52 protein-coding genes (2 of these 52 only partly in view) are annotated in these 55,264 nt (G+C 65.2%); 22 read left to right on the top strand and 30 right to left on the bottom strand.

Translation table 11 applies throughout. The annotated features are described in order from the left end of the window. Window positions 1-1,531, bottom strand: the 5' portion of a protein-coding gene (gene lysS / locus ACF8ML_RS15070) for a lysine--tRNA ligase (protein WP_016447774.1). It extends 29 nt beyond the left edge of the window; the window shows 1,531 of its 1,560 coding nt (coding positions 1-1,531); the start codon lies at window positions 1,529-1,531; the stop codon falls past the left edge of the window. A 246-nt stretch (window positions 1,532-1,777) separates the two neighbouring features. Further along, window positions 1,778-2,452, bottom strand: a complete 675-nt coding sequence (locus ACF8ML_RS15065) for an LON peptidase substrate-binding domain-containing protein (protein WP_392407319.1) — start codon at window positions 2,450-2,452, stop codon at window positions 1,778-1,780. Window positions 2,453-2,542: 90 nt separating this feature from the next. Here ACF8ML_RS15065 and ACF8ML_RS15060 point away from each other — a divergent pair, with 90 nt between their 5' ends. Beyond that, window positions 2,543-3,100 (top strand): YggT family protein, encoded by a 558-nt coding sequence (locus ACF8ML_RS15060; RefSeq protein ID WP_016447772.1) that lies wholly within the window; start codon window positions 2,543-2,545, stop codon window positions 3,098-3,100. A 77-nt stretch (window positions 3,101-3,177) separates the two neighbouring features. Here the strand turns inward: ACF8ML_RS15060 and accD are convergent, their stop codons facing one another. From accD to ACF8ML_RS15000, 12 genes are all read right to left on the bottom strand, one after another. After that, on the bottom strand, window positions 3,178-4,053 hold the full coding sequence (accD, locus tag ACF8ML_RS15055) for an acetyl-CoA carboxylase, carboxyltransferase subunit beta (protein WP_016447771.1): 876 nt from the start codon (window positions 4,051-4,053) through the stop codon (window positions 3,178-3,180). A 65-nt stretch (window positions 4,054-4,118) separates the two neighbouring features. Next, entirely contained in the window at window positions 4,119-4,928 is an 810-nt protein-coding gene (gene trpA / locus ACF8ML_RS15050) for a tryptophan synthase subunit alpha (RefSeq protein WP_047326620.1), read from the bottom strand. Further along, complete coding sequence (gene trpB / locus ACF8ML_RS15045) at window positions 4,925-6,181, bottom strand: tryptophan synthase subunit beta (protein WP_016447769.1); 1,257 nt, start codon at window positions 6,179-6,181, stop codon at window positions 4,925-4,927. Before trpB ends, trpA begins: the two co-directional genes overlap by 4 nt. Then, a complete protein-coding gene (locus ACF8ML_RS15040) occupies window positions 6,159-6,881 on the bottom strand; it encodes a phosphoribosylanthranilate isomerase (RefSeq protein WP_016447768.1) in 723 nt (240 codons plus the stop codon). The genes trpB and ACF8ML_RS15040 overlap by 23 nt, the downstream gene beginning before the upstream one ends. Window positions 6,882-6,913: 32 nt before the next feature. Continuing rightward, the gene (gene truA / locus ACF8ML_RS15035) at window positions 6,914-7,762 is read right to left on the bottom strand and encodes a tRNA pseudouridine(38-40) synthase TruA (protein WP_016447767.1); all 849 of its coding nucleotides are present in this window, start codon (window positions 7,760-7,762) and stop codon (window positions 6,914-6,916) included. Between the two features lie 115 nt (window positions 7,763-7,877). After that, the gene (locus ACF8ML_RS15030; RefSeq protein WP_235434589.1) at window positions 7,878-10,784 is read right to left on the bottom strand and encodes a FimV/HubP family polar landmark protein; all 2,907 of its coding nucleotides are present in this window, start codon (window positions 10,782-10,784) and stop codon (window positions 7,878-7,880) included. Window positions 10,785-11,151: 367 nt separating this feature from the next. Then, window positions 11,152-12,264, bottom strand: a complete 1,113-nt coding sequence (gene asd, locus ACF8ML_RS15025; RefSeq protein WP_016447765.1) for an aspartate-semialdehyde dehydrogenase — start codon at window positions 12,262-12,264, stop codon at window positions 11,152-11,154. Between the two features lie 375 nt (window positions 12,265-12,639). After that, window positions 12,640-13,710 (bottom strand): 3-isopropylmalate dehydrogenase, encoded by a 1,071-nt coding sequence (gene leuB, locus ACF8ML_RS15020; RefSeq protein ID WP_016447764.1) that lies wholly within the window; start codon window positions 13,708-13,710, stop codon window positions 12,640-12,642. Window positions 13,711-13,806: 96 nt separating this feature from the next. Further along, window positions 13,807-14,460, bottom strand: a complete 654-nt coding sequence (leuD, locus tag ACF8ML_RS15015; RefSeq protein WP_016447763.1) for a 3-isopropylmalate dehydratase small subunit — start codon at window positions 14,458-14,460, stop codon at window positions 13,807-13,809. Window positions 14,461-14,480: 20 nt separating this feature from the next. Further along, window positions 14,481-14,606, bottom strand: coding sequence for an entericidin A/B family lipoprotein (locus tag ACF8ML_RS15010; RefSeq protein WP_012207035.1), 126 nt, complete (start codon window positions 14,604-14,606; stop codon window positions 14,481-14,483). A 27-nt stretch (window positions 14,607-14,633) separates the two neighbouring features. After that, window positions 14,634-16,055: a 3-isopropylmalate dehydratase large subunit gene (leuC, locus tag ACF8ML_RS15005; protein WP_016447762.1), complete on the bottom strand. Its 1,422-nt coding sequence runs from the start codon at window positions 16,053-16,055 to the stop codon at window positions 14,634-14,636. Window positions 16,056-16,120: 65 nt separating this feature from the next. Continuing rightward, the gene (locus ACF8ML_RS15000) at window positions 16,121-17,065 is read right to left on the bottom strand and encodes a LysR substrate-binding domain-containing protein (protein ID WP_016447761.1); all 945 of its coding nucleotides are present in this window, start codon (window positions 17,063-17,065) and stop codon (window positions 16,121-16,123) included. 241 nt (window positions 17,066-17,306) lie between these two features. On the opposite strand from ACF8ML_RS15000, the gene ACF8ML_RS14995 reads away from it, so the two are divergent. Then, window positions 17,307-18,563: a tetratricopeptide repeat protein gene (locus ACF8ML_RS14995; protein WP_223275145.1), complete on the top strand. Its 1,257-nt coding sequence runs from the start codon at window positions 17,307-17,309 to the stop codon at window positions 18,561-18,563. A gap of 69 nt (window positions 18,564-18,632) precedes the next feature. Here ACF8ML_RS14995 and dnaJ read toward each other — a convergent pair whose 3' ends face one another. The 3 genes from dnaJ to grpE form a co-directional block, all read right to left on the bottom strand. After that, on the bottom strand, window positions 18,633-19,772 hold the full coding sequence (gene dnaJ / locus ACF8ML_RS14990) for a molecular chaperone DnaJ (protein ID WP_017405356.1): 1,140 nt from the start codon (window positions 19,770-19,772) through the stop codon (window positions 18,633-18,635). 100 nt (window positions 19,773-19,872) lie between these two features. Continuing rightward, on the bottom strand, window positions 19,873-21,822 hold the full coding sequence (gene dnaK / locus ACF8ML_RS14985; protein WP_016447758.1) for a molecular chaperone DnaK: 1,950 nt from the start codon (window positions 21,820-21,822) through the stop codon (window positions 19,873-19,875). Between the two features lie 114 nt (window positions 21,823-21,936). Beyond that, the gene (grpE, locus tag ACF8ML_RS14980) at window positions 21,937-22,482 is read right to left on the bottom strand and encodes a nucleotide exchange factor GrpE (RefSeq protein WP_016447757.1); all 546 of its coding nucleotides are present in this window, start codon (window positions 22,480-22,482) and stop codon (window positions 21,937-21,939) included. A gap of 302 nt (window positions 22,483-22,784) precedes the next feature. Between grpE and rpsF the strand changes: the two genes are divergently transcribed. The 5 genes from rpsF (at window position 22,785) to dnaB (ending at window position 25,798) form a co-directional block, all read left to right on the top strand. Next, complete coding sequence (gene rpsF, locus ACF8ML_RS14975) at window positions 22,785-23,147, top strand: 30S ribosomal protein S6 (protein WP_012207028.1); 363 nt, start codon at window positions 22,785-22,787, stop codon at window positions 23,145-23,147. 26 nt (window positions 23,148-23,173) lie between these two features. Beyond that, the gene (priB, locus tag ACF8ML_RS14970; protein ID WP_016451191.1) at window positions 23,174-23,464 is read left to right on the top strand and encodes a primosomal replication protein N; all 291 of its coding nucleotides are present in this window, start codon (window positions 23,174-23,176) and stop codon (window positions 23,462-23,464) included. A gap of 18 nt (window positions 23,465-23,482) precedes the next feature. Next, on the top strand, window positions 23,483-23,764 hold the full coding sequence (gene rpsR, locus ACF8ML_RS14965) for a 30S ribosomal protein S18 (RefSeq protein ID WP_012207026.1): 282 nt from the start codon (window positions 23,483-23,485) through the stop codon (window positions 23,762-23,764). Between the two features lie 12 nt (window positions 23,765-23,776). After that, entirely contained in the window at window positions 23,777-24,229 is a 453-nt protein-coding gene (gene rplI, locus ACF8ML_RS14960) for a 50S ribosomal protein L9 (RefSeq protein ID WP_016447755.1), read from the top strand. Between the two features lie 132 nt (window positions 24,230-24,361). Continuing rightward, complete coding sequence (gene dnaB, locus ACF8ML_RS14955; protein ID WP_016447754.1) at window positions 24,362-25,798, top strand: replicative DNA helicase; 1,437 nt, start codon at window positions 24,362-24,364, stop codon at window positions 25,796-25,798. 74 nt (window positions 25,799-25,872) lie between these two features. On the opposite strand, the gene ACF8ML_RS14950 is transcribed toward dnaB, so the two are convergent. From ACF8ML_RS14950 to ACF8ML_RS14935, 4 genes are all read right to left on the bottom strand, one after another. Further along, window positions 25,873-26,271 carry a hypothetical protein gene (locus ACF8ML_RS14950; RefSeq protein ID WP_047326624.1) on the bottom strand — a complete coding sequence of 133 codons (399 nt, stop codon included), beginning with the start codon at window positions 26,269-26,271 and terminating at the stop codon, window positions 25,873-25,875. A 3-nt stretch (window positions 26,272-26,274) separates the two neighbouring features. Further along, window positions 26,275-28,080 carry a PhoH family protein gene (locus ACF8ML_RS14945; protein WP_047326625.1) on the bottom strand — a complete coding sequence of 602 codons (1,806 nt, stop codon included), beginning with the start codon at window positions 28,078-28,080 and terminating at the stop codon, window positions 26,275-26,277. A gap of 176 nt (window positions 28,081-28,256) precedes the next feature. After that, window positions 28,257-28,742, bottom strand: a complete 486-nt coding sequence (locus tag ACF8ML_RS14940; protein ID WP_012207021.1) for a peroxiredoxin — start codon at window positions 28,740-28,742, stop codon at window positions 28,257-28,259. Window positions 28,743-28,880: 138 nt separating this feature from the next. Further along, window positions 28,881-29,249, bottom strand: coding sequence for an Mth938-like domain-containing protein (locus tag ACF8ML_RS14935; RefSeq protein WP_017407848.1), 369 nt, complete (start codon window positions 29,247-29,249; stop codon window positions 28,881-28,883). A 171-nt stretch (window positions 29,250-29,420) separates the two neighbouring features. Here ACF8ML_RS14935 and ACF8ML_RS14930 point away from each other — a divergent pair, with 171 nt between their 5' ends. The 7 genes from ACF8ML_RS14930 (at window position 29,421) to ACF8ML_RS14900 (ending at window position 36,168) form a co-directional block, all read left to right on the top strand. Further along, the gene (locus ACF8ML_RS14930; protein WP_016447750.1) at window positions 29,421-30,656 is read left to right on the top strand and encodes a pyridoxal phosphate-dependent aminotransferase; all 1,236 of its coding nucleotides are present in this window, start codon (window positions 29,421-29,423) and stop codon (window positions 30,654-30,656) included. Between the two features lie 110 nt (window positions 30,657-30,766). Continuing rightward, window positions 30,767-32,116: a homoserine dehydrogenase gene (locus ACF8ML_RS14925; RefSeq protein ID WP_016447749.1), complete on the top strand. Its 1,350-nt coding sequence runs from the start codon at window positions 30,767-30,769 to the stop codon at window positions 32,114-32,116. A 140-nt stretch (window positions 32,117-32,256) separates the two neighbouring features. Beyond that, window positions 32,257-33,684: a threonine synthase gene (thrC, locus tag ACF8ML_RS14920; protein WP_047326626.1), complete on the top strand. Its 1,428-nt coding sequence runs from the start codon at window positions 32,257-32,259 to the stop codon at window positions 33,682-33,684. A 46-nt stretch (window positions 33,685-33,730) separates the two neighbouring features. After that, window positions 33,731-34,291 (top strand): molybdopterin-guanine dinucleotide biosynthesis protein B, encoded by a 561-nt coding sequence (mobB, locus tag ACF8ML_RS14915; protein WP_017404075.1) that lies wholly within the window; start codon window positions 33,731-33,733, stop codon window positions 34,289-34,291. 10 nt (window positions 34,292-34,301) lie between these two features. Continuing rightward, window positions 34,302-35,537, top strand: a complete 1,236-nt coding sequence (gene glp, locus ACF8ML_RS14910; RefSeq protein WP_047326627.1) for a gephyrin-like molybdotransferase Glp — start codon at window positions 34,302-34,304, stop codon at window positions 35,535-35,537. Continuing rightward, window positions 35,534-35,809, top strand: coding sequence for a molybdopterin converting factor subunit 1 (moaD, locus tag ACF8ML_RS14905; RefSeq protein WP_046985424.1), 276 nt, complete (start codon window positions 35,534-35,536; stop codon window positions 35,807-35,809). The genes glp and moaD overlap by 4 nt, the downstream gene beginning before the upstream one ends. 5 nt (window positions 35,810-35,814) lie before the next feature. Beyond that, entirely contained in the window at window positions 35,815-36,168 is a 354-nt protein-coding gene (locus ACF8ML_RS14900) for a recombinase family protein (protein WP_017404077.1), read from the top strand. Here the strand turns inward: ACF8ML_RS14900 and dapA are convergent. The 3 genes from dapA to ACF8ML_RS14885 all read right to left on the bottom strand — a co-directional run bounded on the left by dapA (window position 36,114) and on the right by ACF8ML_RS14885 (window position 37,941). Continuing rightward, window positions 36,114-37,049 carry a 4-hydroxy-tetrahydrodipicolinate synthase gene (gene dapA / locus ACF8ML_RS14895; RefSeq protein ID WP_047326628.1) on the bottom strand — a complete coding sequence of 312 codons (936 nt, stop codon included), beginning with the start codon at window positions 37,047-37,049 and terminating at the stop codon, window positions 36,114-36,116. The genes ACF8ML_RS14900 and dapA overlap by 55 nt on opposite strands. Window positions 37,050-37,333: 284 nt before the next feature. Next, window positions 37,334-37,678, bottom strand: a complete 345-nt coding sequence (locus ACF8ML_RS14890; protein ID WP_016451199.1) for a hypothetical protein — start codon at window positions 37,676-37,678, stop codon at window positions 37,334-37,336. 8 nt (window positions 37,679-37,686) lie between these two features. Beyond that, a complete protein-coding gene (locus tag ACF8ML_RS14885) occupies window positions 37,687-37,941 on the bottom strand; it encodes a hypothetical protein (RefSeq protein ID WP_016447741.1) in 255 nt (84 codons plus the stop codon). 99 nt (window positions 37,942-38,040) lie between these two features. Here ACF8ML_RS14885 and moaE point away from each other — a divergent pair, with 99 nt between their 5' ends. After that, a complete protein-coding gene (gene moaE, locus ACF8ML_RS14880) occupies window positions 38,041-38,502 on the top strand; it encodes a molybdopterin synthase catalytic subunit MoaE (protein ID WP_017404080.1) in 462 nt (153 codons plus the stop codon). 9 nt (window positions 38,503-38,511) lie between these two features. On the opposite strand, the gene ACF8ML_RS14875 is transcribed toward moaE, so the two are convergent. Continuing rightward, the gene (locus ACF8ML_RS14875) at window positions 38,512-39,405 is read right to left on the bottom strand and encodes a DMT family transporter (protein WP_244160451.1); all 894 of its coding nucleotides are present in this window, start codon (window positions 39,403-39,405) and stop codon (window positions 38,512-38,514) included. Window positions 39,406-39,509: 104 nt separating this feature from the next. Here ACF8ML_RS14875 and ACF8ML_RS14870 point away from each other — a divergent pair, with 104 nt between their 5' ends. The 6 genes from ACF8ML_RS14870 (at window position 39,510) to ACF8ML_RS14845 (ending at window position 47,241) form a co-directional block, all read left to right on the top strand. After that, window positions 39,510-40,418 carry an AraC family transcriptional regulator gene (locus ACF8ML_RS14870; RefSeq protein WP_047326629.1) on the top strand — a complete coding sequence of 303 codons (909 nt, stop codon included), beginning with the start codon at window positions 39,510-39,512 and terminating at the stop codon, window positions 40,416-40,418. 133 nt (window positions 40,419-40,551) lie between these two features. Further along, the gene (gene clpB / locus ACF8ML_RS14865; protein WP_046239138.1) at window positions 40,552-43,164 is read left to right on the top strand and encodes an ATP-dependent chaperone ClpB; all 2,613 of its coding nucleotides are present in this window, start codon (window positions 40,552-40,554) and stop codon (window positions 43,162-43,164) included. Window positions 43,165-43,194: 30 nt separating this feature from the next. After that, on the top strand, window positions 43,195-43,554 hold the full coding sequence (locus ACF8ML_RS14860; RefSeq protein ID WP_016447736.1) for a hypothetical protein: 360 nt from the start codon (window positions 43,195-43,197) through the stop codon (window positions 43,552-43,554). Window positions 43,555-43,764: 210 nt separating this feature from the next. Further along, on the top strand, window positions 43,765-45,201 hold the full coding sequence (locus ACF8ML_RS14855) for an aldehyde dehydrogenase family protein (protein WP_016447735.1): 1,437 nt from the start codon (window positions 43,765-43,767) through the stop codon (window positions 45,199-45,201). A gap of 256 nt (window positions 45,202-45,457) precedes the next feature. After that, window positions 45,458-45,979: a GNAT family N-acetyltransferase gene (locus ACF8ML_RS14850; RefSeq protein WP_026062042.1), complete on the top strand. Its 522-nt coding sequence runs from the start codon at window positions 45,458-45,460 to the stop codon at window positions 45,977-45,979. A gap of 50 nt (window positions 45,980-46,029) precedes the next feature. Continuing rightward, complete coding sequence (locus ACF8ML_RS14845; protein WP_047326630.1) at window positions 46,030-47,241, top strand: class I SAM-dependent methyltransferase; 1,212 nt, start codon at window positions 46,030-46,032, stop codon at window positions 47,239-47,241. A 27-nt stretch (window positions 47,242-47,268) separates the two neighbouring features. Here the strand turns inward: ACF8ML_RS14845 and ACF8ML_RS14840 are convergent, their stop codons facing one another. Further along, window positions 47,269-47,814 (bottom strand): hypothetical protein, encoded by a 546-nt coding sequence (locus ACF8ML_RS14840; RefSeq protein WP_392407316.1) that lies wholly within the window; start codon window positions 47,812-47,814, stop codon window positions 47,269-47,271. A gap of 228 nt (window positions 47,815-48,042) precedes the next feature. Between ACF8ML_RS14840 and ACF8ML_RS14835 the strand changes: the two genes are divergently transcribed. Continuing rightward, a complete protein-coding gene (locus tag ACF8ML_RS14835; RefSeq protein WP_392407315.1) occupies window positions 48,043-49,020 on the top strand; it encodes a tRNA dihydrouridine synthase in 978 nt (325 codons plus the stop codon). 13 nt (window positions 49,021-49,033) lie between these two features. Here ACF8ML_RS14835 and ACF8ML_RS14830 read toward each other — a convergent pair whose 3' ends face one another. The 4 genes from ACF8ML_RS14830 to ACF8ML_RS14815 form a co-directional block, all read right to left on the bottom strand. Next, the gene (locus tag ACF8ML_RS14830; RefSeq protein ID WP_392407314.1) at window positions 49,034-50,836 is read right to left on the bottom strand and encodes a phospholipase D-like domain-containing protein; all 1,803 of its coding nucleotides are present in this window, start codon (window positions 50,834-50,836) and stop codon (window positions 49,034-49,036) included. 83 nt (window positions 50,837-50,919) lie between these two features. Further along, the gene (ribD, locus tag ACF8ML_RS14825) at window positions 50,920-52,029 is read right to left on the bottom strand and encodes a bifunctional diaminohydroxyphosphoribosylaminopyrimidine deaminase/5-amino-6-(5-phosphoribosylamino)uracil reductase RibD (RefSeq protein ID WP_392407333.1); all 1,110 of its coding nucleotides are present in this window, start codon (window positions 52,027-52,029) and stop codon (window positions 50,920-50,922) included. Between the two features lie 65 nt (window positions 52,030-52,094). Continuing rightward, on the bottom strand, window positions 52,095-52,508 hold the full coding sequence (locus ACF8ML_RS14820) for a type IV pilin protein (protein WP_154836330.1): 414 nt from the start codon (window positions 52,506-52,508) through the stop codon (window positions 52,095-52,097). Between the two features lie 23 nt (window positions 52,509-52,531). Beyond that, window positions 52,532-55,264, bottom strand: the 3' portion of a protein-coding gene (locus ACF8ML_RS14815; RefSeq protein ID WP_392407313.1) for a pilus assembly protein. It continues 804 nt past the right edge of the window; the window shows 2,733 of its 3,537 coding nt (coding positions 805-3,537); its start codon lies beyond the right edge, outside the window; it ends in the stop codon at window positions 52,532-52,534.

The following is a 55,264-nucleotide window of genomic DNA, read 5'->3' as shown; positions in this document are numbered from 1 at the left end:
GGATCACGTCGCGGATGCTGGCGCTGTCGGTCAGCAGCATCATCAGGCGGTCGATGCCGATGCCGCAGCCGCCCGTGGGGGGCATGCCGTACTCGAGGGCACGCACGAAGTCGTGGTCGAAGTACATGGCTTCGTCGTCGCCACCGTCCTTGGCCTGGACCTGGGCGTTGAAGCGCGCGGCCTGGTCCTCGGCGTCGTTGAGTTCGGAGAAGCCGTTGCCGAATTCACGGCCCGTGATGTACAGCTCGAAGCGCTCGGTGACTTCGGGGCGCTCGTCATTGGCGCGTGCCAGCGGCGAGATCTCGGTGGGGTGCTCCATGATGAAGGTGGGCTGCCAGAGCTTTTCCTCGACCACTTCCTCGAAGTACAGCACCTGCAGGCTGGCCAGGGTACGGGTGGACAGGCGGTCCTTTTCTTCCGTCATGCCCAGCTTGCGCAGGGCATTGGTCAGCCATTCGCGGTCGGCCACCTTGTCACCGGCTTCGGTGAACTTGACGATGGCCTCGGGAATGGTCAGGCGCTGGAAGGGCTGGGACAGGTCCACGGGCTTGCCGCCGTAGGTCAGCTGCAGCGTGCCCACGGCCTTTTGCGCGGCGTCGCGCACCAGTGCCTCGGTGTAGTCCATCAGGTCGCGGTAGTTCCAGTAGGCCGCGTAGAACTCCATCATGGTGAACTCGGGGTTGTGGCGCACCGAGATGCCTTCGTTGCGGAAGTTGCGGTTGATTTCGAACACGCGCTCGAAGCCGCCGACCACCAGGCGCTTGAGGTACAGCTCGGGCGCGATGCGCAGGTACATCTCCTGGTCCAGCGCGTTGTGGTGGGTGACGAAGGGCTTGGCGTTGGCGCCGCCGGGAATGGGATGCAGCATGGGCGTCTCCACTTCCAGGAAGCCATGCTCCACCATGAATTCGCGGATGCCCGAGACGGCCTTGCTGCGCGCGATGAAGCGGCGGCGGGCCTGCTCGTCCATCATCAGGTCCACGTAGCGCTGGCGCACCTTCTGCTCCAGATCGGCCATGCCGTGGAACTTGTCAGGCATGGGGCGCAGGCTCTTGGTGAGCAGGCGCAGCGTCTGCACCTTGACCGACAGCTCGCCGGTCTTGGTCTTCATCAGCGTGCCTTCGGCGCCCAGGATGTCGCCCAGGTCCCAGCGCTTGAAGGCCGCATAGACCTCCTCGCCCACGGTGTCGCGCGTGATGTACAGCTGGATGCGGCCGTGCGTGGGGCCCAGCGATCCGTCCTGGATGGTGGCGAAGCTGGCCTTGCCCATGACGCGCTTGAGCATCATGCGGCCGCCCAGGCTGACCTGCACGGATTCGGCGTCGAGCTGCTCGGCGCTCTTGTCGGCATGGGCCTGCTGCAGGGCCTCGGCGCGGTCGGCCGGCTTGAAGTCGTTAGGGAAGGCCACGCCGCCCTGTTCACGCACCTGTTCGCGCAGGGCCTTGAGTTTTTCGCGGCGCTCGGCGATGAGTTGGTTTTCGTCCTGGGGAGCGGTCTGGTCCGCTGCAGATGGTGTGTTGTGTTCGGTCATGACAATGAGCGCCAGCGCAAAACGCCGAGGGGCCGGAAAAAAGCCGGAGGGGGAAATCGGGGAAAGCCGAAAAAAAGCCAGGCGGGAAGGGCTGGAAAATGCAGCGGCAGCAGCAAATGCCACCGGCAGGCCCCGCAGCTGGCGGGCTGAATCCGCGATTTTAAGTTTTTTGTCGCGCTTTCGGTGCGTGGTGCCGTCAATGTGCCGGACCTTGCTGCGGTATGACGCCGCAGGACCGCCAATTCGTCAGCGCGCGGCGGGCGGGGAGCCGGGCGCCGTCCCCTGCGAATTGCCTATGCCGCTGCGTTCCAGCACATCCGCCACCAGCTCCAGCCGCACCAGCGGGCTGTCCAAGGCCATCAGTTGCTGCTTGATGGACACGGGCAGGGGCAGCAGCTCGGTCCAGCGGTTGGCCACCCAGCCGCAGTCGCCCATCTGTTCGGCGCTGGGCAGCCGGGCATGGTCGGCGTCGGTGGATCGTGCGTGCAGCTGCATCAGCACCTGGGCCAGGGCCTGGGCCGTGGCGAGCAGGTGATCGGGGACGGGGACGGCGGCGTCGGCAGGCAGCATCTGCACATCGGCCACCCACAGGCCGTGGGGCAGCTGCCGGTGATCCTGCATGCGAAAGCGCTGCGTGCCCTCGCACTGCAGGTGCAGCAGGCCGGGCTGGGGCTGCTGCAGCTGGACGATGCGTGCCAGCGTGCCCACGGCATGCAGCTGCTCGGCGGCAGCACCGGCCTTGCGCACTTCGCTGCCGGCCTGCAATGCCACCACGCCGAAGGGGGCTCCCGTGCGCTCGCACTTGCGGATCATGTCCAGGTAGCGGACCTCGAAGACGCGAAGGCTCAGCAGGCCTTGGGGAAAAAGGACGCTGCCCAGGGGGAAAAGCGGCAGGGAGTGCAGTGCGGTATGGGCGGTCATGTGATGGGCGGGATGCGGCAGCTATCATCCCATGCTGTGCCAAGGCCGGCTGGCCGTGGTCCGATCTTCCTCTCGCAGTCCTACAACGCCATGCTTTTTCAGATCGTTTCCTTTTTGCTCGACGTGGTCGTTGGCCTGCTGACCGGCGTCTGCCTGTTGCGCATGTACATGCAGGCCCAGCGCATTCCCTTCGGCAACCCGGTCGGCCAACTGGTGTTTGCGCTGTCCGACTGGATCGTGATGCCGCTGCGCCGCGTCATCAAGCCGGCCGGGCGCTGGGACATGTCCAGCCTGATCGCGGCCTTCCTGCTGCAGATGCTGCAGTTCGTGCTGCTGTGGCTGCTGATGGGCGGGCAGTCCAATGTGCTCGCCCTGCCGTGGCTGGCCCTGTGCGGCCTGGCGCGCGTGGCGCTGTCGGGCATGGTGGGCGTGCTGCTGATCTATGTCATCTTGTCGTGGGTGCAGCCGCAGTCGCCGATGTACGGCGTGCTGCAGCGCCTGTCCGAGCCCATGCTGCGGCCCATTCGCCGCATCGTGCCCCTGATCGGCGGTATCGATCTGTCGGCACTGGTGGCCCTGGTGCTGCTGCAGATTGCGCTGATGGTGCTGGGCTATATCCAGGGCTCGGGCCTGATGCTGCTGGCCTGATTTCCCCAGTTTCCCGGACGTGAAAAAGCCGCCGCAGGCACCCACCTGCGGCGGCTTTTTTGTGTCTGCGCGAGGCTTTACTGAACAGCGTCGGCCGGCAGGCGCTGCAGCATGGCAAGCGATGCGGCGATGCGGTCGCGCAGCTCGCGGCGGTCCACGATCATGTCCACGGCGCCCTTGTCCTGCAGGAACTCGGCGCGCTGGAAGCCTTCGGGCAGCTTCACGCGCACGGTGGTCTCGATCACGCGCGGGCCGGCGAAGCCGACCAGGGTCTTGGGCTCGGCAATGACGATGTCTCCCACGAAGGCGAAGCTGGCGGAGACGCCGCCGAAGGTGGGGTCGGTCAGCACCGAGACGTAGGGCAGGCCCTTCTTGGCCAGGCGTGTGAGCGCGGCGTTGGCCTTGGCCATCTGCATCAGGCTCAGCAGGCCTTCCTGCATGCGCGCGCCGCCGGTGGCGGTGAAGCAGATGAAGGGGACCTTCTGCTCGATGGCGGTCTCGACGCCACGCACGAAGCGCTCGCCGACCACGGAGCCCATGGAGCCGCCCATGAATTCGAACTCGAAGCAGGCTGCGACCACATTGACGCTCTTGATGGCGCCGCCCATGACGACCAGGGCATCGGTCTCGCCGGTGTTCTCCAGCGCTTCCTTGAGGCGCTCGGGGTACTTGCGGCTGTCCTTGAACTTCAGGGCGTCGACAGGAATGACTTCCTGGCCGATCTCATAGCGGCCTTCGGCATCCAGGAAATGGTTCAGGCGGGCGCGCGCGCCGATGCGGTGATGGTGGCTGCAGCTGGGGCAGACGTTCTGGTTTTTCTCCAGATCGGCCTTGTAGAGCACGGTCTCGCAGCTCGGGCACTTGATCCACAGACCTTCGGGGATCTGCTGGAGGCGATCCGTAGGGTTGGTTTGCTGGATTTTGGCAGGCAGGAGTTTTTCAAGCCAGGACATGGTGTTTCCTTTTCAGGCGCAGGGCATGCGGCACCGGGCCGCATGCAAGGGCTGCATTATGCGACCTACGCGTCGAGTGCCTTGCGCACGCCGCGCAGGAAGTCGATGGTCAGGGGGACGATCTTTTCGTGGGGCTGGCCGTCCAGCATCTCGATGATGCGGCTGCCGATCACCACCGCATCGGCCACGCGGCCGATGGCCTGTGCCGTGGCCGCGTCGCGGATGCCGAAGCCCACGCCCACGGGAATGCTCACGTGCTCGCGGATGCGCGGCAGCATGGCTTCCACGGCTGCCGTGTCGAGCGCGCCCGAGCCGGTCACGCCCTTGAGCGAGACGTAGTAGACATAGCCGCTGGCCACGCGCGCCACCTGCTGCATGCGCTCGGTGGTGGACGTGGGTGCCAGCAGGAAGATGAGGTCCATGTCGCGCGCATGCAGTTGTGCGGCGAATGCCTCGCACTCCTCGGGCGGGTAGTCCACGATGAGCAGGCCGTCGACGCCGGCTTCGGCCGCATCGTCCACGAAGCGGTCCTTGCCGTGGATCTGGTCGTAGCGCTCCACCGGGTTGGCATAGCCCATCAGCACCACGGGCGTGGTCTGGTTCTTCTGGCGGAACTCGCGCACATAGGCCAGCACCTGCACCAGGCCCACGCCGTTGGCGATGGCACGGTCGCCAGCCTTCTGGATGGTGGGGCCGTCGGCCATGGGGTCGGAGAAGGGCACGCCCAGCTCGATCACATCGGCGCCAGCCTCCACCATGCCGTGCATCAGCGACGGCGTGATGGCCGCGAACGGGAAGCCCGCGGTGATGTAGGGGATCAGGGCCTTGCGGCCATCTTCCTGGAGTTTGGTGAAAGTCGTGGTGATGCGGCTCATTGAGCTGCTCCTCCCTTGACCGTGAGCCCGCGCATGGAGGGACGGTCGTAATAGTCGGCGCCCGAGAGATCGGCCACGGTGCCGATGTCCTTGTCGCCGCGACCGGACAGGTTCACGAGGATGGACTGGTCGGCGCGCATGGTCTTGGCCAGTTGCATGGCATAGGCCACGGCATGGCTGGACTCCAGGGCGGGAATGATGCCTTCGGTGCGGCACAGGTAGTGGAAGGCGTCCAAGGCCTCCTGGTCCGTGATGCCCACGTATTGGGCGCGGCCCAGTTCCTGCAGCCAGGCGTGCTCGGGGCCGACGCCGGGATAGTCAAGGCCGGCGCTGATGCTGTGCGTCTCGGTGATCTGGCCGTTCTCGTCCTGCAGGATGAAGGTGCGGTTGCCGTGCAGCACGCCGCTGCTGCCGCGCTGCAGCGAGGCCGAGTGCTTGCCGCTGTCCAGGCCCTCGCCCGCAGCCTCCACGCCGATCAGGCGCGTGTTCTCGAACGGGATATAGGGGTGGAAGATGCCCATGGCATTGCTGCCGCCGCCCACGCAGGCGACCACGGCGTCGGGCTGGCGGTCGGCGCCCAGGAACTCGGGCATCTGCGTGAGGCATTCCTCGCCGATGACCTTCTGGAAGTCGCGCACCATCGCGGGATAGGGGTGGGGGCCGGCCACGGTGCCGATGATGTAGAAGGTGTTGTCCACGTTGGCCACCCAGTCGCGCATGGCCTCGTTGAGCGCATCCTTGAGCGTGCGGCTGCCCGATTCCACTGGCACCACGGTGGCGCCCAGCAGGCGCATGCGGTAGACGTTGGGGCTTTGGCGCTTCACGTCCTCGGAGCCCATGTAGACGATGCACTCGAGGCCGTAGCGCGCGCAGATGGTGGCCGTGGCCACGCCGTGCTGGCCGGCGCCCGTCTCGGCAATGATGCGGGGCTTGCCCATGCGCCGCGCGAGCATGGCCTGCCCGATCACGTTGTTGATCTTGTGCGCGCCCGTGTGGTTGAGGTCTTCGCGCTTGAGGTAGATCTGCGCGCCTCCCATCTCGCGCGACATGCGTGCCGCGTGGTAGACGGGCGAGGGGCGGCCGACGAAATGGGCCAGCTCGGACTGGAATTCGGCAACGAATTCCGGGTCGTTCTGGTACTTGGCGTATGCGTCGCGCAGCTCGGTCAGAGCGTGTGTCAGGGTTTCGCTGGCAAAGCTGCCGCCGAAGCGGCCAAAGTGGCCAGATGCGTCAGGGTACTGGTATTCGAACATGGCTTGTCTGCAAAAGTTGGTCATCGGCCGCGCGCACGGCGGCGATGAATCGGTGTATCTTGCCGGCGTCCTTGATGCCCCTGAGGGGCTTGCCGTCGGGACCATCGGCCTCGACGCCGGAACTGACATCAACGGCCAGCGAGAGTCCTCGCGGGCGCACTTGCAAGATGCCATCGGTCACGTTTGCAGGCGTGAGTCCACCAGACAAAACGAGGTGAGAGGCTACGTTTGGTGGAAGGAGTGACCAATTGAATGCTTTTCCGCCACCACCATAGCCGTCGACATGGGCGTCGAGCAGTATGGCCTGGGCTTTCGAGTAACGCTGGGCATATTCTACGAGGTCGAAGCGCGCGGCATCGGGACCAAGGGGAATGCGCGCGGCGCGCAGGAAGGCGCGGGTGCCGCCCGATGTGGCGGCAAGGCAGTCCTCGGGCGACTCGTCGCCGTGGAACTGCACGCAGGCGCCCGGGATGGCGGCGCAGGCGGCCATCACGTTGGCGGCGCTTTCATTGACGAACAGCAGCACCGGTGTCACGAAGGGCGGCAGGCGCCGCGCCAGCTCGGCGGCACGCTGCACCGTCACGGCGCGCGGGCTGGGGGCGTAGAGGACAAAGCCCACGGCGTCGGCGCCGGCGGCCACGGCTGCGTCCACATCCTGTTCGCGGGTGAGTCCGCAGATCTTGATTCGGGTGCGCTGCATGGGGGCTGAAGAATGGGGAAGGGCCTGCTCGTTCACGGGAGCCAATCATAGGCCGGGCTGCGCGAAGGAAGGCCCCATGAAGGATCGTATACGGGACCCAGAAAGTACAGGCCGTCCGGCGAGAAGGTGGGCGCGGCGGCATCGCGGGAGCGCGCCTCCAGCACCTGTTGCATCCACTGCGGCGCGTGTGTGCCCTGGCCTACGGCGAGCAGGCAGCCCATGATGTTGCGCACCATGTGGTGGAGGAAGGCGCTGCCCTCGAACTCGAATCGCCAGTAGCAGCATTCCATGGCTGCATCCCCGGGACGCATGGAGCTGGCCGCGGCCATCTGGGCGCCGTCGCCTGCCATGCGGCGGGTGATGGACAGGCGGTGCAGTGTCTTGACGGGGGATTTGGCCTGGCAACCCGATGCGCGGAACGAGCTGAAATCGTGCTCTCCCAGCAGGTGCTGGGCGGCGGCCTGCATGGCGTCACCGTTGAGTGCATGGAACACCCAGCCCACACGCCCGGCCTCCACGCTGGGCCGCACGGGCGACTGCAGCAGCACATAGGCATAGCGCCTGGCTGTGGCGCAGGCCCGTGAATGGAAGGAGTCGGGCACGGGCTGGGCCCATTGCACGGCGATGTCCGGCGGCAGGAAGGTGTTGGTGCCACGGACCCAGGAGAACGGGGCCCTGTCCAGCGGCGTGTCGAAGTGGACGACCTGCATGAGGCCGTGCACTCCGGCATCGGTGCGGCCCGCACAGAGGGTGTGGACCTCCTGAGCGGCAAAGCGGCCCAGGGCCGCTTCGAGATGGTCTTGAATGGTGTTGCCAGACAGCTGGCTTTGCCAGCCGCTGTAGCGCTGGCCGTTGTAGGCGACGCCGAGGGCTACGCGCATGGCGAGGCCTCCGGCATGGGTTGGGTGTGCATCAAGTTGTCAGTTTTCCATGGTGGCATGTACCACCCTGTCACGCGAAACCGGCACGCGGCGCCTGGGCAGGCGCCGTCGGGCTTCAGTCTATCTCGGCAAGGAGGCGCTGGGCTTTGGCCTTGAGATCGCCGTGGGCCTCGGAGATCACTTCCTCGATGAGTGTACGGGCTCCGTCGCTGTCGCCGATGGCATTGAATTCCTGGGCCAGGGCGAGCTTGGTGGCCAGCGGGTCCTCGGGCGCCGAAGGCGGCGTTGCGGCCGTGGGGGCGTCATTGCCCAGGTCCAGGGACAGGCTGCCCAGGTCGAATTCCAGCGATTCGGCCGGTTCCGGCTTGGCCTTGGCCGCCGTTTCCAGCACGCCGCCGGAATGCGCCGCTGCCGGCGCTTGGGCTGGCGCCTCGGTGCCCAGGTCTTCCAGGTTGAACTCCATGGCGTCCAGCGACAGCAGATCGGTACTGGCGTGGCTGTCGTCCGTGGTGGAACCGGTCAGTGGCGAGGGTTCGGTGGCCGGGAAGCTGTCCGTGACCTGCCGTGTGACGGGCATGTCCAGCGGCAGCATCTCGGTCGGCTGCATGTCGCTCATGGCGCTGCTGTGGTTCAGGGCATCCGTCAGCGAGGCATGGGCCGTGGGCTGGAAGCCGGGCATGTCCAGCGATGCAGCAGGCGGCTCCACGCGGGGATCCATGCGAGGCGCCTCGCTTGCTGCGGGCTGCATGGGCTCCAGTGGTGCGCGCAGCGTGGGCTCCAGCGCAGCGAAGTCCTGTTCGCTGGGCATGGGGGCCGGTGCGGGCAGCGGGCTGGCGTGCTGCGCGGGCAGGCTGGCGTCGGCCAGGCCGCCGGGCAGGTCCATGTTGAGGTCCATGTCCAGGTCCATGGGCAGGGTGGCAGGGCCTTCGCGGTGCGCCTCCATGTCCAGGGGGCGGCTGGCCAGCGAGGCGGCCGCCAGTCCGGCAGCTGCCGCTGCGGCGCCGCCGGCAACGGCGGCAGCAGACAGGGGCGCGGCGCCGGCAGGCTGGTAGAGGGCGTTTTCCGGGTCCAGGATGCGGCCCTGGTCGGCCAGGCGCTGCCAGTCCACGCCCTTGCCCTGGGTCAGGCCGTGCAGGGTCTGCGCGACGGCCTCGAAGGCCTTGCGGTCATGGCGCTTGGCGTAGATGTCGGCCAGCTTCTGGTGCAGTGCGGTGCGGCTGGGATCGGTGCGCAGGGCTTCCTTGAGGATTTCCTCTGCCTGCAGGTCGCGGCCGTAGGCCAGGTAGACATCGGCCTCGGCCACGGGGTCCACATCGCCGGCATCGAGCTGACTGGGCGAGTAGTGCATGGAGGTGCCCGACAGCTGGCTCGATGTGCCGGTATCCACGCGTTGGCCGCCACTGGCTCCAAAGAAGGAATCGGCCGCGAGCTGGCTGTCGCCAAAGGCGCTTTCGCTGGAGGCTGCGGCAGCGCGGCGGCGCTGCATGACGCGGTAGCCACCATAGCCCAGCAGCAGGGCCAGCAAGGCGGCGCCGGCCAGCGGGATGGTGGGATCTTCCATCAGCGTATCGATGAAGCTGGGCTCGGCGATCGGTGCGACGGGGGCGGGTGCCGGCTTGGGCTTCGGCGGCTCGGCAGGAGCGGGCGTGGCGGGCACGGCTTCTGCCGCGGGCGCTGCCGGGCCGGCAGCATTGGCTGCGGCGTCTGGAGCAGCAGCGGTGGCGGCAGCGGCCGCAGCGGCTGCATCGGCAGGCGCCGCCGGGGCCGGGGGCGTTGTCTGGGGCGCTGCAGCTTCAGGCGCTGCAGGCACGGTCGGCGCGCCCGGCACAGCCACGCCGTTTGCCGTGCCGCTGGCTGCCGAGGCAGGTGCTGCAGCAGCACCTTCGGCGGGCTTGGTGGCGGCGGCGATCTGGCTCAGCTCGGACATGTTGCGCTGCAGTTCGGCCGTGCGCGATGCCTGGTCGTCGGACTGCTTTTGCTTGGCCAGGCGCTCGTCTGCCTCCACGCCCTTGACAGCACCTTTGGACAGGGTGAGCTTGTCGGGTGCGGCGGTGGAGGGCTTGCGGTCTTCGACCTGGGCCTGGACGCTGCCCGATGCTTCACGATTGGCCGATGCCACGGGCGCGGCCGGTGCGGCGCTGGCCAGCTGGCGGCGGAACTGGTTGAAATCCCGGGACTGGGCTGCAACGATCTGGCGCGCCTCGCGCGGCGAGGTGGCCTGTGCCGTGGCCTCGTCAGGCACGGTGAGCACGGCGCCGGAGCGCATGCGGTTCACATTGCCGTTGATGAAGGCCTTGGGGTTGGAGCGCAGCATGGCCACCAGCATCTGGTCCAGCGAAACGCCTGCGGGCAGGTGGGCGGCGGCAATGCGGCCAGCCGTGTCTCCGGTCTTGATGCGGACCTCGGATGCTTCGGACGGTGCCGGCGCTGCAGCAGCGCGCTCGCGGGCTGATGCGGTGCTCCGGCGCGGGGCTGCCGGAGCAGGGGCTGGACGGCTTTCCTCGGTGTTGCCTGCGGCAGCTGGCGAGGGGGCCGGCGCGGCGCGGCGCGGTGCGGCGCCCGGTTCGGGGGCGGAGGCCTGGGCCGCAGCCGTCACGGCAGGCGGCAGCTTTTGCAGGGTGGGCGGATCCAGCAGCAGGGTGTAGTTGCGCTGCAGGTTGCCCGAGGCCCAGCTGGCGTCGATCACCAGATCGACAAAGGGCTCGTTGACGGGCTGGGTGCTTGTGAGTCGCAGCACGGCCGATCCGTCCGCGCGACGCTGCACGCTGACGCGCACCTGGCTGGCCGTGGCGTTGTACTCCATGCCCTGGGTGCGGAAGACGCCGGGAGAGGCCACGCCCACGCGCAGGCCTTCGGCTTCAGCCGCCGTGATCTGGGGGATTTCGACTTCGGCACGCAGGGGCTCGCCCAGGGCCGATTGCACGTTCACCCGGCCCAGAGCCAGTGCCCAGGCCTCGGAGGCGGGCAGTGCGACCGAGACGACGGCCGCAGCGGCCAGCACAGAGAGTTTCCAACGATGCATAAAGCGTCAAACCTGTGTGGATGCAATTGGGCGGGCACTATTGTTATTGTGAGGATGCCCGCGTTTGCACATGTAATTGAAATTTACCCGGGGATAGATGGCACGCCATATACCAAGGTGCTTGGGTCGCATTGTCGGCCACGCTATAGGATCGCAAGCGTCTGGTTGCCGGTGAACGCTGCCAGTTGTTGTCGAACGGCAACGAGAAGAAACACAATGTATCTTCGGTGATTGTAGGCAACCGCCTACAGTCAGGGGACAAGAGACTTGGGCATTGTGCCCAATCGCACAGGGTTTAAAGCCGAAAAAAGCGCCATGTCCCGGGCCAGGACATGGCGCTTTTTGTGTTGGCTCAAGCCGGCGGTGCTCAGGCGGCCAGCAGGATGCGCAGCATGCGGCGCAGCGGCTCGGCGGCGCCCCACAGCAGTTGGTCGCCGATCACGAAGGCCGACAGGTATTCGGGGCCCATGTTCAGCTTGCGCACGCGGCCCACGCCGACTTCCAGGCCGCCGGTGATGGCGGCGGGCGTCAGTTCCTTGACGGTAATGGCGCGTTCATTGGGCACCCACTTCACCCAGGGGTTGCCGGACTTGATGATGGCTTCCAGCTCCTGCAGGGGCAGGTCCTTCTTGAGCTTGAGGGTCAGCGCCAGGCTGTGGCAGCGCATGGCGCCGATGCGCACGCACAGGCCGTCGACGGGAATGGTCTGCTCCGTGCCCAGGATCTTGTTGACCTCGGCCTGGCCCTTCCACTCTTCCTTGGACTGGCCGTTGTCCAGCTGTGCGTCGATCCAGGGGATCAGGCCGCCAGCCAGAGGCGCGCCGAAGAATTCGGTGGGCACATCGGTGCGGATGGTCTGGGCCACCTTGCGGTCGATATCCAGGATGGCGGAGGCGGGCGTGGCCAGCTCGTCGGCCACGGCCGCATGCACCACGCCCATGCCCTTGAGCAGTTCGCGCATGTGGTTGGCGCCGCCACCGGAGGCTGCCTGGTAGGTCATGGAGCTGACCCATTCCACGAGACCGGCCTTGAACAGGCCGCCCAGGCCCATCAGCAGGATGGAGTTGGTGCAGTTGCCGCCAATCCAGTTCTTGCCGCCCGCGGCGAGCTTGGACTGGATCAGGCCTTCATTGACGGGGTCGAGCACGATGACGGCATCGCCTTCCATGCGCAGCGACGATGCGGCATCGATCCAGTGGCCGTTCCAGCCCGAGGCGCGCAGCTGGGGGAAGACTTCCTTGGTGTAGTCACCGCCCTGGCAGGTGATGATGATGTCGCACTTGGACAGCTCGGCAATGTCGTTGGCATTGCGCAGCTCGGTGTGGGTCTTCGCCATGGCCGGGGCCTTGCCGCCGGCGTTGGAGGTGGAGAAGAAAACGGGCTCGATCAGGTCGAAATCGCCCTCTGCCTGCATGCGGTCCATCAGCACGGAGCCGACCATGCCGCGCCAGCCCACCAGGCCTACCAATTGCTTGCTCATTTTTGAAACGCCCTTTCAGTGTGAAAACAGTGCTGGATCAAGACTGTTGTCGCCCGGCTCGTCTGGGCCAGGTGAGGGCGCACGACGAACCGGGCTGGGTCAGCCTTTGATTGTCGTAATGGTTGTGGATGTGATTGCGCGCACGGCCACACCAGCCTGGGCGGCGGGTGCAATGTTCAGCAGGAGGAACGGGCGGGCGGCAAACATAAGAGCAGTCATTCTAGCGAATACGCCAGGAAAGAGAATGTCTGTTTGATGAATATCTTCGTCGAAATGGCGAAAAGCAGACGTCTGTTTTGACGCTTTGCCAAGTTCTGGAAAATCCTGGTCAGGCAGGGCAGCCGCAAGCCCGGAGGCTCGCGGCTGTCGTGGACGTCAGGCCAGCGCGGCCACCACGGCATCGCCCATCTCGCGGGTGGAGACCTTGGTCGTGCCTTCGCTGTGGATGTCGGCCGTGCGCAGGCCCTGGGCCAGGACCTTTTGCACGGCGGCTTCGATACGCTGTGCAGCAGCCTCCTGGTTCAGCGAGAAGCGCAGCATCATCGCAGCCGACAGGATGGTGGCCAGCGGATTGGCAATGCCCTTGCCCGCAATGTCGGGGGCCGAGCCATGGCTGGGCTCGTACAGACCCTGGCCCTTGGCGTTGAGCGAGGCGGAGGGCAGCATGCCGATGGAGCCGGTGAGCATGGAGGCTTCATCGGACAGGATGTCGCCAAACATATTGCCCGTGACCACCACGTCGAAGCGCTTGGGCTCCTTGACCAGTTGCATGGCGGCGTTGTCCACGTACATGTGGTCCAGTTGCACGTCGGGGTACTGCTGGCCCACCTCGGTGACCACGTCCTTCCAGAACTGGAAGGTTTCCAGCACGTTGGCCTTGTCCACGCTGGTCACGCGCTTGCTGCGCTTTTGCGCGGCCTGGAAGGCCACGTGGGCGATGCGCTCGATCTCGGGCTTGGAGTAGCGCATGGTGTCGAAGGCTTCCTCGGCGCCGGGGAAGTGGCCGTCGGTGGCCACGCGGCGGCCGCGCGGCTGGCCGAAGTAGATGTCGCCGGTCAGCTCGCGGATGATGAGGATGTCCAGGCCTGCGACCAGTTCGGGCTTGAGGCTGGAGGCATGGGTCAGCTCCGCATAGCAGATGGCCGGGCGGAAGTTGGCAAACAGACCCATGTGCTTGCGCAGGCCCAGGATGGCCTGCTCGGGGCGCAGCGGGCGGTCCAGCGTGTCGTACTTCCAGTCGCCCACGGCGCCGAACAGCACGGCGTCGGACTCCATGGCCAGCTTCAGCGTGGATTCGGGCAGCGGGTGGCCGGCAGCTTCGTAGGCAGCGCCGCCCACGGGGGCGGTCTGCATGTCGAAGTCCAGGCCCAGGGCGCCCAGCACCTTCACGGCTTCCGCAACGATTTCGGGGCCGATGCCATCACCGGGCAAGACTGCGATTTTCATGGTGTTCCTTTTGAGAGACTGTTCGGATGGTGGAAGGCCGCCGGCGGCTGGTTCAGCAACGCCTGCGGCCCATTGATGCGCGCAAGTGGAGATCGATCAGCGCTGCACCAGCGTGTGGGCCAGCCAGGGCTTGGTGGCCAGGCGCTCGGCCTCGTAGGCGCGGATCTTGTCGGCATGGCGCAGGGTCAGGCCGATGTCGTCAAAACCGTTGAGCAGGCAGTACTTGCGGAAGGCAATGACGTCGAAGGGGATCTCCTCGCCCTGCGGGCGCACGATCACCTGGCGGTCCAGGTCGATGGTCAGCTCGTAGCCGGGGAAGGCGGCGATCTCGTTGAACAGCATGTCGATCGTGGCTTCGGGCAGCACGATGGGCAGCAGGCCGTTCTTGAAGCAGTTGTTGAAGAAGATGTCGGCGAAGCTGGGTGCCAGGATGGCGCGAAAGCCGTACTGGTCCAGGGCCCAGGGCGCGTGCTCGCGGCTGGAGCCGCAGCCGAAGTTCTTGCGTGCGACCAGGATGGAGGCGCCCGCATAGCGCGGCTGATTGAGCACGAAGTCGGGGTTGGGCTTGCGCGAGGCCGGGTCCTGGCCGGGTTCGCCATGGTCCAGGTAGCGCCACTCGTCGAACAGGTTCACACCGAAGCCGGTCTTCTTGATCGACTTGAGGAACTGCTTGGGAATGATGGCGTCGGTGTCGACGTTCTCGCGGTCCATGGGGGCGACAAGGCCCTTGTGCACGGTGAATTGTTGCATGGCAGTATCGAATTCAGGGTTCAGCGGGCGGCGCGTTCGATGGCGCTGCCCGCGCTTTGCACGTCCTGGCCAATGCCCTTGACGGTATTGCAGGCGGCCAGGGTGAAGGCCAGGCCGATCAGGAGGATCGAGAAGGAAGGCTTCATGGTGTGCTGGCGGGGGCAGTTGCGGGTTCAGGAGAATCTGCGGATGTCCACGAAGTGGCCGTGGATGGCCGCGGCAGCGGCCATGGCGGGGCTCACCAGGTGGGTGCGTCCGCCCGCGCCCTGGCGGCCTTCGAAGTTGCGGTTGCTGGTGGAGGCGCAGCGCTCGCCGGGCTCCAGGCGGTCGGCATTCATGGCCAGGCACATGGAGCAGCCGGGTTCGCGCCATTCAAAGCCTGCCGCCTTGAAGATCTGGTCCAGGCCTTCGCGCTCGGCCTGCTCCTTGACCAGGCCCGATCCGGGCACCACCATGGCCAGCTTGATGTTGCGTGCCACCTTCTGGCCCAGCTTCTTGACCACGGCGGCGGCTTCGCGCATGTCTTCGATGCGGCTGTTGGTGCACGAGCCGATGAAGACCTTGTCCACGAAGATGTCGTCGATGGCCTTGCCGGGTTCCAGCGCCATGTAGGTCAGCGCGCGCTCGATGGCGCCGCGCTTGCTGGCATCCTTTTCCTTGTCGGGATCGGGCACGCGGGCATCCACGCCCAGCACCATTTCGGGCGAGGTGCCCCAGGTGACCTGCGGCACGATCTCGCTGGCCTGCAGCTCGACCACGCGGTCGAACTTCGCATCGGCATCGGAGTGCAGCGTCTTCCAGTAGGCGACGGCGGCGTCCCATTCGGCGCCGGTGGGGGCCAGCGGGCGGCCCTTGACGTACTGGATGGTCTTATCGTCCACGGCCACCAGGCCGGCGCGCGCGCCGCCTTCGATGGCCATGTTGCAGACCGTCATGCGGCCTTCCATGCTCAGGTCGCGGATGGCCTCGCCTGCGAACTCGATGGTGTAGCCCGTGCCGCCGGCCGTGCCGATCTTGCCGATGATGGCCAGCACGATGTCCTTGGCCGTGATGCCGGGCGCCGCCTTGCCGCTGACGTTGATCAGCATGTTCTTGGCCTTCTTGGCCAGCAGGGTCTGGGTGGCCATCACGTGCTCGACTTCGGAGGTGCCGATGCCGTGGGCCAGTGCGCCGAAGGCGCCATGCGTGGACGTGTGGCTGTCGCCGCAGACCACGGTCATGCCGGGCAGGGTGGCGCCTTGCTCGGGACCCATGACGTGGACGATGCCCTGGCCCTTGTCCATGAAGGGAAAGAAGGCCGCAGAGCCGAACTCGCCGATGTTGGTGTTCAGCGTGGTGATCTGTTCCTTGCTGATGGGGTCGGCAATGCCGTCATAGCCGCGCTCCCAGCCGTCGGTGGGTGTGTTGTGGTCGGCCGTGGCCACCACGGAGCTGATGCGCCACAGCTTGCGGCCGGCCATGCGCAGGCCTTCGAAGGCCTGGGGGCTGGTGACTTCGTGCACCAGGTGGCGGTCGATGTAGAGGACGGCGGTGCCGTCATCCTCGGTGTGGATGACATGCTCGTCGAAGATCTTGTCGTAGAGGGTGCGTCCCATGGCGTTCTCGAATGGTTGGTGTCGTGGGGAAATTCTTGGATGTGCATCCGGGGGCCAAGGGGCCTTCAGGATGCGCTGGCCGGCGGGCTCAGGTGCTCGACCAGCAGGCGGGCCGTAACGGGTAGCGCGTCGAAGTCGCGCGCCACGATGCTCAGCTCGCGCCGTGCCCAGTCGTCGCTGAGCTCCAGGGCGCGCAGATGGCCCACGCCGTGCATGAGCTCGAAGGCGCGGTCGGGGATCAGTCCCACGCCCAGGCCGTTGTCGATCATGCGGCACATGGCATCCAGGCTGGTGACCTGGATGCGCTGGTGCAGCGCATGCCCGGCCTGGGCCGCAGCCGCACGCATGGCCAGGCTGATGGAGGAGCCGGCCTGCAGGCTGACGATGTCCCATTCGAGCACATCGGCAAAGGCCACGCTGTCGCTGTGCGCCAGCGCGTGCTGCTCGGGCACCACGACGACCAGCCGGTCCTCGCGGTAGGGGCGGTGCTGCAGCGCGGGAGTGGCCTGGCCATTGCCCAGCGGCATGTATGCCATGGAGCAGATGCCGATGTCGGCCGTGCCTTCCTGCACCGCCGCCAGCACGGCGGGGCTGAGCTGCTCCTGCAGGTCGATCTTGACCTGGCCATGCTTGCGCGCGAAGACGCCCAGGTCTTCCGGCAGGAACTGCACGATGGCCGACATATTGGCGTGGATGCGTACATGGCCGCGCACGCCATCGGCGTACTCGGACAGCTCGCCCTGCATGCGCTCCAGGCCATACAGCACGTTGCGCGCGTGGTGCAGCAGGCTTTCGCCGGCAGGAGTGAGTGTCACGCCACGGCTGTGGCGATACAGCAGGGCCGTGTCCACGGTGGCCTCGAGGTCGGACAGGCGCTTGCTCACCGCCGAAGCGGCGATGAACTCGCGCTCTGCCGCTCGTCCGATGCTGCCAAGTTCGCAGACAGCCACGAACAGCTGCAAGGAGGTAAGGTCTATGCGCCGTGCAAAACTGCGCTCTGAATTCTTCATGTGGTGGGGTTCAGGCTTCTCATTAGGAGAAGTTGGATGGATTTTCTCGCACAAGTCATCGATCTGTCATCTTCAAGCGCGATGTCTTTGGTGATGTCGTGCGATTTCATGGAGATGGGGGTCATGCCTCGTGGCGATGGCTGCGGGCAGCCATGCCCGCCGGAACGCCGGTTGCATACTGAAAGAATTTGTCAATCTTTGCGCCAGTCGCCTGCATGGATTGCTGCAAAAATAAGAGCATATGAACGATCGATACCCGACGGGCCTGCGAGCCCTGCCTGCAGGCCTGTCATTGCTGCTGGCCGCAGCCCTGTCCTGCATGGCCGTCCCGGCGTCTGCCAAGCCGCAGCCACCGGCGAAGAACACGGCCAAGAGCGGCGCGAAGGCCCCCGCCAAGCCTGCGGCCAAGGCAGCTGCGAGGCCGACAGGCAAGACCGCCGTCAAATCCAAGGGCAAGCCGGCACCTGCCACCACCCGCAGCGCACCTGCCAAGGCGGCCGCCGCTGCAGGCGTGGTGGGCGGCGCTGCCGCAGCGGGGGCTGCAGCTGCAGCCGCAGGTGGCGGCGCGTCCAAGGGTGAGTCCGGCCTGAGCGCTGCCGAGCTTGCAGCGCTGCAGCAGCATGCCGAGCAGGGCGAGGCCAGCGCCCAGTACGCGCTGGGCTCGCTGTACAAGCGCGGCCAGGGCGTTGCCCTGGATGCGGAGACTGCCGCCCGGTGGTATGAGAAATCGGCCCAGCAAGGCTATGCGCCGGCTCAGTCCGACCTGGGTTTGATGTACGCCAATGGCCGTGGCGTGGTGCGCGACGATGCGCAGGCCGTGCAGTGGTATCGCAAGGCGGCCGAGCAGGGTGATGCCGTGGCACAGAACAACCTGGGCCTGATGCTGGCCGAAGGGCGCGGAGCCGCCAAGGATCCCGTCCAGGCCGTGCAATGGTTCCAGCGCTCGGCCGAACAGGGGGAGGCGGCCGGCCAGTACAGCCTGGGCGTGATGTATGCCACGGGCCGGGGCGTGGCCGAGGATGTGGCGCAGGCGCTGCGCTGGTTCGTGGCGGCGGCAGGCCAGGGCCATGTCGATGCGCAATTCAACGCCGGCATGCTCTATGCCGAGGGTGGCGTGGTCGATCGCGACATGGCGCAGGCCGCACACTGGCTGGAGAAGGCGGCCGAGCAGGGCAGTGCCGCAGCCCAGTCCAACCTGGGCGTTCTGTATGCCAATGGCCAGGGCGTGCCTGCCAGCGACAAGCAGGCCGCGCGCTGGCTGGAGCGTGCCGCCCAGCAGGGCGACGCGCTGGCGCAGTCCAATCTGGCCAGCCTCTATTCCTCGGGCAAGGGCGTGGAGCGCAGCCCGTCGCAGGCCTATTTCTGGATGCTGCTGGCAGCGGGCAAGGACAGCTCTCTGGCGGCCAAGCGCGACAGCATGGCCCAGCCGCTGAGCGCGGCAGAGCGCGCACGTGCCGAGCGGCAGGCGGCGGCCTGGAAGGCCAAACCCGCTCCCTGAGCCCTGTTGAGGATGCACCAATGAAAAACGCCTCGGAAGAGGCGTTTTTGTTGGGGGCTCAGTGCTGCATCAACTGAAGAAGCTCTTGAGCCTGTCGGTCCAGCTCTCGCCGCTGGGCGAATGCTTGGCGCCGCCCTTCTTGAGCGATTCCTCCAGCTCGCGCAGCAGCTTGCGCTGGTACTCGGTCAGCTTGACGGGCGTCTCGACCACGATGTGGCAGTACAGGTCACCGGGGTAGCTGGAGCGCACGCCCTTGATGCCCTTGCCGCGCAGGCGGAACTGCTTGCCGGCCTGGGTGCCTTCGGGGATGTCGATGGCCGCCTTGCCCGAGAGGGTGGGTACCTCGATCTCGCCACCCAGCGCCGCCGTGATGAAGCTCACGGGCACGTTGCAGTGCAGATCGTCGCCATCGCGCTCGAAGATGTCGTGGTCCTTGATGCGGATCTCGATGTAGAGATCGCCTGCAGGCCCGCCATTGGTGCCGGGTTCGCCATTGCCCGAGGAGCGGATGCGCATGCCGTCGTCGATGCCTGCGGGAATCTTCACTTCCAGCGTCTTCTGGCGCTTGACCTTGCCCTGGCCGCCGCAGCTGGTGCAGGGTTCGGGAATGATCTTGCCGGTGCCTCGGCAGTGCGGGCAGGTCTGCTGCACGCTGAAGAAGCCCTGGCGCATCTGCACGCTGCCCATGCCGTTGCAGGTGGTGCAGGTCTTGGCGCTGGTGCCGGGCTTGGCGCCGCTGCCGTGGCAGGTGTCGCAGCTGTCCCAGCTGGGGATGCGTATCTGCGCATCCTTGCCGTGGGCCGCCTCTTCCAGCGTGATCTCCATGGCATAGCTGAGGTCGTTGCCACGGTAGACCTGGCGGCCGCCACCTGCGCCGCCGCGCCGCCCGCCCTGGTTGAACATGTCGCCGAAGATGTCGCCAAAGGCCTCGGCAAAGCCGCCAAAGCCTTCTGCGCCGCCGCCCATGCCGCGGTTGGGGTCCACGCCTGCGTGGCCGTACTGATCGTAGGCCGCGCGTTTGTTGCTGTCGGAGAGCATCTCGTAGGCCTCCTTGGCCTCCTTGAATTTCTCTTCCGCCTCGCGTGCGGCATCCCCCTGGTTGCGGTCAGGGTGGTACTTCATCGCCAGCTTGCGATAAGCCTTCTTGATGTCGTCGTCCGAGGCGTTCTTGGCAACGCCGAGGACCTCGTAAAAATCGCGTTTGGACATGGTGTTTGCTAGCCAGTCAGTGAGAACAGGAACGCCGCGTCAGCCCCTTGGCAGGGCCGAGCGCGGCGGCAAGCGGTCGTCAAGGGACCACGCGCTGGGTTCAGTCCTTCTTGACTTCCTTGACTTCGGCGTCGACGACGTTGTCGTCAGCGGCTGCAGCACCGGCCGAGGCGCCTGCAGCACCGGCGGCTGCTGCGGCGGCGGCTGCCTCGGGGGCGCCCGCTGCCTGTGCATCGGCGTACATCTTCTCGCCGAGCTTCTGGCTGACCGTCATCAGCGCCGTGGTCTTGGCGTCGATGGCGTCCTTGTCCTCGCCCTTGAGCGCTTCTTCCAGGTCCTTGACGGCGCTCTCGATGGCGGTCTTCTCGCCAGCGTCGAGCTTGTCGCCATGCTCGCCCAGGCTCTTCTTGACGCTGTGCACGGCAGCCTCGCCCTGGTTGCGGGCCTGGACCAGTTCCAGCTTCTTCTTGTCGTCGGCGGCGTTCAGCTCGGCGTCCTTGACCATCTTCTGGATCTCTTCCTCGGACAGGCCGGAGTTCGCCTTGATGGTGATCTTGTTTTCCTTGCCCGATGCCTTGTCCTTGGCGGACACGTTCAGGATGCCGTTGGCGTCGATGTCAAAGGCCACTTCGATCTGGGGCACACCACGCGCGGCCGGCGGGATGCCTTCGAGGTTGAACTCGCCCAGCATCTTGTTGCCCGAAGCCATTTCGCGCTCGCCCTGGAACACCTTGATCGTCACGGCAGGCTGGTTGTCGTCGGCCGTCGAGAAGGTCTGTGCGAACTTCGTCGGGATGGTGGTGTTCTTGGTGATCATCTTGGTCATCACGCCACCCAGCGTCTCGATGCCCAGCGACAGCGGTGTCACGTCCAGCAGCAGCACGTCCTTGCGGTCACCCGACAGAACCTGGCCCTGCACGGCGGCGCCCACGGCCACGGCTTCGTCGGGGTTCACGTCCTTGCGGGGATCCTTGCCGAAGAATTCCTTGACCTTTTCCTGCACCTTGGGCATGCGGGTCATGCCGCCGACCAGGATGACGTCATCGATGTCGGACACGGACACGCCTGCGTCCTTGATGGCCGTGCGGCAGGGCGCAATGGTGCGCTCGATCAGGTCCTCGACCAGGCTTTCCAGCTTGGCGCGGGTCAGCTTGATGTTCAGGTGCTTGGGACCCGAGGCATCGGCCGTGATGTAGGGCAGGTTGATGTCGGTCTGGGCCGAGTTCGACAGCTCGATCTTGGCCTTCTCGGCGGCTTCCTTCAGGCGCTGCAGGGCCAGCACGTCCTTGGACAGATCGACGCCCTGTTCCTTCTTGAACTCGGTGATGATGTAGTCGATGATGCGCTGGTCGAAGTCTTCGCCGCCCAGGAACGTGTCGCCGTTGGTCGACAGCACTTCGAACTGCTTTTCGCCGTCCACATCGGCGATTTCGATGATGGACACGTCAAAGGTGCCGCCGCCCAGGTCATACACGGCGATCTTGCGGTCGCCCTTGTCGGTCTTGTCCAGGCCGAAGGCCAGGGCCGCCGCCGTGGGTTCGTTGATGATGCGCTTGACTTCCAGGCCGGCGATGCGGCCGGCGTCCTTGGTGGCCTGGCGCTGGGCGTCGTTGAAGTAAGCGGGCACGGTGATCACGGCCTCGGTCACGGGCTCGCCCAGGTAGTCCTCGGCGGTCTTCTTCATCTTGCGCAGCACTTCGGCGGAAATCTGCGGCGGGGCCAGCTTCTGGCCGCGCACTTCCACCCAGGCGTCGCCGTTGTCGGCACGCGAGATGGTGTAGGGCATCAGGTCGATGTCCTTTTGCACTTCCTTCTCGTCGAACTTGCGGCCGATCAGGCGCTTGGCGGCATAGATGGTGTTGCGGGGGTTGGTGACCGCCTGGCGCTTGGCCGAGGCGCCGACGAGGATCTCGCCGTCTTCCTGGTACGCAATGATCGACGGCGTGGTGCGCGCACCTTCGCTGTTCTCGATCACGCGCGTGGTGTTGCCGTCCATGATGGCCACGCAGCTATTGGTGGTGCCCAGGTCAATACCGATGATTTTTCCCATTTTGAGTTCTCTCCGCGTTCTGTGAAATGTTTGAATGACTGCTAACTTGTGGCCGGCTCGCGCAGCTTCAAGGGGCTTGTCCCCTTTTTTGTCAGTGCTGCCGTGAGTGCCCGCTTACTGGGGCTGGGCCACGGTCACGAGGGCCGGGCGCAGGATGCGGTCGGCGATCAGGTAGCCCTTTTGCAGCACCGACACCACGGTGTTGGCTTCCTGCTGTGCAGGCACCATGCTGATCGCCTGGTGCAGGTTGGGGTCGAATTTCTCGCCGGCAGCCGGATTGATGGTCACGACCTTGTTGCGCTCAAGGGCCGAGGTCAGCTGGCGCAGCGTGGCGTCGGCGCCTTCGCGCAGCTGTTCCGGCGTGGCCTGTTGAATGGCCAGGGCGGCATCCAGGCTGTCGCAGACAGGCAGAAGGCTTTCGGCAAAGCTCTCGATGCCGAATTTGCGCGCCTTGGAGACTTCGTCTTCCGCGCGGCGGCGCACATTCTCGGCCTCGGCCTTGGCGCGCAGGAACTGGTCTGCCAGCTCGGCACTCTTGGCCTTGAGTTCGGCCAGCTCGGCCTGCAGGCGCTGCAGCTCGTCGGCTGCATTGGCCGCCATGGCGGCTTCGATTTCTTCCGGGGCTGCGTCTTGCAAGGGGTTGGAGTTTTGTTCAGACATGGATAGAGACTTCAGCTACAAAACAAAGCGGTCGCCAGACTGGAGTCCGGGCGATTGCACGATCTTGAATCGAGATGCGAGCGGATCGGTGTATTTTCAAGGGCTTTGTGCATGTGCATCCGCGCGGCAGAGGTACACGGTGAGGGCAAAAGCCGGGCGACGGGGCAAAAGCCCCACACAGATCCGGGGTCTCGGGCAGTGCGAAGTGTACAGATGGAAGAGGGCTGCGCTAGAATCCAATGCTTTGCCTTGCCGCACCGCTACAAGACGCAGTGGGCGGCGTTTTCCCAAAAGGAGTCGATATGCGTCATTACGAAATCGTTTTGTTGATCCACCCGGATCAGAGCGAGCAGGTTCCCGCCATGCTGGAACGCTACAAGGGCATGATCACCGCTGGCGGTGGCAAGGTCCATCGCGAAGAAGACTGGGGCCGTCGCCAACTGGCTTACATGATCAACAAGCTCGCCAAGGCCCACTACCTGTGCCTGAACATCGAAGCCGACCAGGCTGTGATGGCTGAGCTGGAGCATGCCTTCAAGTTCAACGATGCCGTGCTGCGTCACCTGACGGTTCAGAAGAAGAAGGCCGACACTGCGCCTTCCTCGATGATGAAGACCGTCGAGCGTGAAGAGGCCCGCAAGGCCAGCCAGACCGAACAGGCCTGAGCCCAGCCCTGTCAGAACCTGAAGGAGTGGAGAACCACGTTGTACTGACGGCCGCCATCGCAGAGCTTCAAGCACTGCGCTACACGCCGGCAGGGCTGCCAGCCCTTGAACTGCGACTCGAGCATGCGTCGCGGCAGAAAGAGGCGGGAAGCGAGCGCAGCGTGACGGCATCTGTCAAGGCGGTGGCCTTTGGCGCGCTGGCTGAAAAGCTGGCCCGCCAGGCGCTCGGCAGCCAGTGGAAGTTCCAAGGCTTCCTGGCAACGCCCCGCAACGGCAAATTGCTGGTTCTTCACATCCAGGACATTCAACAAAACTAATTTTCAAGAGGTCCAGAAATGGCCACGTTCAAGAAATTCAACAAGGACAAGCGCCCCAAGCGCAACACGCAGTCGCTGCTGTTCAAGCGCAAGCGCTTCTGCCGCTTCACCGTCGCCGGCGTCGAAGAAATCGACTACAAGGATGTGGACACCCTGCGTGACTTCATCGGTGAAAACGGCAAGATCGTCCCCGCTCGCCTGACCGGCACGCGCGCCATCTACCAGCGTCAGTTGAACACTGCCATCAAGCGCGCCCGCTTCCTGGCTCTGGTTCCTTACTCTGACCAGCACAAGATCTAAGGAATACAACCCATGCAAGTCATTCTGCTCGACAAGGTTGTGAACCTCGGTGGCCTCGGCGATATCGTCAAGGTCAAGGACGGCTACGCCCGCAACTTCCTGATCCCCACGGGCGCTGCCCGTCGCGCCACGGCTTCCGCCAAGGCCGAGTTCGAAGCCAAGCGCGCCGAACTGGAAAAGCAAGCGGCTGAAAAGCTGGCTGCTGCCCAGCAACTGGGCGAAAAGCTCAACGGCGTGAACGTCAAGCTGACCCAGAAGGCTGGCGTTGACGGCCGCCTGTTCGGTTCGGTGACCAATGCCGACATCGCCGAAGAACTGACCAAGGCCGGTTTCGCCGTTGCCAAGTCGCAAGTTCGCCTGGTCAACGGTCCCATCAAGACCGTGGGCGACGCCACCGTGGTCGTGGCACTGCACACCGACGTCAGCGTCGAAGTGTCGGTGTCGGTCTACGGCGACCACTCCTGATCCGGGGCTTGTCCCGTATCACCAAAAAGCCGCCTTCGGGCGGCTTTTTGCTTTGCCGCGCCCGGGTGATGACGCCGGGTGGCGCGGCCTTTTGCCAGCCGCTACGATGGCGGGCTCATCTCCAGGAATTCCATGTCGTCCGTAATGCCCCCGCTCGATCTCGATGATGCGTTCGCACCGCTGCTGCCCGCTGGCGACCAGCAGGTCGCGCAGTTGCGCGTGCCGCCGCATTCGATGGAGTCCGAGTCCAGCGTGCTGGGTGGCCTGCTTCTGGACAACAGTGCCTGGGACCGCGTGGGCGATCTGCTGGTGGATGGTGATTTCTACCGCCATGAGCACAAGCTGATTTACGAGGCCATCGGCAAGCTGATCAATGCCAGCAAGCCGGCCGACGTGATCACGGTGTACGAGCATTTGCAGGGCATGGGCAAGGCCGAGGAAATTGGCGGCCTGCTGTACCTGAACCAGCTGGCGCAGTACGTGCCCAGTGCCACCAACATCCGGCGCTACGCGGAGATCGTGCGCGAGCGCTCCATCCTGCGCAAGCTGGTGACGGCCAGTGATGACATCGCCACCAATGCCTTCAATCCGCAGGGCAAGACGGTGGACCGCATCCTTGACGAGGCCGAGCAGAAGATCCTGGCCATCGGCGAGGAGGGGGCGCGCAACAAGCAGGGCTTCCAGTCGCTCGACACGCTGGTGGTGGACCTGCTGGACCGTGTCCAGGAGATGGCCGACAACCCCATGGACGTGACCGGCGTGCCCACGGGCTTCGTCGATCTGGACCGCATGACCAGTGGCCTGCAGGCTGGCGACCTGGTGGTGCTGGCCGCACGCCCCTCGATGGGCAAGACCTCGTTTGCGGTGAATATCGCCGAGCACGTGGCGCTCAACGAAGGCCTGCCGGTCGCCATTTTCTCCATGGAAATGGGCGCGGCCCAGCTGGCGGTGCGTATCGTCGGCTCCATCGGCCGCGTCAACCAGGGCAATCTGCGCACGGGCAAGCTCAACGATGACGAGTGGCCGCGCCTGACGGAAGCCATCGAGCGGCTGCGCACGGTGTCCCTGCACATCGACGAGACGCCCGGCCTGTCGCCTACGGAGCTGCGCGCCAATGCGCGGCGCCTGGCGCGTACCTGCGGCAAGCTGGGCCTGATCGTGGTCGACTATCTGCAGCTGATGAGCGGCTCGGGTTCGGCCGCCAGTTCCGACAACCGTGCGACCGAGCTGGGCGAGATTTCGCGGGGCTTGAAGATGCTGGCCAAGGAGTTGCAGTGCCCGGTGATTGCCCTGTCCCAGCTCAACCGTTCGGTGGAGCAGCGCACCGACAAGCGCCCCATGATGTCCGACCTGCGCGAATCGGGCGCCATCGAGCAGGATGCCGACATCATCATGTTCATCTACCGCGATGACTACTACAACAAGGACAGCAAGGAGCCCAACATCGCCGAAGTCATCATCGGCAAGCAGCGTAACGGCCCGACCGGCACGGTCAAGCTGTTCTTCCAGAAAAACCAGACGCGCTTCGAGAACCTGGCCGTGGGCTACGGTGGTGGCGACGAGTACTGATTGCAGCGCTTGGCTTTCAGGCTTTCCATGAAAAACGGCCCCGAGGGGCCGTTTGGTTTTTTGCAGTGGGCGGTCTATGTACGCCAGGCATGGATCAGCAGACCTGCCACGCAGGCGCCGAGGATGGCACAGGCCCAGGCCAGCCGCTGGGCGCCCGTGCGCAGCGCACCCACGGTGGCCACGATCTGGGCATTCTGCTCGGCCAGCTTCTCGATCAGTTCCAGCGACTGGCGCTGTGACTGCTCCAGCTGCGTGATGCGGGCTTCCTGGGCCTGGATCAGCAGCAGAGCCTGTTCGCCAGCCGAGCGCGGAGCTGCCAGCGGCTCGCCGGCTGCAGCCGGCTGCGCGACGACCGCCTGCTCCGCATCCTTTTTGCGCAGCAGGCTCTTGGCTGCCTTGACGACCTGGGGGGTGGCCTCGATGACATCGCCCCAGGGCACCAGCTTCAGCGCCGTGATCCAGCTGATCGCCATGGCTTACAGCACCTCGCTGGCGAAGTCGGCCAGGCGCGAGCGCTCGCCGCGCGCCAGCGTGATGTGGCCGCTGTGGGGCCAGCCCTTGAAGCGGTCCACGGCGTAGGTCAGTCCCGACGATCCCTCGGTCAGGTAGGGCGTGTCGATCTGCGCCAGATTGCCCATGCAGATGATCTTGGTGCCGGGGCCGGCGCGCGTGATCAGGGTCTTCATCTGCTTGGGCGTCAGGTTCTGGGCCTCGTCGATGATGACGTACTTGTTCAGGAAGGTGCGGCCGCGCATGAAGTTCATGCTCTTGATCTTGATGCGGCTGCGGATCAGCTCGTTGGTGGCGGCGCGGCCCCATTCGCCGGCATTGCCGCCATCGCCCTTGGCCAGGAATTCGAGGTTGTCGTCGAGGGCGCCCATCCAGGGGCCCATCTTCTCTTCCTCGGTGCCGGGCAGGAAGCCGATGTCCTCGCCCACGCTGACCGTGGCGCGCGTCATGATGATCTCGGTGTAGCGGCGGTCGTCCAGCACCTGGGACAGGCCGGCGGCCAGGGCCAGCAGGGTCTTGCCCGTGCCGGCCGTGCCGGTCAGCGTGACCAGGTCGATGTCCGGGTTCATCAACAGGTTCATCGCGAAGTTCTGTTCGCGGTTGCGCGCCGTGACACCCCAGACGGCGTACTTGGGATTGCCGAAGTCCTTGAGCGTCTTGAGCACGGCCGTCTTGTCGCGGATCTCGGTCACGCGCATGAACAGGCTGGGCTCGCCCGGTGCCTCGTGGTAGACGAACTGGTTGATCATCAGCTGGTCGACGATGGCGCCGCTGATGCGGTAGTAGGTGATGGCGCCTTCCTGCCAGCTTTCGACGTTCTTGCCGGCCTTGGCCCAGAAGTCCTGGGGCAGGGCCAGGGCGCCTGCGTACAGCAGGTCGCCGTCGTCCAGTACCTTGTCGTTCTGGTAGTCCTCGGCCGCAAGGCCCAGGGCGCGTGCCTTGACGCGCATGTTGATGTCCTTGGACACCAGCACGACTTCACGCTCGCTGAACTTCTTGCGCAGCGCGGCGACCACGCCCAGGATCTGGTTGTCCGCCTTGCCCTGGGGCAGGCTGTCGGGCAACGAGGTCTCCAGCGGTTCCGTCTGGAAATACAGCATGCCGGTGGCGCTGCGCTGGCCCGTGGCATTCAGCGGCAGGCCCTTGTCCAGCGTCTCGGAGGGCTGGGAGGCGACCAGTGAATCCAGCGTGCGGCTGACCTGGCGGCCGTTGCGCGCCACTTCGGTCATGCCCTTCTTGTGGCCGTCGAGCTCTTCCAGCACCACCATGGGCAGGAAGATGTCGTGCTCCTCGAAGCGGAACAGGCTGGTCGGGTCGTGCAGCAGCACGTTGGTGTCGAGCACGAACAGCGTCTTCGGGCCTGTGCGCGTGCGGCGTGGGCGAACCGGCGCTGCCAGCAGTGCTGCCGGCTTGGCTTCCGTGGCCGACCTCTTGGTCGACCGGGCGCTGGACGGCGCTGCCGTTGCGTTGGATTTGTCGGTTGCGCGGCGCTGCCGATTGGCAGGGGCTGCAGTCGCGGGCGCAGGAGCCGGTGATGCGGCCTTGGTGCTGCGGCCGCGCGCCGGTGCGGGCTTTGCGGCTGTGGTGGTGGTGTTGGAGGCGGAGGCCGGGGCCGGCTTGCGCTTGCGTGGCGCGGCGGCAGCTACGGCCTCGACTGCATCGGGAAGATCGTCAGCGGGCAGGGGGTCTGCGTGCTGGGCACCGCGCACGGGAAGAAAGGCTTCGGGGGAGAGCTTGGCGGCACGGCGGCCGGGTGCGGGGGGCAGGGGCATGGTGGACGAACCGTTCCTCAACAAGGATCAAAAAGCACAAAGCCGCCTGGAAACCGAGGCGGCTTTGGAGGGGTGACAGGGAAAAGCGTCTTTGCTAAGAGGCATTGCCCCATTATGCATAGGCGGACGGCCTGAATATGTCGGCCGGCACTCTGTCACCTGTCGGATTGTTGCTATCAGGCAGCCTGCTTCAATGCCTTCAGGGTCTTGACAGCCTTGAGCACCTCATCAACGTGGCCGGGAACCTTCAGGCCGCGCCATTCCTGCACCAGCAGGCCATCGGCTCCGACCAGGAAGGTGGAGCGCTCGATGCCCTTCACCTTCTTGCCGTACATGATCTTGTTCTTGACCACGCCGAACATGTGGCACATCTTCTCTTCCGTATCGGCGATCAGCTCGAACGGCAGTTCCAGCTTTTCCTTGAAGTCGTCGTGCGACTTCATGTTGTCGCGCGAGACGCCAAACACGGTGGCGCCAGCTTTCACGAAGTCCTTGTACTTGTCGCGGAACTGCATGGCTTCGGTGGTGCAGCCAGGCGTATTGTCCTTGGGGTAGAAATACAGGATCAGAATCTGGCCCGTGTGGGAGGTGTTGGTCACCTTGATCCCGCCGGTAGCGTTGGCTTCAAATTCGGGAAGGGGTTTGTTGACAACGATCGCCATGCGCTTATATCTCTCGGGTGTAGTCGTTGAAATGCCGAGGGCCGTGTTTGTGTTTTTGCTTTTATCGGAAATGCCCCCAACCGCAACCTGCAATTTTACCCTGAAAACGGAATTTCTCCCAATCAGGGGGGCAGGAGTCTACTCCAAGAGTAGGGCCGCGACGACGTTACGGCCTTCGCTGGCAAGGATGTTGTAGGTGCGACACGCGGCCTGCGTATCCATGCTTTCCAGGCCGATGCGTCGGGCCATGAGCGGGCGCAGCCAGGCCGCTGGCGGGAAGCGGTTGCGCTGGCCGCTGCCCAGGATGATGACCTCTGCATCCAGCTGGGACAGGGCCTCGAAATGCTCAGGCGTCAGGTCTTCGAAGCGGGCGCAGTCCCAGGCCTGGCGCAGGCCTTTGGCGCCGACAAGCAGGCTGTGTTCGAACTTTTCCCGGTCCACGGCGACCCAGCCGGGGCCATAGCCCGTGATGCTCTGTGCTTCGGATTTGTCGGCGTGGAATTTCATGGATGAGGGTGGCGCGGTCTGCGCGATGGGGGTGGCCGCCACATGGGTCGGGGCCAGGGCGATGCTGCATTGCGGAACTGTGGTCAAATTATAGGTTTCACCAGGGTGCATGGGGCACTTTGGCGTGCATGAAGGCCGCAAGCCCGCGCCGGCCACTTTCATATTCTCAGCATGAAAACCGTTCTCAAATCCGCAAAACTAGCCAACGTCTGTTATGACATCCGCGGGCCCATCATGGACGCGGCCAAGAAGATGGAAGAGGACGGCCAGAAGATCATCAAGCTCAATATCGGCAATCTGGCCGTGTTCGGCTTCGACGCTCCTGAGGAAGTGCAGCAGGACATGATCCGCAACCTGCCCAATTCGGCAGGCTACTCGGACAGCAAGGGCATCTTCGCGGCGCGCAAGGCCGTGATGCACGAAACCCAGCGCCAGGGCATCCTGGGCGTGACGCTGGACGATATCTACCTGGGCAATGGCGCATCCGAGCTGATCAGCCTGGCCACGAACGCGCTGCTGGACGACGGCGACGAGATGCTGCTGCCGGCGCCCGACTATCCGCTGTGGACCGCCGTGACCAGCCTGTCCGGCGGCACGCCCGTGCACTATATGTGCGACGAGTCCAACGGCTGGATGCCCGACCTGGACGACATCCGCGCCAAGATCACGCCGCGCACCAAGGGCATCGTCGTCATCAACCCCAACAATCCGACAGGTGCCCTGTACAGCAAGCAGCTGCTGCAAAGCATCGTGGCGCTGGCCCGCGAGCATGGCCTGGTGATCTTCGCCGACGAGGTCTATGACAAGGTGCTCTACGACGACGTCGTGCATACGCCGCTGGCCAGCCTGTCCACCGATGTGCTGACGCTGACCTTCAACTCGCTGTCCAAGGCCTATCGCAGCTGCGGCTACCGCGCCGGCTGGATGGTGGTCTCGGGCGACAAGAAGGCGGCCAAGGACTATATCGAGGGCCTGAACATGCTCTCCAACATGCGCCTGTGCGCCAATGTGCCTGGCCAATGGGCCGTGCAGACGGCGCTGGGCGGACACCAGAGCATCGACGAGTTGGTGCAGGAAGGCGGCCGGCTGCGCGTGCAGCGCGACCTGGCCTACCAACTGATCACCGAAATCCCCGGCGTGAGCTGCGTCAAGCCGCAGGCCGCGCTGTACATGTTCCCGCGCCTGGACCCCGAGATCTACCCGATCAAGGATGACCAGGCGTTCTTCCTGGAAGTGCTGCAGGAGACCAAGGTCATGCTGGTGCAGGGAACAGGCTTCAACTGGCCGCACCCCGACCATTTCCGCATCGTCTTCCTGCCGCACGACACCGACCTGCGCGAGGCCATCCGCCGCCTGGCCGTGTTCCTCGAGAAATACCGCAAGCGCCACGGCACGGACCGCGGCTGAACTGTGCGGGGGCCGGCGGGGGAGAGGGCCTTGCGCCGACCATCGCTTTTTACCGGCTGCCGGCGCGCACCCTCTGGGCGCCGCAGCATTTTTTGACTGGCAAGTAGTTTATGAAACCGATCCAAGTAGGCCTTCTGGGCATTGGCACCGTGGGCAGCGGCACCTTCAACGTGCTGCAGCGCAACCAGGAAGAGATCCGCCGCCGCGCGGGCCGCGGTATTGAGATTGCCATGGTGGCCGACCTGGATACGGAACGCGCACGCTCCGTCGTGGGCGACACGGCCAAGGTGGTCGGCGATGCGCGCGAGATCATCGCCAACCCCGAGATCGACGTGGTGATCGAGCTGATCGGCGGCTACGGCATTGCCAAGGCCCTGGTGCTGGAGGCCATTGCCGCTGGCAAGCATGTGGTCACGGCCAACAAGGCCCTGCTGGCCGTGCATGGCAGCGAAATCTTCAAGGCCGCCGCCGAGAAGGGCGTGATGGTGGCCTACGAAGCGGCCGTGGCCGGTGGCATCCCCATCATCAAGGCGCTGCGCGAAGGCCTGACGGCCAACCAGATCCAGTGGGTGGCCGGCATCATCAACGGCACGACCAACTTCATCCTGTCCGAGATGCGCGACAAGGGCCTGGACTTCGACGTGGTGCTCAAGGAGGCCCAGCGCCTGGGCTATGCCGAAGCCGATCCGACCTTCGACATCGAAGGCGTGGACGCCGCCCACAAGGTCACGCTGATGAGCGCCATCGCCTTCGGCATTCCCGTGCAGTTCGACAAGGCGCATGTGGAAGGCATTACCAAGCTGTCTGCGGCCGACATCAAGTACGCCGAGCAACTGGGCTACCGCATCAAGCTGCTGGGCATCACCAAGCGCACGGACAAGGGCATCGAGCTGCGCGTGCACCCCAGCCTGGTGCCGACCAAGCGCCTGATCGCCAACGTGGAAGGCGCGATGAACGCCGTCGTCGTCCATGGCGACGCCGTGGGCACGACGCTGTACTACGGCAAGGGCGCGGGCTCCGAGCCCACGGCCAGCGCCGTGATTGCCGACCTGGTGGACATTGCCCGCCTGCACACGGCCGACCCCGAGCACCGCGTGCCCCCGCTGGCCTTCCAGTCGAACACGCTGGTCGCCGCAGGTGGCGAGCTGCCCGTGCTGCCCATGAGCGAGGTGGTCACCAGCTACTACCTGCGCATCCGCGTGGCCGACGAAGCCGGCGTGCTGGCCAAGATCACCAGCATCCTCGCCGGTGCCGGCATCAGCATCGATGCCCTGCTGCAGCGCGAGGCTGGCGAGGTGAGCGGCGACAGCGAAGGCAGCCAGGGCGTGCCGCAGACCGACCTGATCATCCTGACCCACGCCACGCGCGAAGGCGACATGGATGCTGCCCTGGCGCAGATCCAGCAGTTGCCCACGGTGCTGGCCCCTATCAACCGCATCCGCAAGGAAGAGTTGAACTAAGACACCCCCTGAGCGGCTGCGCCGCTTCCCCCTCTCTCGCACGCGGGAGGGGGACGACGCCCTCGCTGCGGGGCGGCCCTTGCTCGGCATCCCTGGCATCGGCCGCGCCCCGTCTCACAGAATACTGACGAGGAAGCGACATGCTTTATCTTTCCACGCGCGGCCACGCGGACCGCAAGCGCTTTTGCGACATCCTGCTCGAGGGCCTGGCGCCCGATGGCGGGCTGTACCTGCCCGAGCGCTATCCGCAGATCGATGCCGCCCGCCTGGGCGAGCTGCGCAGCATCTACAAGGAGCAGGGCTACGCGGCCCTGGCCTTCGAGATCCTGAGCCTGTACATCGACGACATTCCGGCCGAGGATCTGCGCGCCCTGTGCGCCAAGACCTATACGCAGCAGGTGTTCGGCACGGCCGAGATCACGCCGCTGCGCCCGCTGGAAGACGGCCTGTGGCTCGAAGCCCTGTCCAACGGCCCCACGCTGGCCTTCAAGGATATGGCCATGCAGCTGCTGGGCAACCTGTTCGAGTACGAACTGGGCCGCCGTAGCGAGGAACTGAACATCCTGGGCGCCACCAGCGGCGACACCGGCAGCGCCGCCGAGTACGCCATGCGCGGCAAAAAGGGCGTGCGCGTGTTCATGACCAGCCCGCGCGGCCGCATGAGCCCCTTCCAGCAGGCCCAGATGTTCAGCCTGCAGGATGCCAACATCCACAACATCGCCATCGAAGGCGTGTTCGACGACTGCCAGGACATCGTCAAGGCCGTCTCCAACGACCACGCCTTCAAGGCGAAGTACAAGATCGGCACGGTCAACTCGATCAACTGGGCCCGCCTGCTGGCCCAGGTCGTCTACTACTTCGCCGGCTACCTGCAGGCCACGCAGGGCAATGACCAGAAGGTCAGCTTCACGGTGCCCAGCGGCAACTTCGGCAACATCTGCGCCGGCCATGTGGCGCGCCAGATGGGCCTGCCGATCGAACGCCTGGTGGTGGCGACCAACGAGAACGACGTGCTCGACGAGTTCTTCCGCACGGGCGCCTACGTGGTGCGCGGCAGCGAGCACACCTACGAGACATCGAGCCCCTCGATGGACATCTCCAAGGCCAGCAACTTCGAGCGCTTCGTGTTCGACCTGCTGGGTCGCGATGGACAGGCCACGCGCGAATTGTTCGCCGAGGGCGTGGCACGCCAGGGCCGCTTCGACCTGGGCGGCAACCCGCTGTTCCAGGAAGCTGCTGCCCGCTACGGCTTCGTCAGCGGCAAGAGCACGCATGCCGACCGCCTGGCCACCATCCGGGATACCTTCGAGCGCTTCGGCACCATGATCGACACGCACACGGCCGACGGCGTCAAGGTGGCGCGCGAGCAGCTGCAGGCCGGCGTGCCCATGATCGTGCTGGAGACGGCACTGCCCATCAAGTTCGCCGCCACCATCGAGGAGGCCCTGGGCCGCCTGCCCGATCGCCCGGCCAAGTTCGAAGGCATCGAGGACCTGCCCAAGCGCGTGACCGACTTGCCGGCCGACGCCGAGCAGGTCAAGGCCTACATCGCCCGGCATTGCGACTGATGCCACGGCCGGGCTGTCCGCAGGTCCGCAGCTGGAGTGCATGGCGATGAAGGTCATCGGCTTTGCCGGCTACTCCGGCTCGGGCAAGACCAGCCTGGTGGAGCTCCTGATCACGCTGATGCGTGCGCAGGGGCTCAGCGTTTCGGTGGTCAAGCATGCCCACCACCATTTCGATGTCGATCACGAGGGCAAGGACAGCTGGCGCCACCGCAAGGCGGGTGCCTATGAGGTGGTGCTGGCTTCCGATCGCCGTCTGGCGCTGATGCGCGAATTCCCCCGGCCCACGGAGCTGTCGGTGCACGACATGCTGGCCGAGCTGGACCCCCTCGTGGACTGGGTGCTGGTAGAGGGTTTCAAGCACGCCGATCTGCCCAAGATAGAAATCTGGCGCGAGCAGCCCGAGCGCACCAGCGCCGGCAAGACCCAGGCGCCTTTGTTCCCGCACGATCCCCATGTGCTGGCCGTGGCAACCGATGCGCCGGCCCGCCTGCCCGAGCCGCCGCGCCAGCCCGTGCTGGACCTCAACGCGCCAGTGCAGATACTGCAATGGCTGCTGGATCAGGGGGAGCGCCTGCGCTACCGTGCACCTGACAGCGGCCAAGACTAGGAGAAAAACCATGCGAGCCCCGCTCAAGCCCCTCGATGAAGCGCTGGCCGAACTGCTGGCCCAGGCACTGCCGCTGGCTGGCGATGACACCGTGGACTGCTTTGACGCCGATGGCCGCGTGCTGCGGGCCGACGCCGTCTCGCCGCTGCAGGTGCCGCCCCAGGACAACAGCGCCATGGACGGCTACGCCGTGCGCAGCGCCGAATGCACGCAGGGCAATGCCGAGCTGCCCGTCTCGCAGCGCATCCCCGCAGGCGCCGTGGGCCAGCCGCTGGCCGTGGGCACGGTGGCGCGCATCTTCACGGGGGCTCCGGTGCCCGAAGGTGCCGATGCCATCGTCATGCAGGAAGACTGCGAAGTTCTGGAAGACGGTCGCGTGCGCATCAAGGCGCGGCCCGAGGCCGGGCAATGGATACGCCGCTCGGGCGAAGACATCCGGCGCGGCGCCACCGTCATCGCGGCCGGCACGCGCCTGTCGCCGGCCGAGCTGGGCCTGGCCGCCAGCATCGGCCTGGCCTCTTTGCGCGTGGCACGCAAGCCGCGCGTGGCCCTGTTCTCCACGGGCGACGAGCTGGTCATGCCGGGCACGGTCGCGCCCGAGCAGATGCCGCCCGGCAGCATCTACAACAGCAACCGATTCTTCCTTCGCGCCCTGCTGCAGCGCATGGGCTGCGAGGTCACCGACTTCGGCATCGTCCCCGACCGGCGCGAGGCCACTGTGGATGCTTTGCGCGAGGCGGCCTGCGCGCATGACCTGATCCTGACCAGCGGCGGGGTGTCGGTCGGCGAGGAAGACCATGTCAAGCCCGCCATGCAGGCGCTGGGCCAGCTCGACCTCTGGCAGATCGCCGTCAAGCCCGGCAAGCCCTTCGCCTATGGCCGCGTGAACCGCGAGGGCGAAGGCTTTGCCCACTTCATCGGCCTGCCCGGCAACCCGGTCTCCAGCTTCGTCACCTTCCTTTTGCTGGTGCGCCCCTTCGTGCTGCGCCTGCAGGGCGTACAGCAGGCGCTGCCGCGCTCGGTCGAGGTGCGCGCCGACTTCCATTGGCCGCGCGGGGACAAGCGCCGCGAATTCCTGCGCGTGCGCTACAACGAGGGCGGTGGCCTGGAGCTGTTCCGCAACCAGAGTTCGGGCGTGCTGACCTCGGCGGCCTGGGGAGATGGCGTGGTGGACAACCCGCCAGGCCAGGCCATTGCGCCGGGCGACCGGGTGCGCTTCATCGCCTTTTCGGAGCTGCTGTCATGAGCCAGGCCGTCCCCATCGCCATCACCATCACCGTGCGCTATTTCGCCTCCATCCGCGAAGCCCTGGGCACGGGCAGCGAAGCCCTGTCCACCGAGGCCGCCACCGTGGGCGCGCTGCGTGAGGAACTGATTGCGCGTGGCGGTGCCGCCGCCGAAGCGCTGGCCCCTGGCAAGGCCGTGCGCATGGCGCTGAACCAGGTCCTGTGCGATGCCGGTGCCGCCATTCGCCAGGGGGACGAGGTGGCTTTCTTCCCTCCCGTGACCGGAGGTTGACCCAAATGACCACCGACAAGCCCGTGGACCAGGCCATCAGCGCACGCACGCGCAAGGCCTTGTCCGAAGCCAAGGCGCGCGGCGTGCAACTGGGCCGCGCAGGCGCAGACAACCTGCGCGCCACCGTGGAAAAGCGCAAATCCACGGCCGATGCCTTTGCCCAGCAGCATGAGGCGCTGTTCGCCGAACTGCAGGCGCGCGGCCTGACGCACCGCGCCATGGCCGCCGAACTCAATGCGCGCGGCATTGCCGCGGCCCGGGGCGGCGAGTGGACGCACGGTCAGGTGCAGCGCATCCTGAACCGCTACGCCGACCTGCGTTCGGCAACACTGTCTGCGGACGGCAGCAGCGGCAGCTGAATCCCGGCCAGCCGCTGCGCCAGCGCGGCCGATGCCGGCTGCATGGGCGCCCGCAGCGTTGCCCGCATTCGGCCCTGCTGCGCCAGCAAGGCCTTGATGGGGGCGGGGTTGGGCTCGGCAAAGCAGGCGGCGATGTGCGGCTGCAGCGACTGCCACAGCGCACGGGCAGCGGGCAGGTCGCCGCGCTCCAGGCATTGCATCAGCTCGACGAAGTGCCCTGTATGCGCGTGCGCGCTGGCAGCAATCGCTCCCGCGCCGCCCAGGGCCAGCGTGGAAAAGATCTGCGCGTCTTCGCCGGCCAGCACCTGCAGTTGCCCATCGGCGATCAGTGCCTGGGTCTTGGCGGCATCGCCCCCGCAATCCTTGATGGCCACGATGCGCTCATGTGCGGCCAGCGCACGCAGCGTGGCCAGCTCCAGCACCACGCCGGTGCGGTAGGGAATGTCGTAGACGATGACCGGATGGGCGCTGCGCTCGGCAATCGCCGTGAACCACTGCAGCAGGCCTGCCTGCGACGGGCGTATGTAATGCGGCGCGGGCACCAGAATGCCTGCCAGCGGCAGGGCGTTCAGTGCCTGAACGCGGGCCAGCGCATGCCCCAGGTGGCAGTCCGAAACGCCCATGACCACGGGCATGCCCTGGGCCGCTGAGAGGATGGTGGACAGGGAGGCATCGTGCTCCGCTTCGCTCAGCGCGGCGGCCTCGGCGGTCGAGCCGCAGGCCACGTAGCCGGCGATGCCGCTGGCGTTGTAGTGCTGCACCAGGGCGCGCAGCGCCCCGTGGTCCACCGCCGCCTCATCTCCAGGAAGAAAGGGCGTGACCAGCGGAAGCCACAGCCCCTGGAATCGGGCCTGTGGCGAGGTGGTGGAAGGCAAAGACATGGAAGATCCCTTCGGGTGATTCAAACAATGAACGACCGGACGCAGCCACCGGCCAGACCGAGGGCGGAAAGGCAGGCGCCTGAAGGGATGCGGGAAGGGGAGATGGAGGCTGCCGGGCCGGTTCCGTCGCTCATCTGGACGGAACCTCAGCTCCGGTCAGACGAGCTGGGGTTTGCAGGCTTTGACCAGGCACAGGCGCACGGCATCACCGTGGCATGTGGGGAAGGCAAAGATGGCAGGCATGGCGCGCAGTGTAGCGCGCCTGAGCACCTCGGTGGTGACCTTCAGGCTGCGCCTTCGCCGCCGGGAGGGGGTGATGCATCGGGCAGCAGCGGTGCCTGCCACTCCAGCAGCTCGGCCAGGCGCTGCACGATCCAGCGCGCCTCGCCAGGGCTGACGATGGAGCCCTCGGCCGCCAGGCCGGCGTGCATGCCCAGCAGCACGCCTTGCTCCGAAGAATTGCCCGAGTGGTAAAGCGTCTGTGCCTGCTCGACCAGGTGGCTGGCCAGGTCCTCGCACAGTTCATAACGTCCGACCACGTCTGCAATGGATGCCTTGAGCCGGCCGTGCCGGTCGGCATACAGGGCGGCAAAGCTCGGCGGCGGCTGTATCTGGCTGGTCTCGTCCATGGCGCGCCTCAATCGGGTTCGAACAGGCGTTCGAAGCGTGCGATGTCTTCGGCCAGCTCGCAGCTCACCAGCTGGCCCATCTTGCCGTCGCCCAGCCGGTGGGCTGCAAACAGCGTGGCCTTGCCGCGAAAGCCGTAGTCGGGCAGGTGGATGATGGTGTAGGGATGGGGCACGAACAGCTGGTGCTCGTAGACCACGCGCTGCTCGTTGCGCGGCGAGGGATAGAGCGTGTATTCGGGGGTGGTGATCGTGAGTGTGGCCATGCGTGGCCCGCCGCAGCAAAAAAGCGCTGGGGGCGGGGGAGGGCAATGCTACCGCGTTCATCGCCTTCTGGCGCGTCACCGGCCTGCGACAATGCGGGCATGCAAGCAGCCCGTGTATCCATCCAGACCGAGGATTTCGACGTATCGGCCGAACTCGCCGCCCTGCGCTCCGGCGACGCCCGCGTGGGGGCGGTCTGCAGCTTCATCGGCACCGTGCGCGACCGCAATGAGGGAGCCACCGTGGCCAGCATGGAGCTGGAGCACTACCCGGGCATGACCGAGAAATCCATCGAGGCCATCATCGACGAGGCCGTGCAGCGCTTCGGCATCCATGGCGCGCGCGTCATCCACCGCATCGGCCCGTTGCAGCCCATGGACCAGATCGTGCTCGTGGCCGTCACCGCATCGCACCGGGGCATGGCCTTCCAAGCCTGCGAATACATCATGGACTACCTCAAGTCGCTGGCGCCTTTCTGGAAAAAGGAACAGACGCCCGAGGGCGCGCGCTGGGTGGATGCGCGCGTCAGCGACGAAGAGGCGCTGGCGCGCTGGCGCCAGTGAGCTGACGCTTCAGGCCCTGCGCAGTGCGGCACCCCGCAACCATTGCGGCGGCCGGAACACCAGCAGGTTGCCGAACATCACCAGCAGCAGGCCACCCACGGCCAGCGGCGTCCACACATAGCCTTCGAAAAGTGCCGAGATACTGAGCGCAACGATGGGGAACAGCACCGTCGCATAGGCCGCCTTCTCGGGGCCCAGGCGCCCGACCAGGGTCAGGTAGGCCGTGAACGCGATCACCGAGCCCGGAATGGCCAGGTACAGCCAGGAGCCCACATAGGTCCAGCTGGCATCGAAGCGCCAGGGCAGGCCTGCCACCAGCGCATAGCCTGTCAGCAGCAGCGTGCCGGCCAGCATGCCCCAGGCATTGGTCTGGGCCGGCCGCCAGCCCATGGACTGCAGCGAGGCCGACAGCATGTTCCCGCAGGAAAAGCACAGCGTGCCCAGCACGGCCCAGCCCAGGCCGGGCAGGCTGGCATGCCGGCCTTCTCGCAGCTCGGGCCAGAACAGCGCCACCAGGCCTGCAAGGCCGAAGAGGCTGCCGGCCAGCACATGGGGCGCCAGCCTGCGGCCGTGGATGATGCGCGCCAGCAGCGCGTTCCAGAGATTGGCGCTGGAGAACACCACGGCGGCCAGGCCGCTGGCCAGCGTCTCGCTGGCATGCATGAAGCACACGAAGTTGAAGCTGAACAGGCACAGGCCCTGGGCCAGCACGCGCGGCAGCGCCGGGCCGCGGGGCACGCGCAGCTGGCGCGACCAGGCCAGCCAGGCGAACATCAGCACGGCGGCCAGCGCAAAGCGGTAGGCAATGGACAGCTCCACGGGCACGGCGCCCAGCTGCAGCTTCAGGGCGATCCAGGTCGAACCCCAGATCAGCACGACCAGGGCATAGAGGGTGGCAGTCATGGCCGGTGATGATGGCGCCGCAGGCTGGGCGGGCATGGCAGATTCCTGCGGTTTGATGGCCTGGCGCCATGCGTCGGTATGGCTGCGGGACCACAATCGCTGCCATGACGCCCACGCCGCTGCCCGAGCTGCCCTCCAGCCACCTGTGCCAGGTGCTGTCACGCTCCAAGGCCAGGCTGCAGCGGCGCGTGCGCCTGAGCGAGGGGGTGGAGCTGGCCGTCTGGGCCAATGTGGACGACGAGGTGCGCTACTGCCAGCCCGGTCACCACACGCTGTCGGTCTACCTGGCCGGCGGCGAGGGCTCGCAACTCAAGGCGCGGCCCGAGGCCATGGGGGCGCCGGGGCGCATCTGCATCTTCACGCCAGAGGACGAATCGCACTGGCTGGTGCGATCGCCCGTGCAGTTCCTGCACCTGTATGTGTCCGACCTGGCCTGGGCGGGGCGCGTGGTCCGCATGCTGGATGCCGAGCCCCGCTCGCGCACCTTGCGTGCGCAGATCTACGGGGACGATCAGGCCTTCCACGCCGGTGCCCGTGCGCTGATGCAACTGGACTGGCAGGACCCGCAGCAGCAACTGGCGGCCGATGCCATTGGCCAGCAGCTGGTGGACCGGCTGGTGCTGCAGTCCGCCACGCCGCGCCAGGTGCAGGCGCTGCAGCGGCCGCTGGGCGGGCTCTCTGCGGCCGTGCGGCGCAGGGTACTTGCCCATATCGAGGCGCATCTGCATGACTCCAAGGCCGTGTCGCTGCCGGCACTGGCGAGACAGGCCTGCCTTTCGGAATTCCATTTCGCACGCATGTTCCGCCAGAGCATGGGCTGCACGGTGCACGAATGGGTGCTGCAGCAGCGCCTGGCCCGGGCTCGGCGCGCCCTGGCTGCGCGCAACGTGCCGCCGCTGGCCGAGCTGGCGCTGGATTGCGGTTTTTCCAGCGCCAGCCACCTGGTGCGCAGCTTCCGGGCGCATTTGGGCGTTACGCCTACGCAGTTCTCGATCTTTCAGCGCAATGCTTGAGAAGGATGGCCGGCCTCGCCGGCCTTGATCTGGCGCAAGCGTCTGTCCTTGCGGGCCGGGCATGGCTTGAAATTTGCCCTGCCGGTATCAGATAAATCGCAATGACCCTGTTTCAGGAGCGAAAAGAAACACCATGCGAATCGACAAACTGACAACCAAGTTCCAGGAAGCCCTGGCCGACGCGCAAACGCTGGCCCTGGGCGGTGACCAATCCAATATCGAACCCCTGCACCTGCTCGTGGCGCTGCTGCGCCAGGACGACGGTCCGCGCTCGCTCTTGCAGCGCGCCGGCGCCAACGTGGGCCAGCTGCAGGCCGCGGCCGAGAAGGCCCTGGCCGATCTGCCGCGCGTGCAGCACCAGGACCAGGTGCAGGTCGGCTCCGAGCTGGGCCGGCTGCTGCAGGCGACCGAGAAAGAAGCCCTCAAGCGCGGCGACCAGTTCATTGCCAGTGAGCTGTTCCTGCTGGCGCTGACCGACAGCAGCGGCTCTTCCACGCGCGCAGGCCAATTGCTCAAGGAAAGCGGCGTGACGCGCTCCAGCCTGGAGTCGGCCATCAACGCCGTGCGCGGCGGCCAGACCATGGACAGCGCCGAAGGCGAAGGCCAGCGCGAGGCCCTCAAGAAATACACCATGGACCTGACCGAGCGCGCGCGCATCGGCAAGCTCGATCCGGTGATCGGGCGTGACGACGAAATCCGCCGCTCCATCCAGGTGCTGCAGCGCCGCAGCAAGAACAACCCCGTGCTCATCGGCGAGCCCGGCGTGGGCAAGACCGCCATTGTCGAGGGCCTGGCCCAGCGCATCGTGGCCGGCGAGGTGCCCGAAAGCCTCAAGAACAAGCGCGTGCTGTCGCTGGACATGGCGGGCCTGCTGGCCGGCGCCAAGTACCGCGGCGACTTCGAGGAACGCCTGAAGTCCGTGCTCAAGGAAGTGGCCCAGGAAGAGGGGCGCATCATCCTGTTCATCGACGAGATCCACACCATGGTTGGTGCCGGCAAGGCCGACGGCGCCATGGACGCGGGCAACATGCTCAAGCCGGCCCTGGCGCGCGGCGAGCTGCACTGCATCGGCGCGACCACGCTCGATGAATACCGCAAGTACATCGAAAAGGATGCGGCGCTGGAGCGGCGCTTCCAGAAGGTGCTGGTCGAGGAGCCCTCGGTCGAGGACACCATCGCCATCCTGCGCGGCCTGCAGGTGCGCTACGAGGCCCATCACGGCGTGGACATCACCGACCCGGCCATTGTGGCCGCGGCCGAGCTGAGCCACCGCTACATCACCGACCGCTTCCTGCCCGACAAGGCCATCGACCTGATCGACGAGGCTGCGGCCAAGATCAAGATCGAGATCGACTCCAAGCCCGAGGTCATGGACAAGCTCGAGCGCCGCATGATCCAGCTCAAGATCGAGCGCGAGGCCATGAAGAAGGAAAAGGACGAGGCCTCGCAAAAGCGCCTGCAACTGATCGAGGAAGAACTCGGCAGCCTGGAGCGCGAGTACGCCGACCTCGAAGACGTGTGGAAGAGCGAGAAGGCCAGCGCCCAGGGCTCCGAGCAGATCCGCAAGGAGATCGACCAGATCCGTATCCAGATCGACGAGCTCAAGCGCAAGGGCGACTTCAACAAGGTGGCCGAGCTGCAGTACGGCAAGCTGCCCTCGCTGGAAAAGCAGCTCAACGAAGCCCAGGCCAGCGAGCAGGGGCAGGGCGGTGCGCCCGCCCACAGATTGCTGCGCACCCATGTGGGCGCCGAGGAGATTGCCGAGGTGGTCAGCCGTGCCACGGGCATTCCCGTGGCCAAGATGATGCAGGGCGAGAAGGACAAGCTGCTGCGCATGGAAGACCGGCTGCATGACCGCGTCGTCGGCCAGGACGAGGCCATCTCGGCCGTGGCCAACGCCATCCGCCGTTCGCGCTCGGGCCTGTCCGATCCCAACCGGCCCACCGGTTCCTTCCTGTTCCTGGGCCCCACGGGCGTGGGCAAGACCGAGCTGTGCAAGGCGCTGGCCGGCTTCCTGTTCGACAGCGAAGACCATCTGGTGCGCATCGACATGAGCGAGTTCATGGAAAAGCATTCCGTGGCCCGCCTGATCGGCGCGCCGCCCGGCTACGTGGGCTACGAGGAAGGCGGCTACCTGACCGAGGCCGTTCGCCGCAAGCCCTACAGCGTGCTGCTGCTCGACGAGGTGGAGAAGGCCCATCCCGACGTCTTCAACGTGCTGCTGCAGGTACTGGACGACGGCCGGCTGACCGACGGCCAGGGCCGCACCGTGGACTTCAAGAATACGGTCATCGTGATGACGAGCAACATAGGCTCTTTGCTGATCCAGGCCATGGTCGGCGAGGATTACGATGATGTGAAAGACGCGGTCTGGGGGGAACTCAAGAACCATTTCCGACCCGAATTCCTCAACCGCATCGACGAGACCGTGGTGTTCCACGCGCTCGACGCGAAGAATATCGAGTCGATCGCAAGGATTCAGCTCAAGCTGCTGGAGCGGCGTTTGGAGAAAATGGACCTTGCGCTGCAGGTGTCCGACCAGGCACTGGCCGAACTGGCCAAGGTGGGCTTCGATCCCGTTTTCGGGGCCCGGCCGCTCAAGCGCGCGATACAGCAGCGGATCGAGAATCCGTTGTCGAAACTGCTGCTCGAAGGGCGCTTCCCGCCCAAGAGCACGATTGCGGTGCATGTGGACCCGGTACAGGAACCGGGCGTATTCCGGTTCGATGCGGCAGACTCCGCCTGACGCACCGGGCCAGCCAAGAAAGGCTTTGCTTTGAACGATTTCGTCGCCACCCTGACCCGCTGGGCCGTTCGCATCCTGCTGATGCTTGTGGGCCTAGTCTTCTTTGTCAGCCTGCTCACCGCAGCGGCGCTGCTGGCCCTGGTCTGGGCCGTGCGGGCGTTGTGGGCCAGGCTCACCGGCCAGCCGGTCATGCCCTGGGCCATGCGCATGAGCCCGCGGGCTGGCTGGCAGACCGTCTACCGCTCCGGCTCCGAGTGGATGGCCCAGCGCCCGCAGCGCGCCTACGGCGCGGCTGAAGGCGGTGGCCGTCGCGCAGGTGCAGGCGCAGGCGTGCTGCCGGGAGCGGGCGAGGTGACCGACGTTCAGCCCCGTGAAGTGCGCGAGCCCTGAAGCGTCTTGCTGCAGCCTTTACGCGGCCTGCGCATCTTCGCGCCCAGGCCGCGCATATCGGCCCGTATAGTCTGTAACCCTCGGGAGCCCGTGCAAGGCTCCCTTTTTTTTCTCCGAGCCGTTCTGGCTGCTTGCCGCCGTATCCAGCCAACCCGCAGGCGGCCTGTGCAGCATGAGAGCGTCTGCCGCGTCTTCTTACCATTGAGCCCTATGACCCAGATGGATCTTCATCGCGTCTTCGAACTTCAGTACCAGGCCAGCCGGGCGCAGGTGGACGTGCCGCTGCTGGTGCGCCGCGAGAGGCTGCTGCGCATGCAAAAGCTGCTGGACGAGCACGGCCCCGTGCTGGCTGCCGCAGTGCAGGCCGACTTCGGCATGCGCTCGCCACGGTTGACCGAGATGGTGGAGCTGTTCGTGCTGCGCAACCTGCTCAAGCACACGCTGCGCCATCTGGCGCGCTGGTCGGGGCGCCAGCGGGTGCGCACGCCGCTGATGCTCATGCCGGGCCGTGGGTGGATAGAGCGCCAGCCGCTGGGCGTGGTGGGGGTGATCTCCCCGTGGAACTATCCGGTGCAGCTGGCGCTGGGGCCTGCCATCACGGCCCTGGCAGCGGGCAACCGCGTCATGCTCAAGCCCAGCGAACTCACGCCGCACACGTCGGCGCAACTGGCCGCGCTGGTGGGGCAGTTCTTTGCGCCCGAGGAGTTCGCCGTGATCGAAGGCGATGTGAGCGTGGCCACGCAGTTTTCGGGCCTGCACTTCGACCATCTGCTGTTCACCGGATCGACGGCCGTGGGCCGGCGCGTGGCCCAGGCGGCCGCAGCGCACCTGACGCCGACCACGCTGGAGCTGGGCGGCAAGTCGCCCTGCATCGTCTCCACCGACTGCGACCTGAAGGAGGCGGCGCTCAAGATCGCACATGGCAAGCTCGTCAACGCAGGCCAGACCTGCATTGCCCCCGACTACGTGCTGCTGCCGCGTGGACAGGAGGCCGAATTCGCCGAGGCCTTTCGCGCCGCCGCGCAGCGGCTGTTCCCGCGCTTTGCCGGCAACCCGGACTATGCCGCCATCCTCACCAAGCGCCACCTGGCCCGCCTGCGGCAGATGCTGCGCCAGGCCCAGGGCATGGGCGCCCATGTCGAATGGATGGAGGACGGCGGCGCCAGCCAGGAGGGGGCGGACATGGCCTGGGGCGATGCCGTGGAGCGCCAGATGGCACCGGCCCTGGTCTTCAATGCCACCAGCCAGATGCAGCTCATGCAGGAGGAGATCTTCGGCCCCATCCTGCCCGTGATCAGCTACGACAGGCTGGACGACGTGGTCTCGGCCATCAATGCCGGGCCCAGGCCGCTGGCGCTGTACTGGTTCGGCCGCGACGAGAAGGTGCGTGATGCGGTGCTGTCACGCACCATCAGCGGCGGGGTGACGGTCAATGACACCCTGCTGCACTTCGCGCACGAGAACCTGCCCTTCGGTGGCGTGGGCGACAGCGGTTGGGGTGCCTATCATTCGGAGCAGGGCTTTGCGCGGCTGAGCCATCAGAAGGCGGTGTTCGTGCAGTCGCGTTGGTCAGGGGCCGCCATGCTGTATCCGCCCTATGGTGCGAAGTTCGATCGCATCATGGAACTGATGCGCCGCTGGCTGTGAGCAAGGGCTCGATCGGGCGTGTTGCCGGGCATGCCTGCATCGTGAGGAATTGTCAACTGATTCCTTGGCGAGCCTTGTGTTGCATGCACTAGCTGCTCTTTTTTGAAGAGCACATAGCACATCCGATAGCCGAGGGCAAGAAAACGAGCACAGCCGTACTTGCGTGCATGGCTAAGGGGCTCGATGCACGCAAAAAGCGCGATTCCGGTGAAAATCACGCCCTTCTATTTTCACCTGTTTTCGTTTCGGTTTTTCCATGTCTAGTATCCAGGTTCGTCCAGCCACTCTCCGCGATGCAAAAGCGATTGCCCAGATCCATACTGCTTCCGCCATGGAGGCTTACCGAGGTCTGGTTCCCGATGACCAGCTCAAGAGCATGTCGTCGGTAGAAAAACGCCAGGCCTATTGGCGCGAAGCCATTGAATTTTGCGAGCCCCAGGTTCAGGTCGCCATCGATGGCGACAAGATCGTCGGCTTCGTCGGCTTCGACCGCTCGCGCGATGAGAAGTCGCGCCAGACCACCGGTGAAATCTGGGCCATCTATGCTGCACCTACCCACTGGAATCAGGGTGTGGGCGTGGCCCTGTGGGACGCCGCACGCGACGGCCTGCTTGAAGAAGGCTGCACCAATGTCACGTCGTGGGTGCCGCTGCGCAATGAACGCGCGCTGCGCTTTCACGAGCTCGCCGGCTTCAAGCGCGAAATGTCCACCGCCAAGACGGCCCAGGTGGGTGGTCTCAAGATCGAGGAAGTGCGGCTCAAGCGCGCACTGAACTGATCGGGTCTCCGACCCGCTTTCCCCCTAAATCACTCACGGAGCAGCAGGCCTTGTCCTCTTCCCAGAACTGGTCCCTGCTGCAATGGCAGGAGAACGAGGCCACGCAGGCAGCGCTGTGGCGCGCGGACAGCACCATGACCGCACCGCGCCGCATCGTCATCGCCGACGACAGCCTGTCTGCCGACAGCGCCTACCGCCTGGCCTGCGAAGGCCAGGCGATGCTGTGGCGTGGCGATTTCCAGAATGCCAGGCAATTGCTGTCGGCGCTGGGCCGCCGCCTGGACAAGCCTGCACGTGAGACGTCCGCCAAGGCTCGCCATCGGCGGGCCGGCAAGGAAGACGCCAAGCCTGTCTTTCCCCATGCCTTCCACCTGCACCGCCAGGCGCTGGCGCAGCGGGCACGCATTCTGTCCAGCGTGATGATCGAGCTCGATGCCAGCTGGCATTGCGCCCTGCGCCGCGCCCCGGACTGGAGCGAGGCCTGCCGCGAGGCCTGGGGCGACATTCCCGCCGATCAGGGTGCGCGCAGCGTCATCGTTCCCTTGCGTGAACTGCTGGGCGCGCTGGGCGCGCATGAGTGGCGCAAGAAGGGCGTGGCCCTGGCTGTGCCGGGCATGCCGGAGTTCAGCATTCATCCGCACTACGGCGTGTTCTCCCCGGTGCGCGGCGAGTACCTGGATCTGGTGGCGCAGGCGCCCCTGCCGGCCGCAGCCCAGCAGGCCGATGCCGCGGTCTGGGATATCGGCACGGGCACGGGTGTGCTTTCCGCTCTCTTGCTGCACCGTGGCGTGCGGCAGGTGGTGGCCACCGACCTGAGCGACCGGGCCCTGGCCTGTGCGCAAGACAACCTGCAGCGACTGGGATTGGCGCAGCGCGTGAGCCTGCGCAAGGCAGACCTGTTCCCCGAAGGCCGGGCCGCCCTGGTGGTCTGCAATCCACCGTGGTTGCCGGGCAAGGCCAGCTCCCTGCTGGAGCAGGCCGTCTACGACGAAGGCAGCCGCATGCTGCGCGGCTTTGTGCAAGGCCTTGCAGCGCATCTGCTGCCGGGCGGCGAAGGCTGGCTGATCCTGTCGGATCTGGCCGAGCATCTGCAACTGCGCTCGCGCGAGCAATTGCTGGAGTGGATCGAGGCCGCTGGCCTGCAGGTCCTGGGCCGAGAGGACATCCGCCCACGCCATGGGAAGGCTGCGGACGCTGCCGATCCTCTGCACGCCGCACGCGCTGCCGAAGTCACCTCGCTGTGGCGCCTGGCGCCTCGCTGATCGCCGGCACCCACGCTTTCATCCCGGTCAGGCGCCTTGCGCTGCCATTGACTCGTTTGCCTCCTGGGGCAGCAGATGCTGCAGCCGCTCGCGCAGCGCATCCGCGCGCTCGTTGCCGGCATGCTCCTGCACGGTCTGCAGCAGCTGCAAGGCGGCGGCCTGCAGAGCCGCCAGGTCGCGCGCTTCGCGCAGCAGATGGCGCAGCACCTGGGCCTTGTCCTCATGGCGGTTGGCGAACATGCGCTCGCACAGGTCGAACAGATACATGCGTGTGCCGGCCAGATTCAGCGTGGCGGCAGGGCCTGGTGAAGAGGGTTCCCTGGCAGCGGCTGGCGCCATCGCGGGGCCCTGCGGCTGGGGCGATGTTTCGATGGCATTGCCGGCCAGGCGCTGAAGATGGCCGCTGTCTATCAGCTGCTGTACCAGCTCCCTGGCCTGGGCACCCAGCACCTGCTGCAGCTGCTCCTCGGTGCGGCCATCGGCCATCAGCAGCACCGAGCGCTCGCGCAGCGGCAGGCTGCGCCGGCCGGGCTGCAGCTCTTCAAGGGCCTTGGCGGTTTTTTGCAGCAGCATGGTTGGGGCAGGGGAGTCCGACAAGCCCCGATTGCACGTTACATGAATGACCGTGGCGTGAAAAAGCCATGACAACTGGTCCGGTGCAACTTGCTGCGGCAAGGGCACAATCGCCTGCCACCGCCTTGATGAGGGGCGATTCGAAGGGGCAGGCGGCCAATACGGGCCGCAGGAATATTGTTTGATCTGTAACAGGAAGACGGGGCTGCAGGTCCCGGAACACAGCTGATGAGACTGTTGCTGGCGCCCATGGAGGGCTTGCTTGATTTCGTGCTGCGCGATGTGCTCACGCGCGTGGGCGGTGCGGACCGCTGCGTCTCTGAGTTCATCCGCGTCACGGGGACGCTGCTGCCCGACAAGGTATTCCTGCGCACCATGCCGGAATTGAACAATGGCAGCCGGACGCTGGCGGGGGTGCCCGTGCGGGCCCAGTTGCTGGGATCGGACCCGGACAGCATGGCGGCCAACGCGGCCAGTCTGGCGCGCCTGGGGCCGGAGGGCATCGACCTGAACTTCGGCTGCCCGGCCAAGGTCGTCAACCGCCACGGCGGCGGCGCTGCGCTGCTGCAGGACCCGGAACAAATTGCGCGCGTGGTGGGCGCCGTGCGTGCCGCCGTGCCAGCGGCCATGCCCGTGTCGGCCAAGATGCGGCTGGGCTTCAACGACACCGCCCTGATGACCGAATGCGCCCAGGCCATGCAGGCCGGCGGTGCCTGCGAAATCGTCGTTCATGCCCGCACCAAGCTCGATGGCTACCGCCCGCCCGCCTACTGGGAGATGATCCCGCGCATCCGCGAATCCGTGACCGTGCCCGTGGTGGCCAACGGCGAGATATGGACGGTGCAGGAGGCGCTGCGCTGCCGCGAGCAATCGGGTTGCAGCGACCTGATGCTGGGGCGGGGAATCGTTGCCGACCCGGGCCTGGCGCTGGCCATTCGCGCCGCCGTTGAAGGTGAGCAGACCCCGGCCGCCGAGGTGTGCTGGAGCGACCTCGTGCCCCAGGTTCAGCGCTTCTGGGACATGGTCTGCGAGGACCTGGAGCCGCGCCAGCGTGCAGGCCGTCTCAAGCAATGGCTGAACCTGCTGCGCCGCCGCTTTCCCGAGGCCGAGCAGGCCTATCAGGAGGTGCGCACCCAGACCGATCAGCGCGAGATCACCCTCTGGGTCCAGGCGCTGGCTCGGCGCCAGGAGTGGGCGGGGTTGTAGCGCTGTCGTCCGCCTACAGCAGGTGGTCCGGCGCCAGCGGGCCCAGGAGCTTGAGCATCAGGCGCAGACCCCAGCTGGCATCGGGCTCGCTGTGCTCGTCGGCGCGGTCGCTGTCTTCCGAGGCGCGCCAGACCAGTCCTCCATCCTTGTCGATCTCCACGCGCCAGCTGCCGTCCTGCAGGCCCTCGTCAATACTTTGCGTGGCCAGCCGGCCGAACTCGCGGCTGGCTATGAGCAGGGCGATCTCGGTGTTCTGCAGTTGCGAGCGCAGGTCCAGATTCATCGAGCCGACTGCCACCAGGTGACCATCCACCACCAGCAGCTTGGAGTGCAGCATGGCGCGCGAGGCACCCGTGGCGCCTGAAGGACCTCCACCGCCACTGCTGCCCGAGCCAAACGCAGAGCGGACACTGGCCGCTGTGCTGCGCATCTCATAGAGTTCAACGCCCATCTCCAGCAGCGCCTTGCGGTGGCGCGCATAGCCGGCATGGGCCAGGGGCGCGTCATTGGAGGCCAGTGAATTGGTCAGGATGCGCACGCGCACCCCGCGTTGCCGCGCGCCGCGAAACGCCTCCATCATGTCCGGACCGGGCACGAAATAGGGCGAGACCACCAGCAGATCGCGCCGCGTCTTGCGGACCAGGGCCAGCAGGCCGTCCACTACCGAATCGGCCTCCAGCACTGGGCGCGCCGCCTGGCGCAAGGCCGGAGTTGGCTGGCCCATGGGCAGCGTGCCAGCAGGCTTGGCCTGCGGGCTGTTCGGGGCGGGTGTGGCTGGCGCAGACGCGTCCGCGCTGGTGCTCGGGCTGTCATCCCTGTCCAGCGGGATCTTGGCCGGCTGGTCCACCAGCACGGCGGCCGAGGCCCAGGTCCATGGCGCCTTGCGCAAATCCATGGGCTGCTGGTCCCAGATGATGCGGCTGTGTGCGGCGGCCTGCTCAGCCGTCTTTGCCTCTTCGGCGGCAACGGCAGGCGTAGGGTCCTCGTCCTGCGCCTGATCGCCATCATCGGCAAAGCGCTCGCGCAGCTGCTTGAGCTCCTTGAGACTGATGAGCGACTGAACCGGATAGGCGCGCTGGTTGTTCCAATAGCTGTCGAAGCTGCGTGACAGATCGCCGACCACCGGCCCCGCAGCCAGCACGTCGAGGTCCACGAAATTGCTGGCGCTGTCCGCGTCGAAATACGCATCGCCCAGATTGCGTCCCCCGATCACGCCCATGGCGTTGTCGGCAATGAAGAGCTTGTTGTGCATGCGCTGCTGCGCCCGCTGGAAATCCGTCAACAGCGTATAGGCCCGCCCCAGCACGGAACTGCGTGCGCCCGCCAGCGGGTTGAACATGCGCATCTCTATGCCCGGCACAAAGGCCAGCCGCATGACCTGCGCATTCGCCCCCGTGCTGTGGAAGTCGTCCAGCAACACCCGCACCCGCACGCCACGCCGCGCCGCCTCCACCACGCCGCGCAGCAGGCGCTGCGTGCTCTCGTCGGCATGGATGGCGTAGTACTGCAGGTCCAGCGTCTGCTGCGCTCCCTCGACCAGGGCCAGCCGTGCGCCGTAGGCGGCCTGGGCGCCGGACAGGAGGGTGAAGGCGGAGGTTTGAGGCCTGACGCTGGCTGGCCGCAATTGCTGCACCAAAGAGCCCAATGGCGTGCTTTGCGGGGCTTCCAAGGCGGCAGTGACGGGGCGATCGACCTGAGAGGGCAAGCTGCTGGCGCAGCCGCAGACCACGGCGGACACCAGCAGGACAAGCGTGGTCCGCAGGCCTCGGAAGAGGCTGACGGATGGAAGAGGCTGTAGGTTGCGAGCGCTGGACATGATTCAAAGATTTGGCCCAAGGATCGGTCAATCGGGTGTCGGACGGCTGCGCCAGCCGCTGGTCCAGGAAGCTGCTGTCCGCGTCAGAAGCTGGCGCGCCCTTCAACACGAGCGACAACGCGCAGATCCGGCCCTATACGCTGCACATCGTGCAACTCCAGCGCAAGGGCCTCGGACAGCGCGTCCAGCGGCCCGAAACTGGCAATGCCCATGCCACCCGTGCCCAGCAGCTTGGGGGCCAGGTACAGCAGCAGTTCATCGACCAGCCCTTCGCGTATCAGCGAGCCATTGAGCTTGAAGCCTGCTTCCACATGCAGCTCGTTCGTACCGCGCGCGGCCAGGTCACGCAGCATGGCGGCCAAGTCCACCTTGCCGTGCGCGTTGGGCATGTGGATGATCGTCGCGCCAGCCGCCTGCAAATCTTCGGACCGCAAAGTATCCTGACTGCTGGTGTAGATAAGGCAGCCGCCGGGCGTCTTCAGTACCTGGGCGGTGAGCGGCGTGTCCAGCCGGCTATCCACCACCGCGATGCGCGGTTGGCGCTGGGTAGGCACTTCACGCACGTTCAGACGCGGATCGTCTTCCAGCACCGTGCCTATGCCCGTCAGCAGGGTGCAGGCCCTCGCGCGCCAGGCATGGCCGTCGGCACGTGCCTCGGGCGAGGTGATCCATTGGCTGACACCGTTGTGCAATGCGGTTGCGCCGTCAAGGGAACTGGCGGCCTTCATGCGCACCCACGGTATGCCGCGCAGCATGCGGCTGAAGAAGCCGATGTTCAGTTCGCGCGATTCGGCTGCACCTGGTCCCACCTCCACCTGTACACCTGCAGCACGCAGCCGCGCAAAACCTTGGCCAGCTACCTGGGGATTGGGATCGGTGAGTGCGCCTACCACCTTGGCAACGCCTGCAGCGATCAGGGCATCGCAGCAGGGACCTGTACGGCCCTGGTGCGAGCAAGGCTCCAACGTCACATAGGCGGTGGCTCCGCGCGCATCCTTACCCTGTGCTGCGGCATCGCGCAGCGCCATCACTTCGGCATGTGGGCCACCAGCCTGCTGGGTGAACCCCTGGCCAACAACCCGGCCATCAGGTGCCACCAGTACGCAGCCCACGCGCGGATTGGGGGAGGAAAGAAAAAGCGCCTGGGCGGCGAGCCCAAGCGCTTGGTGCATGTGTGGCACGGTGTTTGTCATGGTGCCTGGGATGGTAACAAGCCTGGGCTCGATCAGCGCCTGGCGGATTGGCATCTACCCAGTGCTCACTTGCCCCAGCAGTCGGTAACGATGGTGCCTGTCGTGGCTCCGTTGGCTCCACGCAGGCCGCTTTGCGTCAAGGTGTAGTTGCCGCACTTGTCGTTGGCTTGGGCTCCCTTGGGTGTGGCTGTCAGCGTAAAAGTACTTCCATCTGTTGAATTCAATGAAATGTCGTAGCGGCTGGAAGGAACCGTCTTCAAGGAAGCGGGGAACGCGGCAGTAAGTGGGTAGGTTCCATTGGAGGTGGCTGCACGCTCCAACCATTGTGCCGCCTGCAATAGGCCCGCCCTGGCTTCTGCTCGATGCCCGCGTCGGATGTATTCGTTGTAGCTCGGCATGGCGATGGCTGAAAGTATGCCTACCACGGCGACCACAATCATCAATTCGATCAGTGTAAATCCACCGTATCTTGTTTTCATGATTTTATTTTCATCAATCTTCATTAATTGAGTTGTCGCCAGTTGGGGCGCAGCAGCAACTCTGGGATTTTTGCTAAAGAATCGCAATTGGTGCCGCAGCCGCCACCACCACCACCACCACCACTGCTGCTGCTGCCCTTACGGATCTGCAGTGTCTTTGTACTGAAGCGAAGTTCTTTGGTATCTGCCGTCATGCGGTTGGCATATTTGTCACCGGAGTTGTAGAGACCATCTCCATTTTGGTCGAGAATCTGTGTCCGTGGGCGTGCTCCTTGATCAATTGTGAGCAGGGTGCGAAAAGGCTTCGCGGCCTTTGGTGTCGGTTCACAACTTTCTTCAGAACCAGCTGTAGCGCCTCCAGATGCCGGTACTTCACTCATGATTTCGAGAACACTGCTTCCGTCAAAGAACTCAATGGCCCTGAGGACACGCTCTCCAGCTTCTGGTAGGTCGAAATACCATCCTTTGACCGCAGTGCAATTTGATTTTCCTTGGCAGTCAAAAATGGCGCGATTTTCAGTGACCGCCCAGAAATCACGGCTGGCGCTTGATCCTTCTCCACTTTTCTTGGCGCCTTCGATCATTTGACTCATTAGCTGGGAGCGGGATACGGTTGCAGGGGTGGGGTCTGAGGTTTGTGAGACTACCTTGCCTTTATTTTCTCCCGTCAAGCTTATTTTATAGCGCGTGTTGTCAAGAACGGAATAGACGGTCTGCTTGGAGTCGGTGTCCGTGCGATCACCTTCAGTAAGGCTGCGGCCCGTCCCAAAGGCAACCATCAGTCCGCCTACCTGTCTATTCGGGCGTAGCACTGGTGGCGTGGTGATCGGTTGCCGGCTTGTGGCACTGCCGGTCACCCCCGTGGAATAGGTGGCAGTGAATAATGGCTGACCATCGAAGGCGACGCCCCAATTGGATGCATTATTGCTGGAGATGTCGAATTTCCAGAGATTTCCACGCAGATCTCCTGCATAGACGATATCCGGAATGCTATCTCCATTGACGTCAAGGAACTGTGGAGTGGATAGACCATTCTGATCTGCTTCCACATTCTTGGGATTGGTGACGGGGACGGCAGAGATTTTCTGGAGTTCCTTGTTGCCGTCCAGATATTGAATCAGCAGAACAGGCCTTTCATTGATGCTGTTGTAGCCGTTGCCCATGATGACTGCCCAGCGCCCATTGTTAGTTTGCGTGATTTGCAATGCTCTTTGAGGGTTCGCCTCATCAACCACCGGGGTTCCGAAAATATGACCAATATCGTCGTCAACGGCATCTGTTTTGTCCATGACAACCAGGGTGCTGGCATTGGTCTTTGTAAAGTTCGAGGAAATCAGCCCGTCGGTGGTTCCTGGTTTTGTGACATCAAGAACAAAATAACCCTTTCCTCCGGCACCCAGTGTGCCGGTTAGGTAGGTGGCCCAATTGGCGGAATTCTGCGTCCCAAGATTGACATCACCTGTAAAAGGCGATCCATCCACATAATATCTGTGAGTGTATCCAGTATTGGAGAACTCTGGAAGGTTCTTGATGACTCCGCGTGGAACGTAGGCTATTTTTTCAGAGCCATCAATTGCGGAGAAACCATGCAGCATGCCATCATTGCCACCTACATAAAGCATTGGGATGCGCTTGCTCTGCACGCCGACGTAGCTGATATAGCTATTCGCACTGTAGCTTAGCGATGGAGGGCCTGCGTACCAGATGTTGGAGTTAACAATGTCTGCTTGGCGGGACTTTCTCTGGCGAAAAACGCCATTAGTCTGATTCTCTTCCTTACTGCGATCTCCGCGAATATAGTTGACTCTGTCTTTGCCGCGACCATCGCTGGGCGTGAGATTAAGGAGTGCTTGTTGTGCGGTGCTCAGTGGTGTCGTCGTTCCCCACTCAAAAGATATCCCGGCGCTTCCATCGTGGGACAGGATCAGTCGAGAGGTAATGTCTGCCGGGGACAAGGCATCAAGCTTGTCAGCAGTGGTCATGTGATTGTTAGGAGCTGTTTTGTTTGGATTGGTACCCCATGATGGGTTTGGGGCCGTGGTCCAAGTAATTTTCTGAGGATTCTGTGGATCTACGACGATAGAGATTTTCTCGGATGCGACAAAGCCGCTCCAGCGGTTCTTGTTTGAGTTGAGATCCTCGGCAGCAACGTAGCCTGATTGGAAGGATTCCGTATTGTTGCGGCTGATGGAGCTTGAAGCACTGGTGAAGCCTGTCAGCGGACTTGTATTGTCCGCGACAATCGATGTGAAAATTTCGTCAAATGCCTTTTCCAGGTCGGCACCGGTCTGTACGGGGAAGAACTTCCCACGACTGTTAATTGCCATGTGCCATAGCTCTTCAGGGCGGACATAATCGGTAATGGCTTGGCCGCGGCGACTTCCGCTGGTGTAACTGCCGTCGTAATCAGTGTCGGTAGCATCCGTCCACGTCTTGGTGCCTAAGATGGCTTCTGTGAAGCCGTCTCCGTACATGCCATTCGTGAAAATAGGATTGCTTCCACTGTTGTCCCAATTGCTGGCGCGTGCACCATACCCAATCGTATGGGTGACAAGGTGCTGCCATGTTGCCGGATCATTCTTGGGATTCCATTCTGGTTTGATGGTCACAGATTTGTTGCCCATCTTGAATGTCTCATCCGTCGATTTTTTGGGCTCAAAGGGTATTTGGTTCCCGATGTTGGGTTGTAAATCAGTCGACCAATAATGAAAAGCCATGTCGGCAAGAGTAGGGTATGCGTAATAATAGTCTTTTCT

Origin of the sequence: Delftia sp. WSY_10 (assembly GCF_043104705.1) — a bacterium.
GTDB lineage: Bacteria > Pseudomonadota > Gammaproteobacteria > Burkholderiales > Burkholderiaceae_C > Comamonas > Comamonas tsuruhatensis.
The sequence above is the reverse complement of the archived record's forward strand: the minus strand, read 5'-3'. Positions and strand labels throughout refer to the sequence as shown.

Excerpts from the sequence above, each read along its gene's own strand:
- ACF8ML_RS14995 (WP_223275145.1), top strand. The coding sequence starts at position 17,307 with ATGAACGATCGATACCCGACGGGCCTGCGAGCCCTGCCTGCAGGCCTG.
- ACF8ML_RS14930 (WP_016447750.1), top strand. The coding sequence starts at position 29,421 with ATGAAAACCGTTCTCAAATCCGCAAAACTAGCCAACGTCTGTTATGAC.
- rplI (WP_016447755.1), top strand. The coding sequence starts at position 23,777 with ATGCAAGTCATTCTGCTCGACAAGGTTGTGAACCTCGGTGGCCTCGGC.
- trpA (WP_047326620.1), bottom strand. The coding sequence starts at position 4,928 with ATGAGCCGCATCACCACGACTTTCACCAAACTCCAGGAAGATGGCCGC.
- ACF8ML_RS14830 (WP_392407314.1), bottom strand. The coding sequence starts at position 50,836 with ATGTCCAGCGCTCGCAACCTACAGCCTCTTCCATCCGTCAGCCTCTTC.
- ACF8ML_RS14840 (WP_392407316.1), bottom strand. The coding sequence starts at position 47,814 with ATGCTGCTGCAAAAAACCGCCAAGGCCCTTGAAGAGCTGCAGCCCGGC.
- ribD (WP_392407333.1), bottom strand. The coding sequence starts at position 52,029 with ATGACAAACACCGTGCCACACATGCACCAAGCGCTTGGGCTCGCCGCC.
- ACF8ML_RS14875 (WP_244160451.1), bottom strand. The coding sequence starts at position 39,405 with ATGACTGCCACCCTCTATGCCCTGGTCGTGCTGATCTGGGGTTCGACC.
- leuD (WP_016447763.1), bottom strand. The coding sequence starts at position 14,460 with ATGCAACAATTCACCGTGCACAAGGGCCTTGTCGCCCCCATGGACCGC.
- ACF8ML_RS15010 (WP_012207035.1), bottom strand. The coding sequence starts at position 14,606 with ATGAAGCCTTCCTTCTCGATCCTCCTGATCGGCCTGGCCTTCACCCTG.
- ACF8ML_RS14925 (WP_016447749.1), top strand. The coding sequence starts at position 30,767 with ATGAAACCGATCCAAGTAGGCCTTCTGGGCATTGGCACCGTGGGCAGC.
- ACF8ML_RS15030 (WP_235434589.1), bottom strand. The coding sequence starts at position 10,784 with ATGCATCGTTGGAAACTCTCTGTGCTGGCCGCTGCGGCCGTCGTCTCG.
- asd (WP_016447765.1), bottom strand. The coding sequence starts at position 12,264 with ATGAGCAAGCAATTGGTAGGCCTGGTGGGCTGGCGCGGCATGGTCGGC.
- ACF8ML_RS14850 (WP_026062042.1), top strand. The coding sequence starts at position 45,458 with ATGTCTAGTATCCAGGTTCGTCCAGCCACTCTCCGCGATGCAAAAGCG.
- ACF8ML_RS14820 (WP_154836330.1), bottom strand. The coding sequence starts at position 52,508 with ATGAAAACAAGATACGGTGGATTTACACTGATCGAATTGATGATTGTG.
- ACF8ML_RS14855 (WP_016447735.1), top strand. The coding sequence starts at position 43,765 with ATGACCCAGATGGATCTTCATCGCGTCTTCGAACTTCAGTACCAGGCC.
- clpB (WP_046239138.1), top strand. The coding sequence starts at position 40,552 with ATGCGAATCGACAAACTGACAACCAAGTTCCAGGAAGCCCTGGCCGAC.
- ACF8ML_RS14890 (WP_016451199.1), bottom strand. The coding sequence starts at position 37,678 with ATGGACGAGACCAGCCAGATACAGCCGCCGCCGAGCTTTGCCGCCCTG.
- ACF8ML_RS14945 (WP_047326625.1), bottom strand. The coding sequence starts at position 28,080 with ATGCCCCTGCCCCCCGCACCCGGCCGCCGTGCCGCCAAGCTCTCCCCC.
- ACF8ML_RS14870 (WP_047326629.1), top strand. The coding sequence starts at position 39,510 with ATGACGCCCACGCCGCTGCCCGAGCTGCCCTCCAGCCACCTGTGCCAG.
- mobB (WP_017404075.1), top strand. The coding sequence starts at position 33,731 with ATGAAGGTCATCGGCTTTGCCGGCTACTCCGGCTCGGGCAAGACCAGC.
- dapA (WP_047326628.1), bottom strand. The coding sequence starts at position 37,049 with ATGTCTTTGCCTTCCACCACCTCGCCACAGGCCCGATTCCAGGGGCTG.
- grpE (WP_016447757.1), bottom strand. The coding sequence starts at position 22,482 with ATGTCTGAACAAAACTCCAACCCCTTGCAAGACGCAGCCCCGGAAGAA.
- leuC (WP_016447762.1), bottom strand. The coding sequence starts at position 16,055 with ATGGGACGCACCCTCTACGACAAGATCTTCGACGAGCATGTCATCCAC.
- ACF8ML_RS14835 (WP_392407315.1), top strand. The coding sequence starts at position 48,043 with ATGAGACTGTTGCTGGCGCCCATGGAGGGCTTGCTTGATTTCGTGCTG.
- moaE (WP_017404080.1), top strand. The coding sequence starts at position 38,041 with ATGCAAGCAGCCCGTGTATCCATCCAGACCGAGGATTTCGACGTATCG.
- moaD (WP_046985424.1), top strand. The coding sequence starts at position 35,534 with ATGAGCCAGGCCGTCCCCATCGCCATCACCATCACCGTGCGCTATTTC.
- glp (WP_047326627.1), top strand. The coding sequence starts at position 34,302 with ATGCGAGCCCCGCTCAAGCCCCTCGATGAAGCGCTGGCCGAACTGCTG.
- ACF8ML_RS14940 (WP_012207021.1), bottom strand. The coding sequence starts at position 28,742 with ATGGCGATCGTTGTCAACAAACCCCTTCCCGAATTTGAAGCCAACGCT.
- ACF8ML_RS15000 (WP_016447761.1), bottom strand. The coding sequence starts at position 17,065 with ATGAAGAATTCAGAGCGCAGTTTTGCACGGCGCATAGACCTTACCTCC.
- truA (WP_016447767.1), bottom strand. The coding sequence starts at position 7,762 with ATGCGCGTAGCCCTCGGCGTCGCCTACAACGGCCAGCGCTACAGCGGC.
- rpsR (WP_012207026.1), top strand. The coding sequence starts at position 23,483 with ATGGCCACGTTCAAGAAATTCAACAAGGACAAGCGCCCCAAGCGCAAC.
- ACF8ML_RS14900 (WP_017404077.1), top strand. The coding sequence starts at position 35,815 with ATGACCACCGACAAGCCCGTGGACCAGGCCATCAGCGCACGCACGCGC.
- dnaJ (WP_017405356.1), bottom strand. The coding sequence starts at position 19,772 with ATGTCCAAACGCGATTTTTACGAGGTCCTCGGCGTTGCCAAGAACGCC.
- dnaK (WP_016447758.1), bottom strand. The coding sequence starts at position 21,822 with ATGGGAAAAATCATCGGTATTGACCTGGGCACCACCAATAGCTGCGTG.
- leuB (WP_016447764.1), bottom strand. The coding sequence starts at position 13,710 with ATGAAAATCGCAGTCTTGCCCGGTGATGGCATCGGCCCCGAAATCGTT.
- ACF8ML_RS14950 (WP_047326624.1), bottom strand. The coding sequence starts at position 26,271 with ATGGCGATCAGCTGGATCACGGCGCTGAAGCTGGTGCCCTGGGGCGAT.
- ACF8ML_RS14935 (WP_017407848.1), bottom strand. The coding sequence starts at position 29,249 with ATGAAATTCCACGCCGACAAATCCGAAGCACAGAGCATCACGGGCTAT.
- thrC (WP_047326626.1), top strand. The coding sequence starts at position 32,257 with ATGCTTTATCTTTCCACGCGCGGCCACGCGGACCGCAAGCGCTTTTGC.
- accD (WP_016447771.1), bottom strand. The coding sequence starts at position 4,053 with ATGTCCTGGCTTGAAAAACTCCTGCCTGCCAAAATCCAGCAAACCAAC.
- ACF8ML_RS15060 (WP_016447772.1), top strand. The coding sequence starts at position 2,543 with ATGCTTTTTCAGATCGTTTCCTTTTTGCTCGACGTGGTCGTTGGCCTG.
- ACF8ML_RS15040 (WP_016447768.1), bottom strand. The coding sequence starts at position 6,881 with ATGCAGCGCACCCGAATCAAGATCTGCGGACTCACCCGCGAACAGGAT.
- ACF8ML_RS14885 (WP_016447741.1), bottom strand. The coding sequence starts at position 37,941 with ATGGCCACACTCACGATCACCACCCCCGAATACACGCTCTATCCCTCG.
- ACF8ML_RS15065 (WP_392407319.1), bottom strand. The coding sequence starts at position 2,452 with ATGACCGCCCATACCGCACTGCACTCCCTGCCGCTTTTCCCCCTGGGC.
- trpB (WP_016447769.1), bottom strand. The coding sequence starts at position 6,181 with ATGTTCGAATACCAGTACCCTGACGCATCTGGCCACTTTGGCCGCTTC.
- dnaB (WP_016447754.1), top strand. The coding sequence starts at position 24,362 with ATGTCGTCCGTAATGCCCCCGCTCGATCTCGATGATGCGTTCGCACCG.
- rpsF (WP_012207028.1), top strand. The coding sequence starts at position 22,785 with ATGCGTCATTACGAAATCGTTTTGTTGATCCACCCGGATCAGAGCGAG.